The sequence below is a fragment of the Collinsella sp. AF28-5AC genome (genome assembly GCF_003457875.1).
In the GTDB taxonomy this organism is placed as follows: Bacteria; Actinomycetota; Coriobacteriia; order Coriobacteriales; family Coriobacteriaceae; genus Collinsella.
The window spans coordinates 55,372-111,206 of the sequence record NZ_QRTA01000002.1 but is presented as its reverse complement, the minus strand read 5'-3'; the positions used below and the strand labels follow the sequence as shown (position 1 = coordinate 111,206).

At 59.9% G+C, this 55,835-nt stretch carries 58 protein-coding genes and 1 tRNA gene (2 of these 59 only partly in view); 16 read left to right on the top strand and 43 right to left on the bottom strand.

The window, feature by feature from the left end; all coding sequences use genetic code 11:
• Nucleotides 1–360, top strand: partial view of an aldose epimerase family protein gene (locus DWZ01_RS02460; protein ID WP_117847943.1) — the end only. 693 nt of this gene lie to the left of the window's left edge; 360 of the gene's 1,053 nt are visible here — the last part of the coding sequence; its start codon lies off the left edge, out of view; it ends in the stop codon at nt 358–360.
• Nucleotides 361–686: 326 nt separating this feature from the next.
• Here the strand turns inward: DWZ01_RS02460 and DWZ01_RS02455 are convergent, their stop codons facing one another.
• Complete coding sequence (locus tag DWZ01_RS02455; protein WP_117772918.1) at nt 687–1,169, bottom strand: PTS sugar transporter subunit IIB; 483 nt, start codon at nt 1,167–1,169, stop codon at nt 687–689.
• Nucleotides 1,170–1,326: 157 nt separating this feature from the next.
• Between DWZ01_RS02455 and DWZ01_RS02450 the strand changes: the two genes are divergently transcribed.
• From DWZ01_RS02450 to DWZ01_RS02435, 4 genes are all read left to right on the top strand, one after another.
• A tRNA-Thr gene (locus DWZ01_RS02450) sits at nt 1,327–1,402 on the top strand.
• A gap of 243 nt (nt 1,403–1,645) precedes the next feature.
• Nucleotides 1,646–1,837, top strand: coding sequence for a hypothetical protein (locus DWZ01_RS02445; protein WP_117847942.1), 192 nt, complete (start codon nt 1,646–1,648; stop codon nt 1,835–1,837).
• Between the two features lie 153 nt (nt 1,838–1,990).
• Nucleotides 1,991–4,768, top strand: a complete 2,778-nt coding sequence (locus DWZ01_RS10885; RefSeq protein WP_117847940.1) for a DNA methyltransferase — start codon at nt 1,991–1,993, stop codon at nt 4,766–4,768.
• Between the two features lie 29 nt (nt 4,769–4,797).
• Nucleotides 4,798–5,709: a restriction endonuclease gene (locus DWZ01_RS02435; protein WP_158556982.1), complete on the top strand. Its 912-nt coding sequence runs from the start codon at nt 4,798–4,800 to the stop codon at nt 5,707–5,709.
• 20 nt (nt 5,710–5,729) lie between these two features.
• Here DWZ01_RS02435 and DWZ01_RS02430 read toward each other — a convergent pair whose 3' ends face one another.
• The gene (locus DWZ01_RS02430; protein ID WP_117847936.1) at nt 5,730–6,479 is read right to left on the bottom strand and encodes an HNH endonuclease; all 750 of its coding nucleotides are present in this window, start codon (nt 6,477–6,479) and stop codon (nt 5,730–5,732) included.
• A gap of 202 nt (nt 6,480–6,681) precedes the next feature.
• Here DWZ01_RS02430 and DWZ01_RS02425 point away from each other — a divergent pair, with 202 nt between their 5' ends.
• Together DWZ01_RS02425 and DWZ01_RS02420 are read left to right on the top strand one after the other, a co-directional pair.
• Complete coding sequence (locus tag DWZ01_RS02425) at nt 6,682–6,999, top strand: hypothetical protein (RefSeq protein WP_147332613.1); 318 nt, start codon at nt 6,682–6,684, stop codon at nt 6,997–6,999.
• Nucleotides 6,999–7,397 (top strand): hypothetical protein, encoded by a 399-nt coding sequence (locus DWZ01_RS02420; RefSeq protein WP_117847933.1) that lies wholly within the window; start codon nt 6,999–7,001, stop codon nt 7,395–7,397. The genes DWZ01_RS02425 and DWZ01_RS02420 overlap by 1 nt, the downstream gene beginning before the upstream one ends.
• 43 nt (nt 7,398–7,440) lie before the next feature.
• Here the strand turns inward: DWZ01_RS02420 and DWZ01_RS02415 are convergent, their stop codons facing one another.
• The gene (locus DWZ01_RS02415) at nt 7,441–7,671 is read right to left on the bottom strand and encodes a hypothetical protein (RefSeq protein ID WP_117847931.1); all 231 of its coding nucleotides are present in this window, start codon (nt 7,669–7,671) and stop codon (nt 7,441–7,443) included.
• 152 nt (nt 7,672–7,823) lie between these two features.
• On the opposite strand from DWZ01_RS02415, the gene DWZ01_RS10765 reads away from it, so the two are divergent.
• A complete protein-coding gene (locus DWZ01_RS10765) occupies nt 7,824–8,309 on the top strand; it encodes a DUF2958 domain-containing protein (RefSeq protein WP_199412367.1) in 486 nt (161 codons plus the stop codon).
• Between the two features lie 4 nt (nt 8,310–8,313).
• Complete coding sequence (locus DWZ01_RS10680) at nt 8,314–8,916, top strand: hypothetical protein (protein WP_158556980.1); 603 nt, start codon at nt 8,314–8,316, stop codon at nt 8,914–8,916.
• Between the two features lie 443 nt (nt 8,917–9,359).
• Here the strand turns inward: DWZ01_RS10680 and DWZ01_RS02395 are convergent, their stop codons facing one another.
• The 5 genes from DWZ01_RS02395 to DWZ01_RS02375 form a co-directional block, all read right to left on the bottom strand.
• On the bottom strand, nt 9,360–10,295 hold the full coding sequence (locus tag DWZ01_RS02395) for a relaxase/mobilization nuclease domain-containing protein (protein ID WP_158556979.1): 936 nt from the start codon (nt 10,293–10,295) through the stop codon (nt 9,360–9,362).
• A 26-nt stretch (nt 10,296–10,321) separates the two neighbouring features.
• Nucleotides 10,322–12,226, bottom strand: a complete 1,905-nt coding sequence (locus DWZ01_RS02390; protein ID WP_147332612.1) for a type IV secretory system conjugative DNA transfer family protein — start codon at nt 12,224–12,226, stop codon at nt 10,322–10,324.
• Nucleotides 12,227–12,235: 9 nt separating this feature from the next.
• Nucleotides 12,236–12,565 carry a plasmid mobilization relaxosome protein MobC gene (mobC, locus tag DWZ01_RS02385; protein ID WP_199412366.1) on the bottom strand — a complete coding sequence of 110 codons (330 nt, stop codon included), beginning with the start codon at nt 12,563–12,565 and terminating at the stop codon, nt 12,236–12,238.
• A gap of 334 nt (nt 12,566–12,899) precedes the next feature.
• On the bottom strand, nt 12,900–13,766 hold the full coding sequence (locus DWZ01_RS02380; RefSeq protein ID WP_147332611.1) for a DnaB-like helicase C-terminal domain-containing protein: 867 nt from the start codon (nt 13,764–13,766) through the stop codon (nt 12,900–12,902).
• Nucleotides 13,754–14,011 carry a helix-turn-helix domain-containing protein gene (locus DWZ01_RS02375; RefSeq protein ID WP_117847918.1) on the bottom strand — a complete coding sequence of 86 codons (258 nt, stop codon included), beginning with the start codon at nt 14,009–14,011 and terminating at the stop codon, nt 13,754–13,756. Before DWZ01_RS02375 ends, DWZ01_RS02380 begins: the two co-directional genes overlap by 13 nt.
• A 284-nt stretch (nt 14,012–14,295) precedes the next feature.
• Here DWZ01_RS02375 and DWZ01_RS02370 point away from each other — a divergent pair, with 284 nt between their 5' ends.
• The gene (locus DWZ01_RS02370) at nt 14,296–15,024 is read left to right on the top strand and encodes a hypothetical protein (RefSeq protein ID WP_147332610.1); all 729 of its coding nucleotides are present in this window, start codon (nt 14,296–14,298) and stop codon (nt 15,022–15,024) included.
• A 32-nt stretch (nt 15,025–15,056) separates the two neighbouring features.
• Here DWZ01_RS02370 and xerC read toward each other — a convergent pair whose 3' ends face one another.
• The 4 genes from xerC to DWZ01_RS02345 form a co-directional block, all read right to left on the bottom strand.
• Complete coding sequence (xerC, locus tag DWZ01_RS02365) at nt 15,057–16,334, bottom strand: tyrosine recombinase XerC (protein ID WP_199412365.1); 1,278 nt, start codon at nt 16,332–16,334, stop codon at nt 15,057–15,059.
• A 480-nt stretch (nt 16,335–16,814) separates the two neighbouring features.
• Nucleotides 16,815–17,288 carry a YhcH/YjgK/YiaL family protein gene (locus DWZ01_RS02360; protein ID WP_089572396.1) on the bottom strand — a complete coding sequence of 158 codons (474 nt, stop codon included), beginning with the start codon at nt 17,286–17,288 and terminating at the stop codon, nt 16,815–16,817.
• Between the two features lie 197 nt (nt 17,289–17,485).
• Nucleotides 17,486–18,421 (bottom strand): hexose kinase, encoded by a 936-nt coding sequence (locus DWZ01_RS02350; RefSeq protein ID WP_117648435.1) that lies wholly within the window; start codon nt 18,419–18,421, stop codon nt 17,486–17,488.
• 59 nt (nt 18,422–18,480) lie between these two features.
• Complete coding sequence (locus tag DWZ01_RS02345) at nt 18,481–19,362, bottom strand: aldose 1-epimerase family protein (RefSeq protein ID WP_117847913.1); 882 nt, start codon at nt 19,360–19,362, stop codon at nt 18,481–18,483.
• A 156-nt stretch (nt 19,363–19,518) separates the two neighbouring features.
• Between DWZ01_RS02345 and DWZ01_RS02340 the strand changes: the two genes are divergently transcribed.
• Nucleotides 19,519–20,103 carry a flavodoxin domain-containing protein gene (locus DWZ01_RS02340; protein WP_225093927.1) on the top strand — a complete coding sequence of 195 codons (585 nt, stop codon included), beginning with the start codon at nt 19,519–19,521 and terminating at the stop codon, nt 20,101–20,103.
• 75 nt (nt 20,104–20,178) lie between these two features.
• Here DWZ01_RS02340 and nagA read toward each other — a convergent pair whose 3' ends face one another.
• From nagA to DWZ01_RS02300, 8 genes are all read right to left on the bottom strand, one after another.
• On the bottom strand, nt 20,179–21,348 hold the full coding sequence (gene nagA / locus DWZ01_RS02335; protein ID WP_117847910.1) for an N-acetylglucosamine-6-phosphate deacetylase: 1,170 nt from the start codon (nt 21,346–21,348) through the stop codon (nt 20,179–20,181).
• A 117-nt stretch (nt 21,349–21,465) separates the two neighbouring features.
• Entirely contained in the window at nt 21,466–22,632 is a 1,167-nt protein-coding gene (locus DWZ01_RS02330; protein ID WP_117847908.1) for an SIS domain-containing protein, read from the bottom strand.
• A gap of 114 nt (nt 22,633–22,746) precedes the next feature.
• On the bottom strand, nt 22,747–23,478 hold the full coding sequence (locus tag DWZ01_RS02325; protein WP_022094608.1) for a GntR family transcriptional regulator: 732 nt from the start codon (nt 23,476–23,478) through the stop codon (nt 22,747–22,749).
• 185 nt (nt 23,479–23,663) lie between these two features.
• A complete protein-coding gene (locus tag DWZ01_RS02320) occupies nt 23,664–24,746 on the bottom strand; it encodes a PTS system mannose/fructose/sorbose family transporter subunit IID (RefSeq protein WP_055251210.1) in 1,083 nt (360 codons plus the stop codon).
• Nucleotides 24,736–25,536 (bottom strand): PTS sugar transporter subunit IIC, encoded by an 801-nt coding sequence (locus DWZ01_RS02315; RefSeq protein WP_022094610.1) that lies wholly within the window; start codon nt 25,534–25,536, stop codon nt 24,736–24,738. Before DWZ01_RS02315 ends, DWZ01_RS02320 begins: the two co-directional genes overlap by 11 nt.
• 90 nt (nt 25,537–25,626) lie before the next feature.
• A complete protein-coding gene (gene agaV, locus DWZ01_RS02310) occupies nt 25,627–26,109 on the bottom strand; it encodes a PTS N-acetylgalactosamine transporter subunit IIB (RefSeq protein ID WP_022094611.1) in 483 nt (160 codons plus the stop codon).
• A 36-nt stretch (nt 26,110–26,145) separates the two neighbouring features.
• Nucleotides 26,146–26,427, bottom strand: a complete 282-nt coding sequence (yajC, locus tag DWZ01_RS02305) for a preprotein translocase subunit YajC (RefSeq protein WP_022094612.1) — start codon at nt 26,425–26,427, stop codon at nt 26,146–26,148.
• Complete coding sequence (locus tag DWZ01_RS02300) at nt 26,427–26,870, bottom strand: PTS sugar transporter subunit IIA (RefSeq protein ID WP_035137680.1); 444 nt, start codon at nt 26,868–26,870, stop codon at nt 26,427–26,429. Before DWZ01_RS02300 ends, yajC begins: the two co-directional genes overlap by 1 nt.
• Nucleotides 26,871–27,573: 703 nt before the next feature.
• On the opposite strand from DWZ01_RS02300, the gene DWZ01_RS02295 reads away from it, so the two are divergent.
• Together DWZ01_RS02295 and DWZ01_RS02290 are read left to right on the top strand one after the other, a co-directional pair.
• Nucleotides 27,574–28,212 (top strand): DUF2975 domain-containing protein, encoded by a 639-nt coding sequence (locus tag DWZ01_RS02295; RefSeq protein WP_158556977.1) that lies wholly within the window; start codon nt 27,574–27,576, stop codon nt 28,210–28,212.
• A 9-nt stretch (nt 28,213–28,221) separates the two neighbouring features.
• Nucleotides 28,222–28,458, top strand: coding sequence for a helix-turn-helix transcriptional regulator (locus tag DWZ01_RS02290; protein WP_117847904.1), 237 nt, complete (start codon nt 28,222–28,224; stop codon nt 28,456–28,458).
• Between the two features lie 113 nt (nt 28,459–28,571).
• Here DWZ01_RS02290 and DWZ01_RS02285 read toward each other — a convergent pair whose 3' ends face one another.
• The 13 genes from DWZ01_RS02285 to tmk all read right to left on the bottom strand — a co-directional run bounded on the left by DWZ01_RS02285 (nt 28,572) and on the right by tmk (nt 42,428).
• Nucleotides 28,572–29,657 carry a hypothetical protein gene (locus tag DWZ01_RS02285; protein ID WP_117847903.1) on the bottom strand — a complete coding sequence of 362 codons (1,086 nt, stop codon included), beginning with the start codon at nt 29,655–29,657 and terminating at the stop codon, nt 28,572–28,574.
• A gap of 126 nt (nt 29,658–29,783) precedes the next feature.
• On the bottom strand, nt 29,784–30,869 hold the full coding sequence (locus DWZ01_RS02280) for an isocitrate/isopropylmalate dehydrogenase family protein (protein WP_022094615.1): 1,086 nt from the start codon (nt 30,867–30,869) through the stop codon (nt 29,784–29,786).
• A 6-nt stretch (nt 30,870–30,875) separates the two neighbouring features.
• Complete coding sequence (locus tag DWZ01_RS02275; RefSeq protein WP_006236252.1) at nt 30,876–31,574, bottom strand: hypothetical protein; 699 nt, start codon at nt 31,572–31,574, stop codon at nt 30,876–30,878.
• Between the two features lie 15 nt (nt 31,575–31,589).
• Complete coding sequence (locus tag DWZ01_RS02270; protein ID WP_055310425.1) at nt 31,590–32,018, bottom strand: hypothetical protein; 429 nt, start codon at nt 32,016–32,018, stop codon at nt 31,590–31,592.
• Between the two features lie 5 nt (nt 32,019–32,023).
• Nucleotides 32,024–33,103 carry an NAD(P)-dependent oxidoreductase gene (locus DWZ01_RS02265; RefSeq protein WP_117847901.1) on the bottom strand — a complete coding sequence of 360 codons (1,080 nt, stop codon included), beginning with the start codon at nt 33,101–33,103 and terminating at the stop codon, nt 32,024–32,026.
• A 98-nt stretch (nt 33,104–33,201) separates the two neighbouring features.
• Nucleotides 33,202–34,155 (bottom strand): DegV family protein, encoded by a 954-nt coding sequence (locus DWZ01_RS02260; protein ID WP_055310423.1) that lies wholly within the window; start codon nt 34,153–34,155, stop codon nt 33,202–33,204.
• Between the two features lie 79 nt (nt 34,156–34,234).
• Nucleotides 34,235–34,819, bottom strand: coding sequence for a ribosome hibernation-promoting factor, HPF/YfiA family (hpf, locus tag DWZ01_RS02255; protein ID WP_035137685.1), 585 nt, complete (start codon nt 34,817–34,819; stop codon nt 34,235–34,237).
• A gap of 317 nt (nt 34,820–35,136) precedes the next feature.
• Nucleotides 35,137–36,144: an ABC transporter substrate-binding protein gene (locus DWZ01_RS02250; RefSeq protein WP_158556900.1), complete on the bottom strand. Its 1,008-nt coding sequence runs from the start codon at nt 36,142–36,144 to the stop codon at nt 35,137–35,139.
• Nucleotides 36,145–36,895: 751 nt separating this feature from the next.
• Nucleotides 36,896–38,005: a hypothetical protein gene (locus DWZ01_RS02245; RefSeq protein WP_117769912.1), complete on the bottom strand. Its 1,110-nt coding sequence runs from the start codon at nt 38,003–38,005 to the stop codon at nt 36,896–36,898.
• A 10-nt stretch (nt 38,006–38,015) separates the two neighbouring features.
• Complete coding sequence (locus tag DWZ01_RS02240) at nt 38,016–38,822, bottom strand: double zinc ribbon domain-containing protein (protein WP_233506157.1); 807 nt, start codon at nt 38,820–38,822, stop codon at nt 38,016–38,018.
• A gap of 102 nt (nt 38,823–38,924) precedes the next feature.
• A complete protein-coding gene (locus tag DWZ01_RS02235) occupies nt 38,925–40,625 on the bottom strand; it encodes a regulatory iron-sulfur-containing complex subunit RicT (protein ID WP_117769913.1) in 1,701 nt (566 codons plus the stop codon).
• Nucleotides 40,616–41,743, bottom strand: a complete 1,128-nt coding sequence (locus DWZ01_RS02230; protein WP_117769914.1) for an ATP-binding protein — start codon at nt 41,741–41,743, stop codon at nt 40,616–40,618. Before DWZ01_RS02230 ends, DWZ01_RS02235 begins: the two co-directional genes overlap by 10 nt.
• A gap of 1 nt (nt 41,744) precedes the next feature.
• Nucleotides 41,745–42,428 (bottom strand): dTMP kinase, encoded by a 684-nt coding sequence (tmk, locus tag DWZ01_RS02225; protein WP_117769915.1) that lies wholly within the window; start codon nt 42,426–42,428, stop codon nt 41,745–41,747.
• A gap of 225 nt (nt 42,429–42,653) precedes the next feature.
• Here tmk and DWZ01_RS02220 point away from each other — a divergent pair, with 225 nt between their 5' ends.
• Nucleotides 42,654–43,637: a zinc-ribbon domain-containing protein gene (locus DWZ01_RS02220; protein ID WP_117769916.1), complete on the top strand. Its 984-nt coding sequence runs from the start codon at nt 42,654–42,656 to the stop codon at nt 43,635–43,637.
• A 141-nt stretch (nt 43,638–43,778) separates the two neighbouring features.
• Here the strand turns inward: DWZ01_RS02220 and DWZ01_RS02215 are convergent, their stop codons facing one another.
• The 7 genes from DWZ01_RS02215 to DWZ01_RS02185 form a co-directional block, all read right to left on the bottom strand.
• Entirely contained in the window at nt 43,779–46,373 is a 2,595-nt protein-coding gene (locus DWZ01_RS02215) for a DNA topoisomerase I (protein WP_117847898.1), read from the bottom strand.
• A gap of 54 nt (nt 46,374–46,427) precedes the next feature.
• A complete protein-coding gene (gene hypB, locus DWZ01_RS02210) occupies nt 46,428–47,111 on the bottom strand; it encodes a hydrogenase nickel incorporation protein HypB (protein ID WP_006235936.1) in 684 nt (227 codons plus the stop codon).
• Nucleotides 47,112–47,166: 55 nt separating this feature from the next.
• A complete protein-coding gene (locus DWZ01_RS02205) occupies nt 47,167–47,523 on the bottom strand; it encodes a hydrogenase maturation nickel metallochaperone HypA (RefSeq protein ID WP_117847896.1) in 357 nt (118 codons plus the stop codon).
• A 6-nt stretch (nt 47,524–47,529) separates the two neighbouring features.
• Nucleotides 47,530–48,321, bottom strand: a complete 792-nt coding sequence (tatC, locus tag DWZ01_RS02200) for a twin-arginine translocase subunit TatC (RefSeq protein ID WP_022093860.1) — start codon at nt 48,319–48,321, stop codon at nt 47,530–47,532.
• Nucleotides 48,321–48,908 (bottom strand): twin-arginine translocase TatA/TatE family subunit, encoded by a 588-nt coding sequence (locus DWZ01_RS02195; protein ID WP_158556976.1) that lies wholly within the window; start codon nt 48,906–48,908, stop codon nt 48,321–48,323. The genes tatC and DWZ01_RS02195 overlap by 1 nt, the downstream gene beginning before the upstream one ends.
• A gap of 153 nt (nt 48,909–49,061) precedes the next feature.
• Entirely contained in the window at nt 49,062–49,376 is a 315-nt protein-coding gene (locus DWZ01_RS02190) for an STAS domain-containing protein (RefSeq protein ID WP_117769921.1), read from the bottom strand.
• 51 nt (nt 49,377–49,427) lie between these two features.
• Complete coding sequence (locus tag DWZ01_RS02185; protein WP_117847893.1) at nt 49,428–50,732, bottom strand: aminotransferase class I/II-fold pyridoxal phosphate-dependent enzyme; 1,305 nt, start codon at nt 50,730–50,732, stop codon at nt 49,428–49,430.
• Between the two features lie 149 nt (nt 50,733–50,881).
• On the opposite strand from DWZ01_RS02185, the gene DWZ01_RS02180 reads away from it, so the two are divergent.
• Nucleotides 50,882–51,136 carry a hypothetical protein gene (locus DWZ01_RS02180; protein WP_117847892.1) on the top strand — a complete coding sequence of 85 codons (255 nt, stop codon included), beginning with the start codon at nt 50,882–50,884 and terminating at the stop codon, nt 51,134–51,136.
• 86 nt (nt 51,137–51,222) lie between these two features.
• Here the strand turns inward: DWZ01_RS02180 and nhaA are convergent, their stop codons facing one another.
• From nhaA to DWZ01_RS02165, 3 genes are all read right to left on the bottom strand, one after another.
• The gene (gene nhaA, locus DWZ01_RS02175) at nt 51,223–52,581 is read right to left on the bottom strand and encodes a Na+/H+ antiporter NhaA (RefSeq protein ID WP_117847890.1); all 1,359 of its coding nucleotides are present in this window, start codon (nt 52,579–52,581) and stop codon (nt 51,223–51,225) included.
• 267 nt (nt 52,582–52,848) lie between these two features.
• Complete coding sequence (locus DWZ01_RS02170; RefSeq protein WP_117840131.1) at nt 52,849–53,772, bottom strand: manganese-dependent inorganic pyrophosphatase; 924 nt, start codon at nt 53,770–53,772, stop codon at nt 52,849–52,851.
• 121 nt (nt 53,773–53,893) lie between these two features.
• Nucleotides 53,894–54,847 (bottom strand): ROK family protein, encoded by a 954-nt coding sequence (locus DWZ01_RS02165; protein ID WP_231500764.1) that lies wholly within the window; start codon nt 54,845–54,847, stop codon nt 53,894–53,896.
• A gap of 282 nt (nt 54,848–55,129) precedes the next feature.
• Here DWZ01_RS02165 and DWZ01_RS02160 point away from each other — a divergent pair, with 282 nt between their 5' ends.
• A protein-coding gene (locus tag DWZ01_RS02160; protein WP_117840133.1) for a GntR family transcriptional regulator crosses the window boundary here: on the top strand, nt 55,130–55,835 show its 5' portion. 14 nt of this gene lie beyond the right edge of the window; the window shows 706 of its 720 coding nt (coding positions 1–706); the start codon lies at nt 55,130–55,132; its stop codon lies beyond the right edge, outside the window.

The window sequence follows — 55,835 nt, the reverse complement described above, 5'->3', positions numbered from 1 at the left end:
GCTCCCGGCATGGAGGCCGACGATCCGCAGATTAAGCAGGCCCGTGGCTACGATCACTGTCTGTGCATCGATGGCTATCAGTACGGCCGTAATCTGCGCCGCGCGATGCATGTCGAGGAGATGTGGACCGGTCGTGAGCTGGACTACTACACCACCGCCCCGGGCGTGCAACTCTACACCGGCAACTGGCTGGGCGACGAGCACGCCAAGGACGATGCCAACTATGGCTGGGGCGCCGGCTTTGCCCTCGAGGCCGAGATGTACCCCGACACGCCGCACCAGCCGCTGTTCCCGCAGGGCATTGTGGGTCCGGGTCACCCCTACAGCAATATGATCGAATACCACTTTATGAGGCACTAGGCCCACAACGCGACATCTCGCACAGCAACGCCCGCCGGCACCACCGCCGACGGGCGCTGCTTCATGCCTAAATCCTTCTTTTCGATGCCACCGAATTGGTGACATAACAAAACTATGCCGAATTACTACGATGAACCCACTATGTCCGACCACGCGCTGGTTTATAAAAAATTAGCAACTCGTCTACCTGCGGTTTTATTCTCTGCAAATTTGGCATGCTCGGCGATAAGCAATTCATCGTAGTAAACCGGCATAGTTTTGGCGGACAGCGCCACACAGATCCCCTACGAAGGCAAAATGATCCGTTTTCCTCCGTCCCCAAGGGATCAGTTGAACAGATTGCCGATGGGGTCGGGGGCGGAACTGGGGAGATAGCGGATTTCTAGTTCTATGCCGAGCTTTTGCAGCTCTCTGAGAACAGCGACGTCTGTGTCGTCTACGGCAACTGCGGGCGTTGCGGGACGCTTGCCCTCCCCTGCCTGCATATGACCAATGCTGATCTTGGTGATCGGCACACCGCCCTTAACCAGCGCGAGCGCATCGGAGGGTGAGGCCACCATGATCAGAATCAATTGGCGAGGCGTTGCGGTATGAATGACGTCGATGGTCCTTTGCACCGAGAAAAACCGCGTCCAAACGCCTTCTGGCGCCGCCACCCTCATGGGTGCCCATTGGCGCGAATCTGCCGCGATCTCATCGTTGACGATTAGGACAAGGTTGGAACCCACGGCTTCGTTCCACAGCTCAACGTCTTGTCCGTAAATGAAACGGTCGTCGATGCGTGCGAGAAGAATCTTGGGTTGAGTCATCGCTGCCCCATTCTGTTTGAGACCCGTAAGAGCAAGACATCGCGTCTCCAATATTAGTGCATTTAAAGTGAGAAAAGCCGTCAGAACACTTGCGCGGATTTGCGATGTCCCGTATCATAGACAGCCGTTGACGCCTCAGTTGCGCCATCACATGGCCGCCAGCGTAGCTCAGTTGGTAGAGCACCGCTCTCGTAAAGCGGGGGTCACCGGTTCGAGCCCGGTCGCTGGCTCCATTGCATTAGTGCAGCTCAGAAGCATAATTGCTTCTGAGCTTTTTTGTTTTCTAGACTCCGCGACACTCCGCAAAGGGGTGAAAAAGGGGTGAAATATTTTTCTAAGTTTTTTTCACCCCCAACCATCTTCATGTAACCTTCATCAGTTAACGGCCCCGTACCTTGAACATCTTGCGTCCAAGGTACGGGGCCGTCACAAATAATAGAATTATACGAAGTAGCTTCGATTAGAGGAGAGCTGTCATGTCAGAGGCCCAGGCAAAAGCCAACGAGAAGTACCGCAAGGCCAACGTCAAATCTTTCAACGTCAAGTTCTTCCCGGCCGATGCCGACGTCCTGGCGTACTTCCAGGCCAAAGAGAACCGCAACCAGTACATCAAGGACCTCATCCGCAAAGATATGGAACGTTCAACGACCGACCGGCAAGATGAGTAAACCCAAAATGGCAACAAGCACCTTTTGAAGCGCAATTTATATTTTCGCCCCCATCCGCCCACAACAATTATTCATTACTGAGCTATATAGGTGAGTCACCGGACTTCCCTCCCCTACAATCGAAAGCGATGGATTTCGATACAAGGAGGCCAGATGGCCGGTAAAAAATCTGACGCGGAGTCATTCGCCAGCAGGTGGGCGAACAAGGGAAATGAGAACCAGGACACCCAGCGGTTCTGGATCGACTTCTATCAGAACGTCCTGGGCGTTGAGGATGCAGTCTCGAGGCTCGAGTTCGAAAAGCCCGTCTCCACCGACGCGAGCACGCATGAGGGCTATATCGACGTCTTCATACCATCAGCCAAAGCCCTTGTCGAACAGAAGTCGCTGGGAATCGACCTCGCCAAGGAGGAGACGCGCCAGAGCCGCAAGGTGACGCCCGCGAAGCAGGGCAACGCCTACGCTCAGGGCATGCCCCTCTCCCAACAGCCGCGCTACATCATCGCTTGCAATTTTGCCGAGTTTTGGGTCTTCGACCGCGAGCGGGACTCGCTATGCCGGGAGCCTCTTTTCAAGTTGCCGCTCGCCGAGCTCCCCAAGAACCTCGCGGCCATTCAGTTCCTCAAGGGCGGGGCGGAGGCCCCAGCCACGATCTCCCGCGCCGTTTCCGTCGAGGCCGGCAAGATCATGTCGAAACTCCATGACCAGGTCGCCGAGGCGTTCGATGATCCCGACACGCCCGAGAATCACCATGCGCTCTCTGTGCTCATGACGCGTCTCATGTTCCTCATGTTCTGCGAGGACTCGGGGCTCGTGGCCCCCAACGCTTTCCGCGACTACGTCGCCCACTTCTCGGCAGGCGATCTCAGGCGCGGCCTCAAGGACCTTTTCGTTTGGCTCGACACCAAGGACGAGGAACGCGACAAGTACGCCGAGTCCTGGCTGAAGAAACTGCCCTACATGAACGGCGGCCTCTTCCGGGAGAAGACGGAGATTCCGCCCCTGTCCGACAACTTCCGCCATACGCTCATCGTCGAGGGGTGCCAGGAGTTTGATTGGTCGGGCGTGAGCCCCACGGTCTTCGGCTCCATCTTCGAGGGCGCGCTGTCCCACGACCACCGCCGCGCGAACGGGCAGCACTTCACGAGTCCCGAGAACATCCACAAGGTCATAGACCCGCTCTTTCTCGACGGCCTCAAAGCCGAGTTCGATGATGCCTGCGCCAAGCCCGTCGCGGGCGGCGCGAGGACCCGTGCGCTCAAGGACCTGCATAAGAAGATCGGCAGCATCTCCATCCTCGACCCGGCCGCAGGTTCCGGCAACTTCCTCACCGAAAGCTATCTCTGCCTGAGACGGCTGGAGAACCGCATACTTTTCGAGCTTCAGGGCGATCAGGCATCGTTCAGCTTCGAGGACTCGGGAGACCGCGACGTGCTCGTGAGCCTGAGGAACTTCCACGGCATCGAGCTGGAGGACTTCGCTTGCTGCGTCGCCCGCACGGCACTCTGGATCGCCGAGAAGCAGGCAGACGCCGACACGGCAAAGGTGACACAACGTGTCTACCAGGAACTGCCGCTTACCGACTATGAAGGCATCGTCAACGCCAACGCCCTCCGCATCGATTGGAACGACGTCGTTCCGGCCGACGAGGTCGACTATGTCCTCGGAAACCCGCCGTTCATCGGGTATTCGAACCTCAACGAGGAGCAAAAGGCCGACCGCGCCGACATATTTGGCAAAACGGGCGGCGTGCTCGACTACGTGGCTTGTTGGTATCGCAAAGCGGCTGACTACACGCGCGAGACGCAGGCGCGCTGCGCGTTCGTATCAACCAACTCCATATGCCAGGGGCAGCAGGTCGAACCGTTGTGGAAACCACTTTTTGAAGACAAGGTCAATATTAACTTCGCCCACAAGTCCTTCGTATGGAACTCCCAAGCCGCCGACGAAGCTCATGTGCACGTGGTCATTGTTGGTTTCTCCCGGGTTAATGGCACTAAAAAAGACTTATTCGATCGCAGTGACAGCAAGAGTGAGGTAACACGCATCAACGCATATCTTGCAGCCGCACCGGATGCTTTCGTTTCAAGGAGGGCAAAGCCACTTTGCGATGTCCCTGCAATGATGGCGGGTGGTAAGCCGACCGATGGTGGAAACCTTCTTCTCACGCAGGAGGAACGCGACGAGCTGCTGTGCCGCGAACCAGATGCCGCCCCATATATCAAGCCATTTTCAATGGGTGCCGAATACATCAACGGCATACCGCGCTACTGCATCTGGCTAGATGGCGTCGACCCGGCGGTACTGACAAAGCTCCCGCTGGTCCGCAGCCACGTCCAGGCCGTAAGGGAATTTCGATTAGCATCAAAGAAGGCAACAACACAGAAGAAAGCCGCAACCCCATGGCTCTTCGACGAGGTGCGTCCGCCCAAGGGTAAGAGTTATATCGCGGTTCCCAAGGTTTCTTCCGGTCGCCGAAAGTACGTTCCCATGGGCTTTGTGACCAACGGGATGATCCCAGGAGACATGCTTTTTTCGGTTTCGAATGCCGGTCTTTATGAATTCGGCATCCTAGAAAGCCAGTTCCATAACGCTTGGATGCGACAGGTCGCCGGCCGTTTAAAGAGTGATTATCGTTATACGAACACCATCGTCTATAACAACTTCGTCTGGCCTGATGCCTCGACCGAACAGCACGGATATATCGAGTCCTGCGCACAGGAGGTTCTAGACGCCCGCGCAGAGCACCCCGATGCGACCCTTGCGGACATGTACAATCCGGACAACGAATTCCTCTTTCCGGATCTTATGAAGGCGCATGCGGAGCTTGATGCGGCGGTTGAGTCGGCATATGGCGTCGACTTCAATGGCGACGAAAACAAGATCGTTGCCCATCTGTTCAATCTCTATGCCGAAAAGGTCGGTGAGTAGCAATGACGATGCCCAAATGGCATGAGACCATGCGGCCCATCCTTGAAGCGCTGACGCATGTCGATGGATATCTGGCAGGCACCGACCTCCAGGATGCCGTGGCGATCGAATTCGACATGACCGATGACGAACGGGCCGAGCGTCTCAAGAGCGGCCAGTCGAGACTCTACAACCGCGTGTACTGGGGTATCACCGATTTGGAGAAGGCTAAGCTTCTGGAATACGGCGAGAAGAAGGGAACCTACCGTATCACCGATGCCGGTAGGACGTACCTCTCTGATTATCCCGGACCCATTACAGCCAAGGGTCTCTATGAGAACTGCACGGCATTCAAGAAGTGGAAAGACGGCTATCAGGCCGCAAGCAAGGCAAAAAACGCTTCAGAGCCCGAGGGCGTTTCGACGCTGGAGGACCAGGAGTCCCCTCAGGAGGCGATGGAGTCTGCCTACGGCGAGATTCGCGACGCGCTCGCCGACGACCTCATTTCGATCATCATGGGAAAAGATCCGTATTTCTTCGAGCACCTGGTCGGAAAGCTGCTCGTGGCGATGGGTTACGGCGAGAGCCTGGACTCCCGTGCCGACGTCACCAAAAAGAGTGGTGACGAGGGGATAGACGGCGTCGTCCGTGAGGACCGACTCGGATTTGGAACCATCTGCTACCAGGCTAAGCGGTGGGATCCACAAAGGACGGTCGGACGGCCGGAGGTTCAGGCATTCGTCGGGGCGCTTTCCGGAAAGGGCGTATCGAAGGGCCTTTTCATCACCACGGCTCGCTTCTCCAAGGATGCCCGCAAATATGCTGAGGGCCTCCTGGGGCAGACGGTCGTGCTCGTCGACGGCCCAGCGCTCGCCGGCCTCATGATCGACTACGGCGTCGGCGTGAGCACGAGACAGGTCTACGAGATCAAGGCCGTTGACACCGATTTCTTCGACGAATAGCGCGTGTCTGCAACGCGCCGCTACCGCGCGCCCTTCCGCCCGTTGCATTTCGAGCAGAGCACCTGCAGGTTGGATGGAACGGTCTTGCCGCCCTTCGCGACCGGCACGATATGGTCGACGTGCAGGCCCACGCCGTCCGGCATGTATTTCCCGCATATCTGGCAGGTGTAGTTGTCCCGGCGGGCGATCTGCTCGCGCAGCTGCTTCGTCATCAGCCTTCGCTGGTTCTTGGCGTGATAGTCCCTGAGCGTCGCCTCGTCGTTGATAGCGGCGAGGCGGCTGCGGCGCTCGACGATCCACTCCCAGTTCACGTCAAGCTCGGAATCATCCATCGACACCTTGTAGGACGTCTTCACGTAGTTGGCCTGCTTGTACCTCGTCTGGTCGCGGCAGGTGATGAACCTAAAGGCCCTGTCATCGTCGACCGCCTCGGCGTACTGACGCTCGCGCCGGCTGCGGAGCCGGCAGGTTTTCAGATACTCTTCTTGCTCGTGCTTCCAGTTCTGGATGTATGCCCTATGGGCGACGATGGCGTCCCAACTGGCCGGGTCCATCAGGTGACGGTCGATGTAGTCCTCGATCCTCACGTTGCGCCTGCCAGACACATTGAAGCGGGCCACGTAGTAGGGATACCTAAAGGGGCTCGCCAGAATCCTGCGAACCAGGACCGCGATTGCACAGACCAGGGCTATGACCAGCACGCCGAGAACGAAATAGGGCGTCAGGTCGACTATATAGTGGTACCCGTCTATCTCATAGAGCTGAGTCATGGCATTCTTCCTTCCCCAAGGATGGCAAAATGATACCAAGACGCGGGTCTTCCGGATCGCGGGCGCTTTCCACGCGATACATCCATGCCCCTCCGTCCGGACACCGCACACCGAACCCCCACACCACGTTCGCTTTACAATCAAGAACATTCGTTCGACAATGAAGCCCGTGAGATACAAACGGATGTTCGGGGGTACGCGCATGATCATGAAAAAGCACTCGCTTGCGGGAACCTGCGGCATACCCACCGATGCACAGCGCATCTACATCCCCGTGGACGCCAACGGCGCGGACGACCCCGACCACGGCCCGTCCGATCCCGTCACCATCCACTGGCCGGACGGCCGCAGTTGGAAGGTTGAGAGCATCTACGCCCGCCAGGAGTTCGGCCGCGCCATCTTCGGTAACCTCTGTGTGCGTTACGACGTCTGCATCGCGAGGCAGCGCAAAACGGTCTGGTGGGAGCACGGCGACTGGTTCGTCGAGCGCGGTGGCGGCATGGCGGTGATGCCCGGGTGATGGGCCACACAAAGGACTTCGGCGGCGGCATCACCGTTCGCGCCAACGGCGACAAGCCCGGCAGACGCGTCCATAAGCAGTACGTAGACGTCTACGCCCGCACTAACGCCGACGGAACGACGGTGCCTGTCCGCGTCTGCTGGCCGGACGGCCGCGGCTTCACGATCGACCAAATCATTCGAATAGACCCCTTCGGCGCGGTCATCCACGACGCGCAGACGGCGGTCTACACGGTGCGCTTCGGCGGCTGGACCACTCAGCTCATGCTGGAGCACTACCACAGGGAGGACCCCATTCACGGGGCAGATGACCGCCTGCGATGGTGGGTCTGGGCGTTCGAGAACACCCGCTCGAAGAACGACGTTTCCGCACCGCCTGCCGACACGCACGTCCGGTGAACGCGGGTTGGGTCGTCATGCGGAACGCAGAGGGTGACGTCGGCTAGAGCCAAGCTCCGGTCCACTCGCTCCGGTTCCTCGTCGCCGCGAGGAGCGCACCGCATGCCGCGAGCAGTTCGTAGTCCGCGATCCTGATCCCGACCGACATGGCCTCGGCGAGGACTTCAATCCTTCTGCCATAATCCTCGATCTCGGAGAATACCCCGATACCGTCCATGAGCCGCTGGGCGGCTTCGCTCGGTCCGTCCCCCGTCGTGACATGACGTTCTTCCATGCCGAAACAATCCTCTCTATGCGAGAAAGGCGATGATAGCAGGTGCTGTCCGGGCCAACATAAACAGCGTTTTACGTTTTACGGCATCCGCCGACGGCGGCCACGGCTCCGCGGCCGGGTGGCACCTCCGCTACGCCGCGTCAAGGGGGCCCATGAGACCCCGCACAAACCTCCGCTCCGCTCCGGTTGGTGGAGGTCGTCATGGACCTCCCTTGACCCGTCTTCGCTCCGGTGCGGCTTTGCAGGGAGCAAAGCCGACGACGACGCGCGGCGTCGCCATTCGGCTTTGCCCGCAGGGGCGAGATGTTGAGGGCAGGGTGCCCGGAACGGAGGAAGACATGCAGCAGCTGATGACCGAGGAAATCGCCAAGACGGTGCCGAGGCTCTATGGGCAGGACGGGGCGGAGGACCCCATCGTCCACGTCCACTACTTCTCGTGCGTGAACGGATGGGACTGGTGGCTGCTCGAGTTCGACGGCACGGACGAGGCTTTCGGCCTCGTCGAGGGCTACGACGACGAGCTCGGCTACTTCAGCATCAAGGAGATGGCCGAGCTGAACCGCCAGATGGGGTTCGCCGCCGTCGAGCGCGACGAGCGCTTCTCCCCGAAGCCGCTCAGCGCCGTCAGGAGGAGGTAGACACATGGTCACGGTCGAGTTCGACTCCATGGGCGAGGCGGTCCGCCTCGCCCTCGTGGCCGGGGAGTACGCGGGCGGCGGCCTGGCCGTCCTCCTCCTCGACGCCACGGACCCGCGCTCCGATGGCTACATGGCCGGGTGGGGCGTGCTCACGGCGAACGTGCCGTCGGCGGCCGAGTGGTGCCGCGGGCGCGGCAACATCGCCATCGACGCCGACGTGCCCGCGGCGCTCCTCGGGGCGCTCGAGGCCGCCGGCTTGCTCCGCATGGCCGGCCGCTCGGCGGCGTCCGGGATGGCCCGCTACCCGCTTGTCACGGTCGCCGGGCACGCCCTCGACGGCATGGGCGGCCTGCCCGAGACCCTCGAGGAGGCTCTCGGCTCGACGGTCGTCGTCGAGTACGAGTCGGGCGGCGACGGCGGCGCGTTCGAGGTGGGGACCGCGCCGGCCGGATCGGCCGAGCTCGAGCGACTCATCGCCGCCGCGAGGTCCGAGGCCGACGCGTTGGCGGTCGCCGGCGGATGGGCGGCCGTCCGGGTCGGTTTCGGGGACGCCGAGACCATCGACTGCGAGACGGGCCGGACGGTCTACGAAGGCGGGGCGGAATAGCCCCGGGCCGTCGCCCGCACGGGCATGCCGGCGACGGCGTGCCCGCCGCGGCGTTTCGCGGGGATGCCTCGCGCCATCCCCGGACCCCTGCGCGCCAAAGGGACAAGTCCCCTTGGGACCCCAGACGACCGCCGGCAGGCCGTGAACGGCAGGCCAATCACTCGGCTTCAACTCGCGATCGCACCGCCGTGTCACGGCCCGCCGGCTCTCGCTCCGGCTCCGTTCGATGGCTCCCCTAGGTCGCCATCACTGCGCCTCCGCTCGCCTGCCCCGTTGCACTCCGGCCGGTTCGGCCTACGCTTCTCGGGACATGCAAGATATGTATTCCGTGCAACGGAATATCTTGCCCGGCAGAAGCCGGGATGTGCGAACCGCTCCGAAGTCGCTCCCGCAGAACCGTGCAACAGCTTTGCCAGCTGTTGCACGGACCCCAGATATGGAAGTCAGTCCCGGCCTCTTCCGTCATCTGTGCTCTCGCGGGCAAGCTCCCAGGCGGCCCGCATGGCGAGGTCGATCCCCCTTGCCGTGAACCTCATGATCCGCCCGGTCGAGCGGTTGACGGCGTAGCCGAGCCTCGCGCCGTTGATCTTCCTCGTCTTGCCGAGGGACTCCGAGTGATAGCGGTATTGCAGCGCCCCCCGCTTGGAGCGGGCGACCTCAATCCCATCGGATTCCAACCGCCTTGCAAACTCCCCGAAGCGGTCGGGGCAGCTTTTGAGCCTCCCGACCTCCTCCGCCCTCTGGGCGATAATCGCTCGGACCCTTGCGTTCTCGGACTTGTCGGATCGCCCCTTCTTTGCCATCTCGCGCTCCTCGCGACCGGGCTGGCGCGCGTGCACCTTTGAGTTCGAGAGGCCCCTTTCGAGTTGCTTCAGACCGTACTCTGCGTCAAGGTCCTTCACCGTTCTCACACGGGATTTCGCCGCCGCCCTCGCCGGCCCGTCGTTCAGGCGTCGCCCCGTCTCGAGGTCCGTCCTATTGATGGCGAGGTGAGCGGCGAATCGGGCCGATCCATCCGACCTGCACCTCTCCTCATGCAGCACGATCACGATCTCCTGGTTGGGATAGCGCTTGGCGATGTAGTCCCTCGCGTACTCCATGCAACGCGAGGGCGTCATCGGCCCGCCGTTGCAGGAGCACTCGTCCGGGTTGAAGCCGATCACCTGATGCTGCATGTACGTGCACCTTGCGCCCTGTTTCCCGGGCCGGTTGTGCCCGGCCGCCTCCCGGGTAGCGTCCATTTCCTCGAACCAGCGGTCCTCATTGATGATGTGCTGGGTATCGTGCTCCAGCACTTTCTCCCTATCCCAATCGAAATACCGCTTGAGGTTTTGGAGGTGCTCCCTGCTCATGACGCTCGTCTGCTTGATTGCGGTCATTTTCCAACTCCCTTCAAAAGCCGCCGTCAGTCGACGAAGAGGCCGGACCATCCATCGGCGGCAGGTGACTCCGCGGCTTCTTCCTCGAATCCGGGAGTCCAGAGATCGACGCCGTCCGCCCGACCTGCTCGCCTTGATGTCAGCCTGGCCTGGTATTCCATTCTCTTGGCCGTTTCATGCTCGCGCGTGCCCAGATCGAAATGCCCTTTCGTCGGCATCCGCGTGCAATCGCAGACGGGAGCCCGGAAGCACCCCGCATGTTCCCTGCCCACACCGTTCTCCGCGGTCTTCACCACGATGACGCCGTCCTTGTCGGGGGACATCTCCGTCCACTCCCAGGTGTGGATCAGGTCGTCGGCATGCTCGCTATAGGATGTCGACCCTGTGCCGCCCGAGGGCCCCCTGCTCGAGCTGGTTCCCATGGTGTGGCGCGTCGTCTTCCCGGCCAGCTCGGTGAAATACTGGCGATCCTCGGCCTCGCCCAGCTTCATGGCGACCTTGACGCCGCAGTTTGCCAGGATCTTCTTCCGTCCGTCACGCTCGCCGTACTTGTTCAATTGAGAGATATTCTGAACCGCACCCATCCAGAATAGGCCATACGAACGTCCAAGGCTTAGAAGGCTCGGCAGGCACTCAACCTTCGGCAGGTTCCCCCATTCGTCACCGAGAATGGACACCGGCCTCGGCAGCTTTCCGCCAGTTGCGTCCGCGATGGAATATACGGCGGCATAAAGCTGCTCGAACAGGACCGCCGCGATCGCGTTGTAGGGGGATCCCTCGTCCATCACATGGAGGAACAGCGCGGTCTTCTCGCTCAAGATTCTCCTCGGATCAATATCATCCCCTGAGGTCATGCGGGCAATCGGCGCCGAAGCGTAAATCCTCAGGTTGACCTTCAGCGTGGAGACGATGCTCCTCAGCTCGTTACCGCCACTCGAGATGAACTGCGAGGCACGCGAGCGCGCCGGATGCTCCTGTGGCAGGGAGCGGAACAGGCCTTTCAGCGGCTCGCATGGGTCTTCGCCGGTCCCCTCCGTCCCCGAGCATATGATGTGATAGACCGTCGCAAGATGCTTGCAGCTCTGTGAGCAGCCCTCGTCCAGTACGACCAGAAGGATCGTCGCCGCGAGCAGCGATCGCGCGGATTCCGTCCAGTGGTTCGCCTTCGCATCGTTCTCCCCGACGACGAGCGTACGGGCGACGGCGTCCGCGGCCTGCTCCGCCTCCGACAAATCTCCCCCGTTCGCAAGTCTATCGACCAGCTCCAGGGGATTGAACGTGTCGCTCCTTTCGGGATGTTGAGCATCCAGCAGAAGCACCCGGTATCCGCGGCGCTCCAGCTCGTCGCCCGTTAACTCGATGAGTTCACTCTTCACGTCAGACACGATGATGGTCTGCGGGCTTGATTCCCCGTCATCCGCCCCATACGTCAGCAGATCGATTGTTGGAATCAGAAGTGCCCTGGATTTTCCAGCGCCCGTTGAGCCGTCGAGAAACATATGTCGCCTCGGCTCGAACAGATACTTGGAGCCGAACAACGTCTTCTCAAAACCGTACACGAATCCCCTGTTTTTCGGCTGTCCGTGCCCATCCCAAATCTCCGAGCCTTGGATGGTCTCAGGCCCCGATTTCACCCGCGCCTCTCCGAGCACGCCTCCATCGGCGGCCCGCTCCTTCGAGGAAGCCGATAGCTGCATGAGCATGAATACCAACAAGAACAGGGCAAACGAGGCAAGGCAGCCCGGGATGCAGTGAGGTGCCACGTTGGCCCACCACCAGATGATGCTATCCACGCTCAGGGCGAATCCGATTGAGCTGAGCTCGATCGGAAGTCCGAGGACCACGCAATCGAGGGGGATGGCGACAAGAGGCGCAAACCCCGCGGTAAGCAGCGCCGCGAAAACCAGCGCCATGACCAGCTTCTGCTTCACGTGAATCACCTAACCCCTTGCGCGGGCGAGCAGGTCGTTGACCCAGCCCACCGCGGTCGAGACGATTGAAGTCGCCCGGTTGAGGTTGTTGAGGACCACCGGGTCGGGGCCGTAGGTATTGAGGGCACGGACCGCCTGGTTGAGATTCGTGCCGATCTTCTTCAGCTCGGTCCTGATGCCGGCAAGCTCCCCCGTATCGGCGACCCTTACCGGCTTCTCGCCGCAGAGCAGGGCGGCGTCGCGCATGAAGGAAGACGCCGGCATATTCATGGCTGCCGCCTTCTCCTCGATCGCCTTACGCTGCGCCTCATTCATTCGCACGTTGATGTGCGTATTCATGGAAGTCATAACCATCCAATCTGGACGGGGCCGGCACAGCGGCCCCGTCTCCTTTATTTAGTTGACATTGTTTGAAGCAACTGGCCGATGCGCCCAATCCTTGCCCGCGCCCATACATCAAAGGGAACTCCTGGCAATGTTCCGAGATGTAAACGGTATGGACGCCATTGCTCGCTGTAGACATCAAGAGCATCGAGCAGGCGTTTCCGTTCCCAGATGAGCTCCGCGGCCGAAAGCAATGGAAGGTCTCTGTTCTCGGCTCGAGCGAGCTCATCAGAAGACAAGCATGGGCTGGGCACCCGGTACCCACCGATGCAGGGCCCGGGTTCCATGATTATTTGACCTCGCAAAATGTTGCCGCTGGGGCATCAAACTCGAACTCCACAACACCGCATGAGCCATATCGATTTTTCGTAACCGATGCAATCACGGGGCGTTTTTTTAAAATCATATTGGAGTTCCGCTCTTCGGTCCTATTTCCTTTAATCGATAGAGACATAACGATATCAGCAGAGTACTCGAACATATTGCACCCCCCAATTGCCTGTAAACCAGTAGTTTGTTTGTCGTAGTTCGTCCGGTTAATCGAGGATATAGCGAAGAGCGGGCAATGAGTCTCGTCCACAATTCTGCGAAGCTCGGAAGCGACAAGCTTGAGCCCAATACGTTCATCGACAGTTCGGAGATCTTGAGGAAGCGCGACAATTTGAGCGTAGTCGACAATCACCAACGGAGGTTCGCCGTATTTAGCTGCAACTTTCTCGATGGGCTGGCGCATCCCGTCTTTCTCGATTTCACCGGACACTATAAACATACGGTCGGCGATACTGCCGGCATAAACTTCGACCATCTTGTCAAAAAGCTCGCGTTTGTCCGCGGACATATCGCCACCATACATATCATCATAGGTGAGTTCGCCGCCCGAAATACGAGTCAAGCTCTTCGCCAGCATGCTGGCACGACTGAGCTCGCCCTCGAAAACGATAACCGGGTGTCCCCCCATGGCCCAACGGTCGGCTATTTGGTGCATGAATGTGGTTTTACCGGTACCGGGCCCTCCGGGCACAATGCACAGGTACTGGCGTATTCCGCCGAGAATCGTATCTAGGCCTTGGTGTTCGATATGGCCGAGCGGCTTATTCCTCAAGATGTCAAGTGCGGTTTCATCAAGCCCGATGCTCATCGAATCTACAGCTTGCACGGCTCGCTCACCTCCAATTCACGAAGGTAAGAAAAGAAACTCGATTCGAGAATATAGATGCGGCGATGGAGCGCGATGGCACGTCCGCTCTCCTTCATAAGCTTTGACGCCGTAACCGGGCTGAGACCGGTTATCTTACACACTTCCGCGATACCCAAAAGGCGCTCATGGCCCAAGCTGGGACTGAAAGAATCCGCAGGTGAAGCCTGTACGGCAGCGTACGGCTCATTCGATTCAACCGGCATGGTAGAATCCTTTCTGGCTGGCTCGCCCCTCCCCTCGGTCTGCAAACTTTGATGGGAAGGGCGGGCGGCTATTAAATTGCGACCAAGTTAATACTCCAAACGTCGGGCTGGTCAGGCGTTTACTTGAAAATCAGTTTAATGCTTTTAATTCTTAGTTTTCAATCTTTTTTCAATCTTTCTTCGCTTTTCTTTTGAACTAACATGGACATACCTTCTTACCTGCGTTAACATCATGAAAAACGACAGGAGGAAATATGCCACGTCTCCCAGTATCAGGCATGAAGATGAAAAAGGTTAAAGTCGGAACAACTGTTCAGGTCCAAACCGCTGACGAAATCGACTCCCTTCGCAACACGAAATCGGATTCTATTAGAACCCCCGGCGAGGCAATCGATTTCGTCTTTAAGCTCATCATGAGACTTGACCCCGAGGTTGCGCGCTCTCTAGATAAGACCTGTGTCCAAGGCATCTCTTCGATTGACGATGAGCTGAGTCGCCTACGCCATGACGGTTCCGAGAATATGGCCGTCGCATCAAAGCGGCTTCAACAGGAGCAGTTTTCCGCACTCCACGAACATCTATCCAATCTGTACGAAGATGATGAGGTCGCCATGGGCATGAGACGAGTAGATCTTCTTGGTGACGATTTTGCCGTCTTCCCCTCCGATTGGGTCCTCCTGGAACCCGAAAGCGCTGCAAAGGCATGCAGCCAGGTTAGCGTTATCGAAATTCACGGCGGAGCCGAATACTGCGCCCCTCATTTCGTCTTTTTCCATAACGGCGAGTACGACAAGAACGATAAGCTCGAGAAAGCGACCGAATTATGGCCGCAAATGAAAGACGTCCGTCGAGATGAAGTGAAGCTCGTGGCGGACGATAACGGCAAGTACCTCAACATGAAGGAACATCTTGCCGCACCGATTATTTGCTACTTTAACCTTCTCGACGCTTCGTACTATCAGTCGGTCGAAATGACACCTCCGTATAATGCCGTAATCAATCGAATCCGTTAAAACGGTAGGGCCCCAATTGGGGCCCTATCGTTTTAACTTTTTAGGAGATCGTCCAGTACTGAAGCAGCCTTCTGGTCGTTTGCCTCGATGAAATGGCTATAGATAGACAGTGTTGTCGATGGGCTGGCATGGCCCAGACGCGCTTGTATCGTCTTAATATCCGCATTGGCTCCAACGAGCAAAGTTGCTTGAGTATGTCTCAGCTCATGAGGCTTCAGCCCGCTATAACCCGTATAGCGGGTACGTTTGACGCCGTCACTCCCAATGACTTCCCTGCTCTCCTCAAAAGTACCGAAGCCGTTTTTCGCCGCAAACAGCCTAAACGCCCTTGAATAGTTATGTCCATCCATCCGGGTCACAAGAGCCCGTTTGCCGTTAGCGGCGTCAACGACCCCAATGGAATGGACAATGGGCGTTTCTCCAGTCTGCCCCACTGCAAAGGAATCGAACTCACTCCGCTGAATGACTTTCCACCTGTCCAGATAATCGGCAAGTTCATTTCCAACCGAGATCTTACGCCTGCTCATCTTTGATTTAGGCGGCCTTAACGTCCTGTCATTCGTGTACTGCTTTACTACCCTTAGCGTCCTGGCTTCAGGGTCATAGTCTTCCCATGAAAGACCCAGGGCTTCCCCCTTCCTCAAACCGCAGAGAAGCAGAAGCATTGTGCATGTGATAAAGGAAGATGGCTTCTCCTCCAAAAGGACGGCAAGAAGCCTTGCCGCCTCATCGGCGCTCAGCGCCTTACGAGCCTCGACATTCTGCTTGGGCAGCTTCACTCCCCTACAAGGGTTTTTGCCCACAAGGTCGTTATCGACGGCATCCTCCATTATCTGTTTGAGCTTGATGTGGATGCGGCGAATTTCACTTTCGCTGAATCGGCCTTCTTTTCTAGCCTTGGCATAAGCAGTGCGAACGTCATCCGATTTAAGCCGAGTGAGATCGGGATTGCCGAACAGCTCGCGTATGTGACGAATGTCCAAACCTTCACGCTCGTAAGCAAGAGGTGATCCCATGGTCGACTCCCTGTTCGCGTGAAACCTGTCCGCATAATCCGATAGGCCCAGAGGACCATTGCCACGGTTGGAAGCGCCCTCAAGCTCAGCTCTATAGGCCTCCAGCGCCTTGGTGACTTCACTCGGCCAGTTTTTCGGGTTCTTGCTTCTGCAGTGAACCCTGCGTGACGGACTACGGCGGTACCGTCCTGTCTCCGGGTCTTTTCCCAGGGAGAAATAAATCCGATAGACGCCTTTGCTCTTATCGATACATTCCGATGTGCCGCGAGCGGTCTTTTTTATCAATCCCTGCAATCATATCCCTCGTTAGATTTTCGATTAGGCTTGCTGGCAAAGCTTTAAAGGCTTTGCCAGCAAGCCTAATCGAAACTTTTCACACTTTCAAGTCTCACTAAGTGTGAAAAGAGTGGGAAATCCGATTCTAATAGCTAGCTCGGTATTTGCTATTTACCTATATTTACCTGCATTTATTTTAAATTCAGTGAAATTGGTCTTATCTCGGTAAATGCAAAAGTCCCGTACTCGTAAAGCGGGGGTCACCGGTTCGAGCCCGGTCGCTGGCTCCATTGCACAAGATAGCCGCCTTCGGGCGGCTTTTTTGTTGCTGATTTCGGGCGCGCTTCCGCCAATCCAAGCACAACGCCGCCGGAAACTCTCCTACTCAACAAAAGCCCCGCCAACCGCAATCCCCAAAGGAACCGCGTTCAGCGGGGCCCAAGCGAGCTCCCCCAAGGGATAACGCTCGCAACACGAACAGCTCAGCCGAGCAGTTCGCTACTCCTCCCAGTAAGCATCTGCAAGCAGCTTAAAGCAAATCTTCTTGACCGGCTGTGCGCCATCGCCCGGGAACTCGAGCGTGGGCATGTGAGGCTCGCCGGCAACGAACAGTGCAAACTTATCGTCGGCAAGATCGCCGGCGATCGAAGCGTCGGAATCGACCAGATCGTAGTCGTCCTTCTCGTCAAACTCCTGAACCAGCGTCAGGCTGCCCGTGGCGACCTTAAAGGCCTCGCGACCCTCGACGTCGATCTGCAGGTCGTGATAGCGCTGATGCGTCTCATAGTGAGCCTCGGCCTCGGGACGCGTCGTGGGAGACATGACGTTCGCAAAGACCTTCTCACCCAAAATCGGATGGCTGCCGACCTCGAGCTGTGCCGGGTCGTTCTCCTCGAGCCAGTCGATCAGCACGTCGAGGCCCTTGAGCATTCCGCGGTACTCCTCGATATCGCCCAATGCACCGTAAATCATCTAAATCCCCTCTCGGATCGCTTCTTTGGCGGCTAATCGGCAAACGCGTTACCGATGCTGTTGCCACCCACATACGCCTCGACCAGGGTAAGGTCGGGATTGAACACGACAAACTCGGCGTCGCGCCCCAGCATAATGCTACCGCACTTGTCGTCGACATGAGCTAGCAAGCAATGCCGGGGCCGACGCCCAGGCTTTTACAGCTCGGTCACGACAACGCCGTTGTAGACCTCGTCCCAACGGTCCATGACCAGATGGCCGGTCATGGGATCCATGGCATTGAGCTTGCCGCAGGTGTTGGCGGTACGCAGCACCGTCTCGTCATCCGCGCCAGCAGCAATCGCATGCGCGAAGCCGGCAATGGTCGAATCGCCAGAGCCCGTAGCGTTAACGGCGGGGATATCGGGGGTCTTGGCGCGGAATGCACGGCCATTATGGAAGCCCACGGAGCCGGCAGCGCCCATGGACACGACGACCCAGGGGATATCGGAGAAGCGGGCATCAGAGGCGAGCGCGGCGCGGAGCTCGTCCACATCGTCGGTGGTAAAGCTCGTGCCCAGAAGGCCGTTAATCTCGGTCAGGTTAGGCTTGACCAGCTCGGGCTTAATTTCGGACTTAAGGGCGGCCTCGAGCGAAGCACCCGAGGTATCGAGCAGCACCTTGGCGCCGGCGTTCTCGGCAATACCCGTGATCTTGGCGTAGTAGCCCGCCTCGACACCACGGGGCAGCGAACCCGAGATGGTAACGACAGCGGCCTTGCTCGCAAGCTCGGCGAACTTGGCGGTAAAGGCATCGAGCTCCTCGGGGGCAATCGTCGGGCCGCTCTCGAGTAGCTCGGTCTGGTTGCCGGCGTGGAGGATGTTAAGGCAAATGCGAGTCTCGCCCTTGATGGGTACAAAATCATTCTTAATGCCGTTGGCATCCATGAGCTCGGCCATGTAGGCGCCCATGTGGCCGCCGAGTAGACCGGTTGCCACAACGTCGTCGCCCAGCTGACCCAGTACACGGGCCACGTTGAGACCCTTGCCGCCGGCGGTCTTTTCGGGCGTCACACGGTTAACGTCGTCGATAATGAGCTCATCGAGCTGATAGCGTGTATCGACGGACGGGTTCATCGTAACGGTGAGGATCATTTTTAGCTCCTTATCTCGCAGGCTCCTTGTGCCTTGCAAAACGAATTGGCTACATGCGACTACAGAATCTCGATTGTGAACGAGCGCACGATGGTTTCTTTGGGCTTGGCGATAAGGCAGCCGCGCTTGTGCTCAAGCACGTCGTCCTCATCGGAGCAGGTCGAAAGACCGCCCCAGGGCTCAACTGCCACAAAATCACCCTCGGGCTTGCTCCACACAATGAGGTACGGGAAGCCCTCAAAGCTCAGGCGAACACCCTTGTCCTCGCCCTTTTTGGAAAGCGTGACCTGACGGCTCTCGAGCACGTCAAAGATGGTCTCCGCAAAATCGAAGAGCTCATGTGACAGAGGCAGCGTCTTTCCCACCATGGGGTTCTTGGAGCGGTTGGTCACGTCAATCAAGCCAGTCGAGGGGACGGCAGCGCAAAGCTCAGCAGCCTCGTCTTTCTCAAAACGCAACTCGTAGTCCGTATAGGCCTCGCCCTCATCGAGCGGGCACCTAAAGCCGGGGTGTCCACCGATAAAGAAAGGCATGTCCTCGGTGCCCTCGTTGGTAACCTCATAGGAGACGCGCACGGCGGCGTCCTCGAGCGTATAGCGGGCGACAAGCTTAAACGGATACGGATAATCGCTCAGCAGCGCGGCGTTATCCTCCGAAGCCAGGCACATCGCCAGCTCGTTCTCGCTCTGGCTCAGCAGCTTCCACTCCTGTTTGCGCGCAAACCCATGGCGGGCGAGCTTCACATGATGTCCGGCAAACGTCATGGCGCTGTTATCGCGCAAACCTCCGCAAATCGGGAAGCAAATCGGTGCCTGGCCGGACCACACGGCGGGATCGCCCTGCCACAAGTACTCGCGACCTCCAGCCTCAATCGAGGTAAACGAACCACCGGCCGTGGAGACCTTGATAGAAATCGAATCGTTGGAGAGAGCGTATTCCATTGTCCATCCTTTCGAACAACTGCTTTTTGCTCGCAAGAACCCGTCTCGGCCCTGACCAAAGGACAAACCCGCACGTTCATCGATGCGTCCGGTTTCCCAGCCATGCAACGGGGTACCATACAGACATTGATGCAATTACAGCTGAAAGGCCTTCTTATGCGAACCATCATCCTTTATGCCTCACACCACCACGGCAATACGAAAAAGCTCGTGGACGCCATCGTCGAGGCGCACCCCGAGATCGATACCCTCGACGTGAAGTCACTCGGTAAAAACGAGTACCCCGACCTGCACGAATACCATCTGATCGGTGTCGCCACGGGCATCTATTACTCCGAGATCGACAAGGACATGGCACGCGTGCTCACGAACGTGCTGCAGCCGCAGGACAAGGTGTTTGGCCTTATGACCTACGGTGGCAAAAACAAGTGGTACGGCAAGGATATCGATGGCATCTGCCGCATGAGGCAGGCCATCTTTATGGGCGTCTACGGCTGTCCCGGCTTTGATACGTGGGGGCCGTTCAAACTCACCGGCGGCGTCCAGAAGGGACACCCGACCGCTGAGGAAATTAAGGGCGCCGTCGACTTCTTCGACAAGATCGAAGACGAGTATGGCGACATCATCGTCGAAGAGTACGCCAAGCGCGAGAAGCGTCTAGCATACGAAAAGGAGCATCCCGCGGGGGGTCTTGTGGCCGGCGTCAAGCGCACGGCAAAGAAGATCGTTAACAAGCTGTAACTGTTAAGGTGCTTTTGAGCGTTTAACCCATACGGCGGGTCCGAGCAGATTCGGGCCCGCCGTCTTTTTCTATCGTTAATCGGTAAAGGCGTTGCCGACGCTCTGGCCGCCAACATACGTCTCGACGAGGGTGAGCTCATGGTCGAACACGACAAAGTCGGCGTCGCGACCCGGCATGATGCTGCCGCACTTATCCTCGATGTGCGCAGAGCGAGCCGGCACCTCGGTTGCCATGCGAATGGCGATATCAGCGCTGGCGATGCCCCAATCGACAATGTTCTTGACGCCCTGGGCAAGCGTGAGCACCGAGCCGGCAATGCTTTTGCCGTCGGCGAGCCAGCACAGGTTGTCCTTCATGATGACGTCCATGCCACCACTGGTGTAGCTGCCCTCGGGCATGCCGCCGCAGCCCAGGCAGTCGGTGATGAGCACCGTGTGCTGCCAGCCCTTTGCCTGCAGCAGTGCCTTGATGGCGGCAGGGTTTACGTGCTTGCCGTCACAGATGATCTCGGCGTAGGTCTCGGGCGTGGACATGGCAGCACCCACGACACCGGGCTCACGGTGATGCAGACCGCGCTGGCCGTTATAGGTATGCGTAAAGCAGCTGGCACCGGCATTGATAGCGGCGATGCACTCATCGTAGGTGGCGTCGGAGTGACCGATGCTGGTCACCACGCCCTTGGCGTTCAGAGCAGCCGCATAAGCAGCGGCACCGTCGCGCTCGGCGGCCATGGCGCTCTTAACGATGCGACCGCCCGCAGCCTCCTGCCACTGGTCGAAAACCTCCTCGGAGGGGTCAATCAGGTAAGCGGGGTTCTGCGCGCCCACGTGCTTCATGGTAAAGAAGGGGCCCTCCAGGTAGATGCCCTGAATGCGGGCACCGCAGAAGTCGGGGCCGCGGCCCTCGTCCGCCTTGGCGATAGCAGCGCAGGCGTCCTTGATCTGTTCGACGCCATCGGTGAACGTCGTGGGCAGCCAGCTGGTGGTACCGCGACGGGCGAGCTCGGTTGAGCTGATATCGATGCCCTCGGGATCGTTATCGGTAGTTGAGTGGTTGTAGAAGCCATGGATGTGAGTATCGACCATACCCGGTGCGATCCACGATCCCGTGTAGTCCTTAATCTCGCAAGAGGGCTCGTCGGCCTGCCAGGCGCCAAAAACGCCATCCTCGACCATAAGATAGCCGCCCAGTTGCGGGCCTGCCGGCAAGAAGAACTTGTCAGCCTTAATTGCGTACGTGCTCATATGCACTCCTCGCTTCTAAAGCAGTTGACTGTGGTAATGCTTATACCCAGCTCACGTAAAACAAAAAGCGCCCGCCCGCCGTTATGAGCGGACGGGCGCCCTTACAGGGGGACGCGATTAAGCGGTGAAGGGGTGAATCGTCACGCCCTTAACCACGCGGTTGACCGTGCCGGTGGGGCTCGGCGTATCGGGCGTGTTGCCCACGCGGACGGAGTTGAGCAGGCTGATAGCCTGGGCAAACATCACGAACGGCAGAGCAAGGTAACCCTCGGGAAGTGCCTCGTAGCCCTTAAAGGTGAAGGACTCACCCTCATAGACGGTGGCACCTTCCTGCTGAACGGCGATGGTGTGCTGAGCGATCTCGTCGCCACCGATCTCGTTGAGGATGTCGATGTCGTACTGACGGGTGTAGGCGTCGTTGTTGACGAACACGAAGACGAGCGTCTTATCGTCGACGAAGGACTTAGGTCCGTGACGATAGCCCATGGAGGTGTCGTAGGAAGTAGCGACCAGACCGTGAGCGAGCTCGAGGATCTTGAGCTGGCTCTCCTGAGCAAGGCCACCGAAGGAGCCAGAACCCAAGTAGGTCACGCGGTTGAAATCGCCAGCCAGGTAATCGGCGATCTCGGGCTCACGGGAGATGACCTCCTCGCCCATCTTGGCAATCGTCTCGACCCACTCGGCCTTCTGCTCGTCAGAGGCAGTGTCGAAAATAAGGGTGGAGAGCAGGGTCATGCAGGAATAAGAACCGGTCATGGCGAAGCCCTTGTCGTTGGCGCGCGGAATGAGCAGCGTCAGCGCATTGGGATCATCGGCAGACTCGACGGCAAGCTTGCCCTCGGGAGCGCAGGTGATGTTGAGGAACTTGACGTTGCGGACGAGCTCCTTGGCAACGGCAACGGCGGCAAGGCTCTCGGGGCTGTTGCCAGAGCGGGCAAAGGAAACCACGAGCGTGGGATCCTCGGCGCGCAGGAAGTCGCGCGGGGCGCTCACGATGTCGGTCGTGGCGATGGGCTTAAAGTCGTAGAGATCAGTGTTGCCAGCGTGACGCAGGTACGGGGCGCAGGTATCGCCAACGTAGTCGGACGTACCGGCACCGGTGAAGACAACGGACAGACGACCCTCGCCCATAGCGCGAGCCTCGGCCAGGAAGGCCTCGATGGCCTCCTTGTTCTCGCGATAGATGTTGAGCGTATCACGCCAAAGCTCGGGCTGCTGAGCAATCTCGGCCGTGGTGATCTGGGCGCCGAGCTCGGTGAGCTCCTCGACACTCTTCTCGAACATTTCTAATACCTCTCTCTAGAAGTAATCCTCTGACGTGCAATTATACACTTCGGTTGGTTATCTGGTAGTAACCAGTTAAATGCAAAGAATCACCATATGGAAACGATGCGAGCACTAGTTACTGCGCTGGTGGTAAACCTTGTATTTAAACTGATCGGCACGAGCAACCGAAAGTGTGTACTCCACTACCTCGTTTGACTCGTTATACGTAGTCCTGACCAAATCGAGCACAGGCGAGCCCTCGACAATTCCCAAAAGGTGGGCATCGGTGGGACGGGCTATGCTCGCATAGAACTCCTCTTCGGCCACGCGAATCTTTTGCTGAAAGTCCTGCTCAATCACATCGTAAAGCGGCTTACGCTCCAGCAGCGGTCGCTTTAGGGACAGAAATTGACGAACCGGTAGATAGCTGCGTTCGACCATCATGGGCATGTTGTCGGCAGAGCGAAGACGCTTGAGCTTAAAAATGCGATCACCGATGCGCAATCCCATATGCTCGGCCAGATTCTTATCGGCCTCCATCTCGCAAAACTCGAGAATCGTGGTCTCGGGTTCTCGACCCATCGCGCGCATCTGCTCGGTAAAGCTGTAGGACTGCATAAGATTGGTTGCTTTTGCCGAACGGTCGGTCACAAAGGTACCGCGACCGTGCTGCCGAACCACCAGTCCTAAACGCTCCAGTTCCTGCAGAGCCAGGCGTACCGTAGTGCGCGAGAGACCATAGCGCTCCGAAAGTTCGCGCTCGGAAGGAATCATGTCACCGGCGCGATATTCATGGTCAATCTTTTCGGTCAGAATATCGACCAGCTGATCGTACAGCGGTTGCTTACGCGCTCCGATCGCCATCCTATCCTCCCTTTTGCTCGAATTCGGCTAACTACCTAGGGTGTTATGCATTATCTGTCTGCCACACCCGAATCATTAAGAAAACAAAAGCCGCGCGCTCTTTCGAGCACGCGGCTTTTAACATACACATGGCTTAAGGGGTCGGGGTGTGAGCCGCGTAGGGACACACCCCTCAAGCTAGAGCCTTACCAGATGCTCGGCCAGAGACCAAGCGGGCCAGCGCCCAGGATGCCAAGGACGAAGAGCAGGAGAATGCCCTTGGTCGGGGTCCAGCTGTGCTTAGCGAACATGTAGTAAAGCAGCAGCGTAAGCATAAGCGGGACGAGCTTCGGGACGATGGTGTTGAGGGTGTCGGCAACAGAGAAGTTGACCGGATCCTCGGTAACGGTGCCGTAGGTCACGGACTCCATGCCGTTACCCAGATCGGTGACGCCGCACTCGACAGCGTTGCCGTCGGCATCGGAAGCGGTAAGGGCGTTGCCGTCCTTATCGGTCATGGCGATGGTACCGGCCTCAGCGGTCTCGGTATCGATGCCCTCCATACCGGTGAAGTTCTCGGCCTCCTTCTCGGAGACGATCACGGTAGTAGCGGAGAGACCACGGGTGGTGCCGTTGGGGATCTGGAGGTTGATCTGGGTGCCACCCATGGTGACGACCAGGCAACCGACGACGAAGACGCCCATGATGGAAGCGGCACGCGTGAAGGCCTGCATGTTGGCGGTCAGAGCGTCAATAGCGCTGGTGCCAAGCTTGTAGGACCAGTTCATGAGCCAGAAGCGCAGAGCGAACTGGACGACGTTGAAGATCACCAGGAAGATGATCGGTGCAGCGGCGTTGCCGTTGATGGCCATGTTGGAGGTGATGCCGGCCGTGATAGGCACGAGCGTCAGCCAGAACAGGGCGTCACCGATACCACCGAGCGGGCCCATTGCGGCGACGCGGACGGCGCGGATCGTGGGGATGTCAACCTTGTTCTGCTCGAGCGAAAGCACGATGCCCATAACAAAGGTGACAAGGAACGGGTGGGTGTTGAAGAACTCCAGGTTGTGGCTCATGGAAGCCGCGAGGTCGTTCTTGTTGGTGTGGATCTTCTCCAGACCGGGGATGATGGAGTAAAGCCAGCCAGCGGCCTGCATGCGCTCGTAGTTGAACGATGCCTGCAGGAAGCAGGAGCGCCAAGCCATCTTGTTGAGGGTCTTCTGGTCGAGCTGCGGAGCAGGAGTGAGATCCTCGTAGTGCTCCGGGATCACATACTCATTAGATGCCATCTTCGAAGTCACCTCCGTCAGAAACAGCTGCACCCTTCAGCTCGGTCTGCTGCTGGAAGTCCCAGAAAGCGATGCCGAAGCCGATGAGAGCGAGGATGAGCAGAGCAGGGGTTGCCAGCGAATCGTTGGCAACGGTGATGAGCGCGAGGCCAAAGCCCATGAGGAAGAAGCCCCACATATCGCGGTTCATCATAACCTTGAGCAGGACGGCGAAGCCGACGAAGCGCATCATGCCGCCTGCAGCGGAGAGACCGGTCTGCAGCCAAGTCGGGATGGCAGAAGCGATGGTCTGACCGATGGTAGCGCCAGCGATGAAGAACAGGGTGACGACGACAGCGAAGATCAGGCCGAGCAGAGCCATGGCGAAGTAGTTCAGGCGCTCGATGCCCTTGGTGTCCGCGTTGTGAGCCATGTTATCGGCCGTGGACATAAGCGGGGACATAAGCGTGAAGACCAGGGTAACGCCAAGCTGGCCAAGCAGAGCGAACGGAATGGCGAGGCCGACTGCCGCGTTGGGCTCGAGGCCCGTGGCGATAGCGAGAATGGCTGCCATGATGCCGCCGATGACGGCGTTAGGCGGCTGAGCGCCTCCGATCGGCATGTTGCCGATCGTCATGAGCTGATAGGTACCACCCACGAGAAGACCGGTGTTAAGGTCGCCAAGGATAAGACCGATGACGGCGCCGGTGACGATGGGCTGATAGAGAGACTCGAGGAAGTCAAACTGGTCGATTGCCGCGATGAACGTGACGACGAAGACCAGAGCGATCTGGATGATCGAGTATTCCATCTTGCTCCTCCTTTCAAAATGTATGTACGCACTTTGGATTTCACGTACAGAACGTCAGGGTTTCACTCCTGACAACGTGGATCACGAGGATTACGAGAAGAGCTTGCTCGTGTCCTCAACAGGCGTGCTCGGAACGCGCCTGATCTCCAACTCCACCCCCAATTCCTGCAGCTCTTTAAACGCAGCGACATCCTCGTCGTTAACTGCGACGGAGGTGGCGACTTGGCGCTTTCCTTCCGACATGTGCATGTTGCCGATGTTTACCTTCTTTATAGGCACACCGCCCTTGACGAGCGTAAGCACGTCTTCCGGTGTTTCGGCCACGATGAAGATCTTCTGGCGCGGGCTCGCCTTGCCAATGACGTCGATGGTCTTCTGCAGAGAGAAGAAACGCGTAGCGACGCCGGCGGGAGCGGCCATCTTCATGAGGTTCTGGCGCATGGTGTTGGACGCCACGTCGTCGTTGGCGACGAGGATGAGGTTGGAGCCCAGGGTGGAGTTCCACTGGGTGGCAACCTGACCATGAACCAGTCGGTTATCGATGCGGGTAAGAAGAATGTTGGGTTCTGCCATGTTGATCAGCTTCCTTTCGTTATTTGCTGGCGACAGTTACTTGATCTCCTGAATCGCGTAACGCGAAACATCTACGACGGCTCCGGATCGGACTTTGATCTGGACCTTCTCGCCTTCGATGCCTTTGACGGTTCCGTAGATACCGCCGGCGAAAAGAACCTCTTGACCCGGCTTGAGCTCGGTGTGCAGCTCCTTGAAGTACTTCTGCTTCTTCTTCATGTTGATTTGCGACCAGATGGTGTAAATCAAGCCCATGATGACAAGCAGGCCTAAAAGGGCGACCGAGGAGCTCAGGACGTTGGCTCCGAAATCGGCCATTAGATGCCGTCCTCGTCGCCGAAGATATCCTCTTCCTCGGAGCCGGCAACGGATGCGACCGTCTGGGCGGTGACGCCCGTCTGTCCAACGGTCACGGCCTGCTCGCCAAGCTCGGCGAGCGTGGCATTGCCTCGGAGGAACAGAAGCTCAATAACCATGGGAAGGTTGGTGCCAGTCAGAACCTCGACGTTGTCGACATCCTGGGCAATCATCATCGACTGGTTGAACGGGGTGCCGCCAAGCAGGTCGGTAAAGACGAGCACGCCATCGCACTCCTCGCGCATGGCGGTAATAGCGGCGCGGAGATCCTCACCGTAGGATGCGGCCTGGTCGCCCTCAAAAGGAACGACGGTAAAAGCAGGCTGGTCGCCGGCAACCATCGCGATAGCGCTTGCAAGGCCGGGTGCGAACTGTCCATGACCGGTAAGAATAAAGCCAACCATTCAAATTTCCCTTCCGAAGGTGTGTACAATCTGAGTCCGATGATTTTCGGAAGCCAGCGGGCGCTCGCCCTTAAAGCTTCTTGGAAAGCGTTCTTTGAAGACCAGTGGTTTCTAAACTGGTAGTAACCACGTGACGTGTTGTTGTCACTATATCACCCCAGAAGAGGTCGCTTTCCTTGATTCATACGGTAAAACGTTTTTGCACCGCTCACGGTGATAAATCGACCGTTTACCGGTCGTTAACACTTCTACCTGCGGTTTTGAAACCGTTTCGAAATGCTTTGGCAAAAGATCGGATCTTTTCCTGTGTCTAAACAACGCAGGGCGGCTAAAAATAGCGTGAAGAAAAATTGCAGGTCATTGTGAAGATATGTGAATTGGTCTTTTTGACTTAATACCAGTTAGAACCAGTTTTGAGATTATCGGTGAACGGTAGTTTTCGACCGTTCACCGGTTACTTGCAATCGTTTGCAGTTGTTTTCCCAGATGAATTAGGGAAGCGCGATGGAGCGCTTGCGCGATCACGGGAAGTTTTTGGCATTTGTCCTCATCCCCCGAACGCCAAACTCCGGCATCCAAAATGAGCTAATAGCTCACGCTAATCGTTTTCAATCATTACTTACTCAGTATACGTAATTATTTATCGTTTATCGTTAATTTTGATATGATACAAGTATCATCCAAAACGCCGATTGGAGAGGTTATGGTCCACCGAAACGCATCTATATCGAATGAAACCATCAGCCGCGAACAGACGATAGCCAAACTGAGGAAGCTCGCTCGCATCTGCAAATGGGCCACAATCTGCATTACCACAGCGCTCGCTCTGGGACTCCTCGCAGTCATTGCGATTGACCTTCTACTTATATTGCCCGGCCTCTCCCAAGGGTCGTGCCTCCAATCCGTAGAACTTCAAGCCGGCGAAGGGCCGTGCCTGGCTATTGTCGGTACCGATGCGCAGGCCCCACTTATGCTCGTCGCACACGATGGCCACACTGCCATAGGGAGCCTCTTGATAACATGCCTCGCGCTTACCATCGCGATAAGCGTGCGCAGGCTTTTCTTCAACATTGAAAAGGAAGGCAGGCCCTTTGACCTTGAATGTAACCAGACACTTCGTCGAGTAGGACATTTATTCCTTATCGGCGGCGTTGCCGTGAGGCTTCTTGGTGCCGTAATCACGGGAATGATACTCTTAGGATTTGGCGGCAGCTTTACGGATGCGTTCGCCGGCCAGTTATTCGAGCCCTCCATGCTCTTTGCAGGCCTGATTATTTGCCTGATTGCCAGCATCTTCCGCTACGGGTATATCCTGCAAAAACAAGATGACGAGTTGCTCTAGGAGGAATCCATGATTATTCTGCGGCTTGACCGCATGCTCGCCGAACGCAAGATCTCATCCAAAGAGCTTGCGGAACGCGTGGGCATCTCCCAGGTCAATATGTCACGCATTAAGACGGGCAAGGTTTCTGCCATACGTTTTTCAACTCTTGACGCGATATGTCGGGCACTCGACTGCCAACCGGGCGATGTACTGGAATATATGCCTGACGATGAAGCCGATAACCTTTTTGGACGTAAAGATTGATAGGCATAATTTAGCCACCAGCGCCTAAACGCAAATAGCCCGCTAGAACAACATCCGTTCTAGCGGGCTTATTCAGATATTTCGGTTACGCGCTCGGCGGCTCAGACAGATCTTTATGCAAACAGACCATAGATGCTGATGTTGGCCTTGGCATACAGGCCGTTAGCATACTCGGTCCACTTGGAGCTGGCGCTCGAAGCCTGCGAAGAGTACTGCTGGTAGGCGGTGTAATAGGCGGTCATGGCCTGCTTGTAGGTAGCGCTATCAGCCGTAAAGGCATCGTCAGCGAAGGCCTTAGCGTAGGTGCTATCGGCGTCCTTCCAGGTGCCCTTTTCGCTATCCCACTCGTCGCCGGCAAGTTTGATGATGTAATCGGCGTAGTCCTTGCTCGCGGTCTCCTCGTTGCCGTCAGCAGGCTCGGTCGGGGCGGTCGGCATGCTTGCGGAGCTATCGCCCACCTTCTTCTTGTAGAGCTTCTGCAGCGTCGCGGACTGGCGGACGATCTGCTTGGCCTGGTCCTTGGACACGCCATACTGCGTGGCCATGGTCTTGTAGTCGGAGGTGCCGATGGAATCCTCGGCGTACTTCTTCATCTCCTTAGAAGAGACGGTGATGCCCTCTTCCTCGGCAGCATCGAGCAGAATCTTGTTGCGCACGTAGGACAGGATGACGTCGGCAGAGGGAGCGGTGTAGTTGCCATCGCCATCCTTGACGGTGTCGAGGCTGTACTGGCTCTCGATGGCCTCGCGCGCGGTGATGTCGCTCTTCTTGCCGTTGTAGCTGTAGCTTGCCACGGTCGAATCGAGCTGGTCCTCGGTGAGGGTCGCCGAGCCGACGCCCTTGCTGCCAAAACCACCGTTGCCGATAAAGAAGCCGACCACAGCAGCGATCACGATAGCGACCACAAAGGCGGCAATCATCGTCTTCTTGTGCTTGGATGCATGATCGCCGCCATCGGAGTCGTCGTCCTCGTCCTGCTCCTCGGGCATGAGGTTCTCGTCGGCAGCGTCCGCGGCGATCTTTGCCTCCAGGCGAGCGTCCTCCTCCTCGGCGGTCGTGCCGGCGGCAATATGTTCGGCAGACGTGCCGGCGACCAGGTCGATCTTCTTGTCCTCATCACCGTCGGGGCCTTCGCCGCGCTCGATGATCTGGATGCCGTCGATCTCGTCCTTCTCGTCCTTCTTTTGAATCAGACCCATATCAGTTACTCCTTGTTAGGAAACATAGTCCTCAATAGAATACGCCCGACGGAGCGCCGGGCGTATTGATTCTCAGGTTATACGCAAACACTTAAGTACTATTTAGGCGTTTGCAGTGTGCCTGCCTTAGGCCAGGTGAGCGATAACGGCGTCGGCAAAGGCCTGCGTGCCCACAGCGCCCTCAACGGAGCCGGTCTGGGCACGACGCACGTCACCGGTAACCTGCTCGCCTTCGTCGAGCGTGGCGGATACGGCGGCGCGAATGCGATTGGCAGCGTCGTTCTCGCCCAGGTGATCGAGCATCATCGCAGCAGAGAGGATCTCGGCCGTGGGGTTGGCGATATCCTGGCCGGCGATATCGGGCGCGGAGCCGTGCGTAGCCTCGAAAATGGCGCAGTCGGCACCGATGTTGGAGCCGGGGGCCATCCCTAAACCGCCCACGAGGCCGGCGCACAGGTCGCTCACGATGTCGCCGTACAGGTTGGGCAGCACCAGGACATCGAAGTCGTTGGGGTTCTGGACCAGGCCCATGCAGGTGGCGTCGACGATCTTGTCGTTGAACTCGATATCGGGATAGTTGGCGGCCACCTCGCGCGCAACGCGCAGGAACAGACCATCGGTCGCCTTCATGATGTTGGCCTTATGCACGGCCGTCACCTTTTTGCGGCCGCAGCGGCGGGCGTACTCAAAGGCGTACTCCACAATACGGCGGCTCTTGGCGATGGAAATCGGCTTAATTGAGATGGCGGAATCCGCAGCGAAGGTCTTCTGACCCGAGCGCTCGACGAGCTGCGAGAGCTCCTCGACCTCGGCAGCGCCCTCATCGAACTCGATGCCGGCGTAGAGGTCCTCGGTGTTCTCGCGCACGATGACCAGGTCGACGTCGCGGAAGCGCGAGCCGTCGCCCGGCTGCGACAGGCAAGGGCGCACGCAGGCATACAGGTCGAAGTGCTTTCGCAGGGCCACATTGACGCTGCGGAAACCCGTACCGACCGGCGTGGTGATGGGGCCCTTGATAGCAACCTTGGTCTCGGCGACCGCGTCGAGCACGTGCTGAGGCAGTGGCGTGCCAAACTCGTCCATGACGCCGGCACCGGCCTCTTGGACGTTCCAATTGATCTGGACACCGGTGGCCTCGACCACGCGGCGCATGGCCTGCGTAATCTCGGGACCGATACCGTCACCGGGGATCAGGACTACATCGTGCGCCATAATCTGTTACTCCTCGTCTTCGGCGTCGTCAGATTTTTTAACGCTAGCACGCTTCTTCTTTTTGGAGAGATCCAGGCCAAAACGTTTAACAAGCATTTCGCAAATCTCACTCGAACGGGCCTTGAGATAGCTGCCCTTGCCGTTCTCGGCGTCGAACTTAAGGCGCAGCGCGAGCTTCTCGGCGACCTCGGCGTCGATCTCGCCCTGGCCAAACTCGTACAGGCAACCGAGCATGTCGCGATACTCGAGGTCGCCGTGATAGCACTGGATGGCCTCGTCCAGGATGGGCCAAGCCTCGCGCGAACGCTCGACGCTCGTGGCACCCCACACGCACAGCAGGCGGAAGGCGGCATAGCGCAGCGTGGACGAAATCTCGTCGAACAGCGCGGTCTCGGCGCCCTCAAAGGCATCGCCCAGCTGCTCGGGGCAGGTGGTGGCGAGCGCCGCCAGGGCATCGAGAGCCTCCCAGCGGGTCTGAGCCTCGGGGCGGTCGAGCGCCTCGATCAGCGCGGGCACGCAGGGCACGACGCGCTGCGGATCGCGCTCGGCAAGCAGGTGCAGCACGCGGGCGGCAAACTGACGAATGCGGCGCGTGGGGCAGCCGAGCTCCTTGACCAGGCGGTCGACGGCGTTCTCGTTCTCCTCTGCCAGCTGAAGCTGTGCCAGCTCCTCGTCGGTGAGCTGTTCTTCCTTGTTTTCTGCCATAGTTACCTCTTCTTACTATTTCTTAGCGTGCTTGCCAGCACCCTTGCTGTCATCGGTGACCGAGATGAGCTGTCGGTCGGCCGCGCCATTGCGGCGTGCGCGGCGACGCTCCTCGGCATCGCCCGCGTCGGCGGCGGCGCGGTGAGCCTTGTTGACGTTAAAGACCTCGTCGTGCTTGCGCCACGGGCCGACGGACTCGCCAAAACTCATCTTAAGGCCGGCGATAAAGCCGCCGAGCCAGCCGATCGGCGCAAACTGCACCAGCGGGAACAGCGAAAACACCCAGGTTAGCAGGACGACTGCCGCCGCACCTGCAAAATTGGCGATCCAGTAGTCGCGCTTGGTGATGACGCGCTTTTCGCACGCCCACTGGCCGCATAAAAAGCCGATGTAGATCGCAAAGAGAAAGAGCACCAGCGCAAGCACCACGAACGTCCAGCTCATGGTCGCTACTCCTCGTGATGGTGGCCGCAGCAGCACTCGTGGCCGTCGTCATGGCCGTGGCCGCCGCAGCACTCGTGGTCCTCGCCGTGGTGGTGGCCGCAACCGCACTCGTGGTCGTCGCCGTGCTCGCCGCAACCGCAGCCGTCCTCGTGGGCACCATGCTCCTCGGGGCGATACTGCGACCAGTCCAGACCGGCGGCGATGGCGTCGGCCTCCTCCTTGTAGAGTACCGTGATGGCCTGGGTGCCCAGCTTGGCGCCGCCAATGGCGTCGAGCATATCGTAGAGCGTAAAGGCCACGTCGGCACCGGGCAGCGCGAGCTCGCGATCGTCGGCGTAAGCGAGCGCCAGGCGCAGGTCCTTAATGAAGTGCTCGACCATAAAGCCGGGCTTGTAGTCGCCGTCGAGCGCCTTGGGCGCCAGGCTCTCCATGGCGCCGGACTTGCCGGTACCGCCCAGGATCATCTGGCGGGTCTTCTCCAGGTCAAGGCCGCTCAGCTCGGCAAATGCCATGGCGTCCGCCATGCCGACCATGCAGGCGCCCAGCGACACCTGATTGGCGAGCTTGGCAGCCTGGCCCTTGCCGGCGCCGTCGAAGCAGCAGATGTTGGCCGCAAAGGTGGCAAGGATGTCGCGGACCGGCGCGATGTCGTTCTCGGTAGCGCCCACGATAGCCGTGAGCGTGCCGGCGATAGCGCCCGACTCGCCGCCGGTGACGGGGCAGTCAAACGCCATGCGACCAGAAACCTGGGCGGCCTCGGCAATGTCACGGGCGAGCTCGGGCGAGCTCGTAGTGAGGTCGATCAAGACCGCGCCCGGCTTAGTGCACGCGAGCAGGCCGTCGCCCGCCAGGTAGAGTTCCTCGACCTCGGAAGGATAACCCACCATGGTAAAGACGACATCGGCGTTCGCCGCGGCATCGGCCGGCGTATCGGCCCAGACGGCACCGCGCTCGATAAGCGCTGCAGCCTTGGACTCGGTACGGTTGTTGACCGTGACGGGATAGCCGGCATCCAGGATGTGGCCGGCGATGGGGGCACCCATGATTCCGGTGCCGATAAATGCGACAGAGAGCTTGTTTGCCATGAAACCTTTCCTTTTGGGTTGGGTGTTGTTACCAGGTTGAATACTCGGTGCCAGCGTTTGGGCTGTGACTTGAGGGCACTTGCAGCCGCAGCGCCTGTCTACTCACCGCGCACACGGCGCGCGATGCGGTCGGAAAGCGAGGCTTTCTCGGCACGGTTCTTGCCCCAAAACGCGCAGGCCACCATGCCGGGGCCCACGTGCGAGCCGATGGTGGGACCGACGGAACTACGGATGATGGTGACGTCGGCGCAGCCTTCCTCCTTGCGGATAGCGGCCTCGAGCCAATCACCGTCCTTCTCGGCATCGGCCGTCATGATGGCGATGGGCATGGTGCGATCGGGCACGTAGTTCTCGCGGAACGACTTGAGGATGGACTTGAGCGCCTTCTTGCGGCCGCGGTTGACGCCGATCAGCGACAGCGAGCCGGCAAGGTCGTAGGAGAGCTCGGGCTTGACATCGAGCTTTGCCGTGAGCTGTGCCGCCGCGGGCGGAATACGGCCGCCGGCGGCCAGTGCGTCAAAGCTCTCGAGCGTAAAGTAGCCGTGGACATAGGTCTTTGCCTCGTTTGCCCAATCGACCAGCTGTTTGGCGGTCAGTCCCGCCGAACGCTGGCGCACGGCCTCGAGCGCCAAGAGCGCGCCGGTCGCGCAGGGCAGAGCATTGTCGACCACGTAGAGCTCAAAATCGGGATACTCGGCGCGCACGGCGTCCGCCGCCTGGCACGCGGAGTTGTAGCTCGACGACAGCGCCGAGGTAAAGCACAGGTAGACCGTGGGCGTGCCCTCTTTGGCGCACTCGGTAAAGAACTCGATATAGCGACCGAGCGACACGGCGGAGGTAGACACGCGAGCGCCGGCGCGCATGCGGTCGTAGAACTCCTTAGGGCTCATGCTCGACCAGATATCGTCCGTGCGCTCCTCGCCATCGATAATGAAGGGGAAACCCAGGATATCGACATCGAGGTTCGCGGCGACCTCGGGGCTAAAGTCGCAGCAGGTATCGACGACGATGCGGCAGCGGTCAGAATGGCCGGTAGATGCAGCCTTGTCCATCAAAGCGACTCCTTACGTAAAAAGGCGGCCATCCGCATGGGATGGCCGCCAACCGTTAACTCATGCAAGTTAACGTATTTTACTCGTCAAGTGTTTCGATACGGGGCTTGATGATGCCATATCCACCATTCTTACGGTGATACACCACATTGATGAGGCCAGTCGTCGCGTTCTCGAACACGTAGAAGTCGTGGCCCAGCAGATCGGTCTGCACCAGCGCCTGCTCCTCAGTCATCGGGGTGACATCGATGACCTTCTCGCGGACGAGCAGGTCGTCCTCCTCCTCGGGCAGCAGCAGGTCGGCCAGATCCTCGACGCGCTCGACCGGCGCGACATCCGCTGCGCTGGCACCGCCCTGGCGGTTGTCCACGACCTTGGTCTTGAACTTGCGCAGCTGGCGGGTGACCTTATCGGCGGAGAGGTCGATGGCGGCGTACATATCCGCACCGTGCTCGGCAACGCGAATCACCGAACCGCGGGCACGAACCGTAACCTCGACGATTGCCGGGTTGGGGTTCGAGGGGTTCTTCTCATAGCGAAGTACAACGTCGACCGTCATGGGCTCGATATCGAAAACCTTGAGCGCCTCGCCGATCTTCTCATCCACATGCGCACGCAGAGCATCGGTTACCGTCGTCTTGCGTCCAGAAACCTTGATATCCATACGTGGCTCCAATCTGCCTCGGGGACTTACTGTACTGGCTATGTACCCATTGCCGTGCATTTAATCACGCGGATTCCTAAAGACCCGAATAACGATTGCTTGATACCGCATACCGAAGTCTCGCACTTTTCTGTGGCAAAGTGCGCTATAGGAGGGGGCCGGCGGCTTTGTATTTGGTCCCGAAAATTGGCTTTGACCTGCTGATTTTATTGGGATGAAAAAGCCGGGCTCCCCCATCGGGGAAGTCCGGCAGTGCGTGTTGAAACCGTGAAGAGGTGTCCTTTCCAACGTATAGGAGACACCACCCCTAGCAATAACTAGCTATTGAGTTTGTTAATGTCGTCGTCGGTGATGGTGCCTTCCTGGCTGGACGATTTGTCCTCGGAGGATGCGGTCTCATTGTTGGAATCGGAGGACTCGCTGCCGGAGGACGTGGTCTCACTGGACTCAGAGTCGCCCGGCTGCACGTTAGCGCCCGAAACCGTCTTAGTGGTGAGGTCGTAGGGCATCGTGCCATACCAGACAGAGTGGACCGCCTCGAGCGTGCCGTCGGCCGTAATACCGTCGAGGGCATCGCTCACGGCACGGCACAGTTCGTCATTGGACGAGAGGCCCGCAACACCAAGCGTCGAGGGCGCCTCGAGCGCACCGGCATAGGAGACCTCGCTCATCAGGCGTGCAAGGTAGCCGCCGGCCGTGGAGTCGCAGATCACATAGTCGACCTCGCCGGACTCGAGCGCCTCAAAGCACTCGTTGATGTTGGAGTAGGTCTTTTGGTTGGCGGTGATGCTCTGCTTAGCAAGCGCCTCCTGCGAGGCCGAGGACGTCTGAACGCCCAGGGTGGACGTGTTAAGGGTATCGGTGGAAACGCTTAGCGACCCACCATCGCTAGTTTTACCGAACACGGAAGTGGCATCGTACAGGCAGGTGCCGAGCGAGCTAATGTCCCCGTCCGTGGAGTTAATCTCGCCGATAAAGATATCGGCCTTTTTGTCGCCGAGCGCGGAATCTGCCGAAGACGCATCGACAAAGGCGACCTTAAGGCCCATGCGGCTTGCGAGAGCGCGGGCGGCGTCAACCGCATACCCCGTGAGCTCGCCATCGGCGTCCTGCATGGCCTGCGGCGCATCGGAAGTATCGAGGGCGACCGTCAGGGTTCCGGGAGTGACCAGGGCATCGTCCGACACCGCCGGCGTGACGGTCTCGTACTCGATCTGGTCGATCGTGGGAGTCGTGAACGTAGACAGCGGGTTGAACGCGCATCCGCTCAGGCCCAAAACGGCAATGACCGCTGCGGTCCCAGCACCCAACCGAGCCGCGTGCATCAAGCTGCCCCTCACCATGTCCACTACCCTGCCTTCTGTGTCGTATACAATCCGTGCGTTGCGCGGAATATCAGGTTGTTCCCACCAGCTGACCTGGTATTTGACCCCACACTTGCGCACCGGGGTGTTTGCTCGGGAGGCCGCAGCCACCTTCACGACTGACCCGCTCGCCCGCGAGGCGGTATTGCCCCAAAGAAAGTAGAACGGACGGTGCGGCTTACATCTAGGACGCGCCATGATCGCGCCGCGCGCACGCGGTCGCTTACGTGGATCCCTTTGACCGCGTCTGTCTTGGACTAGGACGGGCATTTCGTCCGTCCGCAACCACAGCCTGGTAGGAACGAAGCGCATTATAGCTAAGTTCAAGCTAAAGTTTAAGGTTAGGGGCGTCATTCGCATCTCGAGTACAGATTTTGCGGGTCGGAGCGGACCATTCGTGCCCCTATGAAGCCCGGAGCTCCCCTACGGGGAGCTCCGGGGCACCCGTCTCAGGGTGCCGTGTGCAAAAAACGGCAAATATGAGTACTGTTACCAATTTAGTAGCAGCGTATTACCGCCTCACGAGCCCTTTTTGAGTTCCGCACAGCCTGCTTGGCGCCAAGATATTCCACATTCGTTTATTATCTCTTCGCTGAATCCAGATTATCGGCCCAAGTTTCTTTGTTTTTGCTGTCACTAATCTAGTAACAGTACTCATATTTGCCGTTTTTTGCACAGAGCATATAAACAGACCCCCTATAAAGCCATAGTTTTACGCTGGTTTGAGCCCAAAGCACGCTCGGAGCGTATTCAGCAGAGCATCTTGCCTCTTTCGACGAGCCTCTACGCGATTCTGATATCGCTTACCCATACGCTGGTGGATGCGCCATGCGAGTGCTTCCATCGCTTCCATGTCACAGAGCATTTCGTTGTTGACCGTCGCGACCTCGATTCCCATAGTAATCAAGCCCGTGTTGCGCTTTTCATCATGGATACGTCCCCTCCGAGAAGAATGGCCCAGCTCACCGTTGTATTCCAGGTCAAACTGGGCTGCTTCCTGATACGCATCGCAAACTGCATGCGGCATCCCCGAGATTGCCTGCGCACGGTCATCGAACTCGATCTTGTAGTCGGTCTTAAAGGGACCGCAGGCAAATCCGCCATAGGAAAACGGAAGCGAAAACAGAGCGAGCATGATGCACTCCATGGGCGAGCGCAGATTTTCTGACAGGTAGGGACACAGGCGCAGCAGCTGTTTGGCCACATTCCCCTTGCATGCCGCGAGGTAATCTACCAGGCGATCGGGTGTCAGCACGGACTCGACCTCAAAGTAACCGACATCTGGCGGCTGGTCTTTGTCCTTTGCCAATTTGTTCACGACAGGCGAGGTGTAGGGAGGCAGATACTTCCCGCGGTCGCTCAGTGAAATCTTAGAGCACAGTTCCTGGGCCAGGGCAAACGCCTGGATGCAGCCGACCTCGCGCGCGATGGCAACACAAAGGGCCTCGGGAGATAGACTGTACACCCCCGGTTCCACCTCTAGAATCGAGCCGGCGGGCAACCCGGAACACACGGACCAGCTCACGCCAGGGATGCGGCGGCGCTGCGCCGCAGATCCCACCAGCAAGCACAGATCTTCTTGCACCTCGCCGCTTGCGGCCCCAATCCGCACCAAATCGGGAAGATAGATGTCCTCGGTCGAGGGCGACGACGTGCGCAGCACACGGCACTCCTCCTTGGGATCAAGGTCCTTCCAGCTTATGTAGCCCATCTGCCGGCGCTCGGCGCGCATCATGCGTAGCGCCGAGGCGCCTGTTAGGATTACGGAAGCCGCTAGCTGTTCGTCTGTCGGCTCGTTGCACCGCTCAATCTTTACTGCCACAAAACCACCCCTACCAAACGCGTGCGATAGCGAGGCCATCAACGGCCGTGGCGCCGGCGCGCTTGAGTTCCGCCGAAGCCGCGGCCATCGTCGCGCCCGTGGTGATAACGTCATCGATAAGCAGCAGGCGGCGGCCGTGCACGTCCTCAACCGTCTCATACATGCCTTGGGCACGCTCGCGGCGCTCCTCACGACCGAGTTCGCGCTGGTCGCCATGGCCGTACTTGACCAGGGCGTCCAGCAACGGCACGCCCGACAGCTCGCAAAATGGGCGCGCAATGGCCTCCATATGATCAAAACCACGCCGCCGAAACGCTACCGCCGTCGCAGGCACAAACACCACCGCATCCGCGCCGGACAGCACACCTCCTAAGCGTTCGGGCGCTACGACCTGGGCATGCAGGGCGGTGTCGTAGAGCAGCTCTGCCAGATACGGCGCCAGGCGTCGCTCACCCGCATCCTTGTACGCTTTAATGATGCGCGGCAGCGGATGCGCATAGACGGCGCACGCCAGGCAGCGGTCGAGCGCCTCCGCCATTGCCGAGGACGTGCCCTCGACCGAACACTCAGTGCACAGCAAATCCCCAAACGGGGCGCCGCATCGGGTGCAGCTATGACGTTGGTCGATGAGCGTGAGCGCGGCCAGGCAGTCTTGGCAAATAAGCGCACCGGCGCGCTCGCAGCCGGCACATCGTGTTGGCGACAATGCCTCGAGCGCCTCGCGTGCCGCCCACTCGGCAAACGGTAGTAATTCGTCCGCAAACGGTAGGGCACCGGCACCCTGCAGACAGCTCAATATGTTCAGATGGCTCTTCAAGACACAACCCTCCCTACGTTCGGTCGCAGGGAGGGTTGTTGATTCGGCGCTATGATACCCCGATGTGCTCGGGGCAAGGCGGGCTAAATCCGCTCGCGGGCGTTATTCGCCGGCGGGCGGTTGTGGTGTGGACGAAGACGGGGTCGAGCCCTCGCCACCATCCTGGCGCGGCTTGCGGGAACGGCGACGGCGACGGCGCTTTTGACCCTGGTCGGCCGAGCCCTCGCCACCGCGATCCTCGCGCGGCTCGCGCTCGTCGCGAGCGGCGCCACGCGAAGCCTTGGCAGCCGCTCCCCCGCCATCTCCGGGACGACGGCGCGTGACCTTGACCTCGCCATCCGAGACCTGATCGGCCACGGAGGGCACTGAGGGCTTCTGTTGCGCGCCCGAGGAATGGCGACGGCGCGGACGCGGCGCGCGCTCCTCCTCGCCACGTGACTTGCCGCCCTTGTCGGCAGGCGCATCGGAGGCCGAGGGGCCCTTGGAAGCGGCACCAGCCTCGCGAGCAGCTGCGGCGCGGAAGGCGTCCTCGCGCTCCTCGCTCGACAGATGACGGCGGCGGCGACGTGTGGGGTTCATGCCACCGCCGCGATTCTGCTGCTGGGGCTGCTGAACCTCGCGCTCGCGAGAGGCGTTCTTGCCCGCGGCTGCAGCCTCGGTAGCATCGCCCGAGCCCGCGCGCTTGCGGCGGCGACGGCCATCGGCCGCCCCCTCGGCCTCGGGCGCCTCGGCCTTGCCACGACCCTTTCCGCGGCCACGACCCTCGCCCTGGCCCTGAGCGGTGCGCGCATCGGATTCGGCATCGCGACGACGGCGCTTGGGCATCGAAGTGCCGGCCAGACGGTCGGCACTCGACAGGCCATCGCCCACGTCGACGCCGTTCTCGCGATCGAGCTCCATGAGCGCCAGGCGCATCTCGGGCGACTCAATACGCTCGAGCACGTCGCGCGTCACGCAATCGGGGCGGCAGTTGCAGCCCTGCTCGGCGGCCTTCTTTTTGCAGCCCTCCGAGCACGTCATATCGGCCAGGTTGACCTTAAAGACTTTGCCGTTCTCCAGGCGCAGCACCAGCTGCTCACGCGGCGTGTCATATTCCTGAATACGCGCCTTGCCAAGCGGCGTATCGATGAGCGTCTTCTTTTTAGGCGCACGGCTCTTAAAGTCCTTGTACGCCTCGAACTCATAACGCAGGCAGCACATCAGGCGGCCGCAAACGCCGCTAATCTTGGACGAGTTGAGCGGTAGGTCCTGCTCTTTTGCCATGCGGATCGAGACGGGCTCAAACTGTCCGCCAAAGCGCGTGCAACAGAGCTCCTGGCCGCACTGGGCATAGCCGCCCACCAGGCGGGTCTCGTCGCGCACGCCGATCTGGCGCATGTCGACGCGAATATGCAGCGTCGAGGACAGATCCTTGACGAGCTGGCGAAAATCGACGCGCTCCTCGGCCGCAAAGTAGAACACGGCCTTCTCGCCGCCAAACAGGTACTCGACGCCGACCGGCTTCATCTCGAGGTCGAGCTCCTTGACCAGGCGGCGGAAGTCGACCATGGCCTCGTCGCCCTGGATGGCCAGGTCGTCGGCAAGCTGCAGGTCGATGCCGCTCGCCACACGCAGCACGGGCTTGAGCGGCTGACCGATCTCATCTTGCGGCACCTCAAAGGGATCGGCAGTGACCAGGCCGATCTCGGTTCCGCGCTCGGTGGAGCAAATGGCATAATCGGCCTCGAGGATATCCAGATCCTGCGGATCGAACCACAGGTCGCGCGAGGCGTAGGTAAACTTAACGGGTACGACTAACGGCATTTCAGTGCCTTCCTGATATCGAACAGCATGACCTCGATGGCCAGCTGGGGAGTAACGTTTCTGGCGATGTTGCGCTCGGCGGTCGCGACTGCCTCGAGCGCCCGGGTGGCACCCGCAACATTGGTCGCGGCGGCAAGCCGACCGATCGTGTCGCGCACGTCTTCGTTCACCACGTCGGCCGCCTCGTCCTGAAGCGTCAGCAGCACGTCGCGCATGAGCGTCCGCGCGCTCGCCAGCGCTTCCATGATACCCGAACGCTCGCGCGCGTTGAGTTCGCGCTTGTTGCGGTCCTCAAGCTGCTTCAATGCTCCACGCGACAGGTAGTCGGCGTTTTGCTCGAGCACCTTTTCCTGCGTGGACTTGACCTCGGCGAGCGGCGCCTTAACGGCGACGATGAGCGACTTGGCGCGGCTGAGCACGTCGGCCTCGTCGGCGGCGATAAGCGAATCGATGGCGCGAACCATCTGACGGCGGGCGTCCTGGCGCTCAGCGCTCTTGAGGAACTCGATGCCACGCGTGGGGCTTCCCGCCACGGCGACGGCCATGCGGCAACGCGCAGGGTCCTGACCGGTGGCGCGGCTCACGGCCTGCGCGGCGACGGCGGGCGATACCAGCCGAAACGGCACGCACTGGCAGCGGCTCACGATAGTGGGCAACATCACGTCTGCCGAGGTGCCCAGCAAGATAAACATAACGCCCTCGGGCGGCTCCTCGAGCGTTTTGAGCAGTGCGTTGGCGGTGTTGGCGCGCAGCTGCTCGGCACGGTCGATGATGTAGACCTTGGCCTTGGCACGGATGGGCGCCAGCGGCACGTCGTCGAGCAGCTCGCGGGTCTGGGCGATGAGGTAGCCCGTGGCGCTCTCGGGCGTGTAATAGTGCACATCGGGGTGCGTATGGCGGGCGACGCGCACGCAGCCATCGCATGAGCCGCAGCCGTCCTGCTCGCACAGGAAGGCTTGGGCGAGCGCCCACGCGGCGTCGAGCTTGCCCGCGCCGAGCGCGCCCAAGAACAGGTAGGCGTGCGATGCGCGGCCGCTTGCGATGGCGTTGGTCAAAAAGTCGCGCACGCGCTGTTGGGTGTCGAGCTTGGCCAGCAGGCTTGCCTGAGCGGGGGCCATATTACTCGGCCTCCTGGGCTAGCGCGGCAGCGACGGCATCTTGCGGAATGTCGAGGCCGTAGACGCGAACCTGCTCGACCGTCTGCGCGAAGACGTCCTCGATGGACGCGGTCGCGTCGATGAGCTTTACGCGGTTTGGTTCCTCGGCGGCAATGGCGCAAAATCCCTGGTAGACGCGCTCTTGGAAGGCCATGCCCTTGGCCTCCATGCGGTCGGCCGCACCACGGGCGGCCATGCGCAGCGCCGCCTGCTCGGGCGTGATGCGATAGACGAGTGTGAGAGCCGGGTGCGTACCCGCGACGGCCAGGTTGTTGGCGTCGCGCACCATCTGGCGATCGAGGCCGTCGGCAAACGCCTGGTAGCAGGTCGTGGAATCGTAGAAGCGGTCGCACAGGACCACCTTGCCGGCCGCGAGGGCGGGAGCTATGACCTCGTGCACCAGCTGGGCGCGTGCGGCCTCGTAGAGCAGCAGCTCGCAGGTATCTCCCATGGCCGTGTTGGCGGGATCGAGCAGCAGGGCGCGGATCTTTTCGCTGATGGCGGTGCCGCCCGGCTCGCGCAGGCTCACAACCTGGTAGCCAGCGAGTTCGAGCGCGCGGGCAAGCAAGCGCGCCTGCGTGGACTTGCCGGCGCCATCAACGCCCTCGAGCGTGATAAAGCTATGTTGAGCGGGCTCAAAAGCCATGGGCGCAGCCCCTTCCTACAAGGCGCGTAAATGCGAGTTATAGCAACCAAGCCATGATACCCCAGTGCTCGGCGCGTCCCAAATCCCACCTAGCCAATGGCTACTCAGGCGGCAGTTAGGGACGTTCCTAAACTGCCGGCCGAAAAGGAACGTCCCAACTGCCGGCTTTTTGGGGTGCTGGGTATAATCGTCGTATTGCATTGAAATGTGGCGAAAGGAGTGGCAATGTCTCGGTATTGCGCCTCGTGCGGCAAGCTTCTTGCAGATAATGCCAAGTTCTGCACCTCGTGCGGTGCATCCGTTGAACAAACAACCGCGAGCGATAGCCAGCCCGCTTTTGAGCAGACCGGTTCCCTCGATACGCCGCAAGCCAAGGCGGACGACCCCCTCGCCTATCGCCCCGACCTCGCCGCAGGCCCCGCGGCCGTCGAGACCACGCAGCGCATACCCGTCGCGAGCGGCTCGCCCCAACAGCAGCCGGCTCCCGCATACGCGCCCGCTTCGCCACAGACCCCCGCTCCCAAAAAGAGCGGCACCGGGCCGCTTATCGCCGTTATCGTTGTGCTGGTGGCGATCATCATCGCCCTGGTCGTTTTCTTTGTGATCAAGCCTTTCGACAACGCCGCCACGCAGACGACTGCCGAGGTAGCTAAGCTGCACCATGACGTCGACGACGATGACCTAAAGCCTCTCGGCGATCCCAACAGCCTGTACGACGATGATGACGATGACGACGAGGATGGCGGCGAAGCAACGCTCTCCGAGCAGAACCTCTACCGCCGACTGAGCGAATACTACGACTTGCTCGAAGACCTCGACAACTACGTCCGTGGCTGCGCGCAGAACTTCAACGGCAGCTATCTGGAAGAAGATCGCACCACCCGTCAAAATCTCGCCGACGTCGCCGAGCGCACAGAGGACACCATCGAGCAGTATTACGACATCGTCGAGGACCTGGACGTCCCGACGAGCTCCAAGAACTACAGTTCCTGGAAGGACATCATCGCCCTGTACGACGACCTGGATCACCGCATTGACGCAATCTGTGATGCCTGGGAGATCAGCCTGAAATACGCCAAGCCTGCGGACCACAAGAATGAGATCGTGGCGCCGCTGTCGCGCGACAACGTGGCGGGCACCAATGACAATAAGTATCGCCTAGACTTTGAGGAGCGCTATCCCGGCGCCAAACCCGTCGAAGTGAACTAGCGCTTTGTCGTTCCCGAGCCGGCAGTTAGGGACGTTCCTAAACTGCCGGCAGAAAAGGAACGTCCCTAACTGCCGGTCAAAAAAACGAGCGAGGATCGTGGGGTCCTCGCTCGTTTTTTAGGCAATGTTTCGACCGCGCCGTTACTTGTCGGAGGCTACTTTCTTGGTAGTCGACTTCTTCGCGGTCGTCTTCTTGGCGGCAGTGGCTTTCTTAGCCGTCGTCTTCTTGGCCGCCGTCGTCTTCTTGGCCGTGCTCGCCTTAGTCGTGGTCTTGCGGCCGCGGGCGGGCTTCTTCTCCTTGGTCGGGCAGTCCATGTTGACGCAGATACGCCACGGGCCGCGCGCCGTGTTGACCACCACGATGGGGGCGCCGCACTCGGGGCAGGTCTCACCCGTCGCCTCGAGCTTACCGCGCGCCGGCAGAGGATAGCTCACGCCGCAGTCATCGTAGTTGGTGCAGCGGATAAAGCGCTTGCCGCTCTTCTCACTCTTGTGCGCGATCAGGTCGCCATGACGTCCGGCCTCGGCACACACCTTGCACTCGCCCACCTTAAGGTCGGGCTCGTAGTTGGTGGGGCACGTGGGGTTCACGCAGATCTCGAAAGCCTTCTGACGGAACGGCTGGCATTTAATGCGCGGCGCGCCGCACTCGGGGCACACGGCCGCCTCGCCCTCGAGCGGACTCACCTTGACGCCGCTCGGCACCGGATAGGTCACATCGCAGTCGGGCCAGCCCATGCAGCCAATGAAGCTGCCACGGGTCTTGGCGCTCGTCTTCATAACCAGGTCCTTGCCGCACTTGGGGCAAGCTCCCACGCGCGCATCGGCCGTGACGGCGTCGCTGATGGCGTCGCCCAGCTCCTGCGTGTGCTTGAGCAGCTCGTCGAGCACGCCAGCCAGCAGCGCGCGCGAGTGCATCACGACATGCTCTTCGGTATCCTCGCCGCGCTCCACACGGGTCATGTCGCCGTCGAGCTCGCTGGTCATATCGGGGCTCGTGATGCGCGGGGCAAACTGCGACAGCGCATCGATGATGGCGATACCCAGCTGGCTCGGCTCAACGGGATCATTTTTGAGATAGCGCACGGCGTACAGGCGCTCGATGATGCTCGCGCGCGTGGACTTGGTGCCCAGGCCGCGCTTCTCCATCTCCTGCACGAGCTTGCCCTGGCTGTAGCGCGCGGGCGGCTCGGTCTGCTTGGCCTCGAGCTTAATGTCGAATACGTCGACCGTATCGCCCTGCTCAAGCGGCGGCATCTGCTCGTCGCGTTTAAGGCCATACGGGTAGGCCTCGCGGAAACCCGGGGTCACGAGCACATCGCCCGAAGCCACGAACGGCTCACCGTTCACATCGAGCTCGAGCTTGGTGTTCTCGATGGTCGCGGGACCCATGAGCGTCGCCAGGAAGCGGCGGGCGATGAGGTCGTAGAGCTTGCGCTGGCCGCCGTCGAGCGTGGACGGATCGCCCTCGCCCGTGGGATAGATAGGCGGGTGGTCGGTGGTCTCGACTTTGCCGCGCGTAGGCTTCATGGGGCCGGCAAGCACCTTTTTGCATACGGGCGCCAGCGCCGGGTTGATCTTTGCCAGGTCGCTCACCACGGCGCCCAGATCGAGCGTCGCGGGGTACACGGTATTGTCGACACGCGGGTAGCTGATGAGACCGGCCATGTAGAGGGACTCAGCGATGCGCATGGTACGCGCAGGCGAGATGCCCTCGGCCGCGGCGGCAGCCTGCAGCGAGGTGGTCGCAAACGGCGTGGGCGGCTGCTGCTTGCGCGAGCGCTTGGTCACCGCGGCGACGGTTGCCGTCGCGACGCCGTCAACATGGCCGTACGCCGTCTCAGCAGCATCCTTGTCGGTAAAGCGCGCCGTCTTGTGCGCGATCTTAAAGCGATCGTCCTCGGCAGCGCCCTGCGCGGCACCCATGCCGCGAATCTGCCAATAGTCCTCGGGCACAAACGCCATGCGCTCGCGCTCGCGCTCGACCACCAGGGCAAGCGTCGGCGTCTGCACGCGGCCGGCGGAGCGCACGTTACCAAAGCCGCCAAACTTGGCGAGCGTCAGGTAGCGCGTCAGCACCGCACCCCAAATGAGGTCGATGTGCTGACGGCTCTCGCCTGCGTCGGCCAGGTTCTGGTCGAGCGAGACGAGATTATCGAAGGCCTGCGTGATCTCGGCCTTGGTAAACGAAGAATACTGGGCGCGGGCAACCGGCAAGTCCGGCGCCACCTCGCGCACCTTGTTGAGGGCGTCCGAACCGATCAGCTCGCCCTCGCGATCGAAGTCCGTAGCGATGATGACGCTGTCGGACTTCTTGGCAAGGTTCTTGAGCGAGCGAATGAGCTCTTTCTCGGCCGGCAGCTTAATGACGGGTGCCCAGGTGAGATAGGGCAGACTCTCGAGCTTCCAGCCCTTGATGGAGATGCCATCGGCAAGGAACGGCTTACGCTTGGTGTCGTAAGGCGGACGAGCCAGGCCATCGGGCATGTCGGCCGGCAGCATCTCGCCGTCCTCGGTGACCGAATACCAGCCCAGCTTTTTATCGAACAGCACGCTGTCGCAAAAATCGGGCGCAAGGATGTGACCGGCAAGACCGATCGTCACGCACTCCTCGCCCTTCCACTCAAAACGGTAGATGGCAGTGTTGTACACCTTGTCCTTTTTAGGCTTACCCGTGGACAGCCGCTCGGCGATCTGACGCGCGGCGTCGTTTTTCTCGGCGATGATGAGCTTCAAAAGAGGCTCCTATCTCGTATCTCTACGGCTACGCCCGCCCGTATGGCGGCCGATTTACGCCCTTGCTTGCTCGATCTGCCCGATGAGCCAATCGCACCAGGCGTCCATGCCCTCGCCCTTGCGCGCGCTCACGGCAAACCGCGGCGCCTGCGGATTGAGGTCATCGAGTGTCTTAGTATACCTATCCATGTCAAAATCGAAAGCCGGGGCCACGTCGACCTTATTGAGCAGCTGCGCGCCAGCGTGCTGGAAGATGCCCGGGTACTTGATGGGCTTGTCGTCGCCCTCGGGCACCGAGAGAATCATGATGGACAGGTTCTCGCCCAGGTCAAAGTCGACCGGGCAGACCAAGTTGCCCACGTTTTCGATAAAGATGACGTCGATGTTTTCCAGACCCACAGCCTGGTCAAACGCGTCAACGGCCTCCATGATCATGTTGCCCTCGAGGTGGCACAGGCCGCCCGTGTTGATCTGGATGGCGGGCATGCCGGCTTCCTTCATGGTGATGGCGTCGACATCCGAGGCGATATCGCCCTCGATGACGGCACAGCGCAGGCCGGCCTTGTCACGCAGGCGCTCGTTGGTGCCCAGGATCGTGGTGGTCTTGCCCGAACCGGGGCTCGACAAGACGTTGATCACATAGGTGTTTGTCTCATTAAATCGCTGACGCAGCTGATCTGCCAGGCGCTCGTTGCGCGACAGAATCGGCGACGCGATATCAATCGTTTTCTCAGCCATACTTAGCGCTCCTTACTTTGGCCCCTTTATACCCCATCACCAGATGGCTAGCGGGCTAATCGTCGGGGGTTTCGATTTCGATACTCGCGATATCGAGCTCGCGGCCGTGCAGTAGGCGCACGTTGGCACCACCACACTGGGGACAGCGACAGTGGAAGCGATCGTGGTCGAAGACCTCGCCGCAGTCCAGGCATTCACTTTGTGGGTGAATCTCCTCAACCGCGAGCTCGCAGCCCCGCGTGAGCGGGTCCTCATCGCGAAATGTCTCCCACGCAAAGTCCAGCGCCTCGCGCACAACTTCGGTCATATCCCCGATACGCAGCGTTACCAAAACGGCGCGCAAGGCCCCCGCCCCACGCGCCGCGCGAATCACTGTATCGAGTATGCCGTTGACAATGCCAACCTCGTGCATACCGATTTACTCCTCGTCGTCCTCATCGTCCGAGAACAGGTCCAGACGGCTCACAAACAAGCCCTCCTTGCCCTCGCGCGCGGTAATGACCACGCGGGCAATGGCGAGCGAAATCTCGTAGAGCGAGAGCAGGGCACCATACATGAGGCCCAGCGTAACGGGCGAGCCGTCGGGCGTAATCACAGCCGAGCCCACAAGCAGGCCAACGTATACATAACGCCAGGCACCGCGGAAAGCAGCGTAGGACACGATGTGGAAGACGGACAGATAGAAGATGATGAGCGGCAGCTCAAACGCCACGCCAAAGCCGATCATAAAGAGCAGCTCCATGTTGACGTAGTTCTCCAGATCGGGCAGCGCCGTAGCGACGGCCGAGGTCTCGCCGATGAGCCACTCAAAGCCCGCAGGAATGATGATGAAGTAGCAAAAGATGGCGCCCAGGAAGAACAGCACCGTCGAGGCGAGCACCGTGGGCACGACCCACTTGCGCTCGTTGGGGCGAAGCGCCGGCAAGAAAAACGCCAAGATCTGCCAGATGATCATGGGCGTGCACATGACAACGGCCATCTTGATGGCCAGCGAGAAGCGCAAGCCAAAGCCGCCGAGCGTGGTAGTGATGTAGAACTTACCGTCCGGCACAAAGGAGCGGATGGGATCTTCCAGGATGTCGAGCACAACAGGCGTGGCGAAATACAGCACGATAGCGGCGGCAAACACCGACACGACCACGATGGTCAGGCGGCGACGGAGCTCTCCCAGGTGATCGAAGAGCGGCATACGCGCAGGTCCGATAGGCATTACTCATCGCCTCCCTTCGGGGCGTCGGCGGCAGCAGCGTCGTCCTCGGCCTCGAGCTCGCGAGCGAGCTGGTCGACGACGGCCTTGCGCTTGCGGGGACGACGGGCGTAGAGGTCAGCCGTCGTGGGCTCTGCCGGCTCGGGCTCGGACTCCGGCTCTGCAGCAGGCTCGGGCTCGACGACAGGCTCGGCGGCAGCGGCAGGCTCGGCGCTCTCGGCCTCGGACTCCTCAGCAGCACCCTCGCCCTCGGCGGCAGCCTCGCTCGCGGCCTTCTCGGCGGCAAGGCGGGCACGGCGCTCGGCAAAGGTCTCCTTCTTTGCGGGCGCAGCCGTCTCGACGGCATCCTCGTCTGCATCGGAATCGTCATCGACGGCAGCCTTCTTGGGCTTGACCGGGGCCGACGCGGCCTCGCTCACCGGATCGATTATCTCGGACTGAACAACGGCCGTCATCTTTTCCTGCGTCTCGCGGAACTGACGGATGGCACGGCCGATCGTGCGGCCCATCTGTGGGAGCTTATCCGGGCCAAACAGCAAAAAGCCGAAGACCACGATGATCGCGAGCTCACCCTCTCCAATACCAAACACACATACCTCCAAGGCTCGATGTGAGTCGAGCCCGCACCGCGCCATTCGGCCGGAACTCGTCTATTCATTCGGTCAAGTATAGCGCCCGGACGCCAAAACGTCCGAGCGCATCACAAACATATGCCAAACGGCATGCCCCTTTGGGGGCAAAGATTATGCCGCCGTGATCGAAATCTCCTGGTCGACGCCCAGCAGCTGAACCACGCGCATCACCTGGGGCTGCACATTAGTGCAGCTAAAGCGCTTACCGTGGTCGACCGCGTGGTGCGCGGCGCCCACGAGCACGCCAATGCCCGTCGAATCGATGTAGCTCACCTGGGCAAAATCGAGCTCAACGGCCTCAGTGGGCTGCTCGAGCGCCAGGTCGATAGCATTGCGCAGGCTATCGGCGTTAGAGATATCGATCTCGCCGGTTACCTTAATGGTGTAGATCTCCGGCGTGGGGTTGGTGGAAATACCCAAATCCATGTATACGCTCCTTTACGTATCGAAAGTGCGGATAGTACGGGAAGCCGCGCGTTAGGCGCGCTCGGCACGCGCAAGCTCGGCAGCGACAAGCTTGACGGCCAGCACCAGCACATCGAGCGCGGCCTCCAGGTCCTCGACCGTGGGATAGCTCGGCGCGATGCGGATGTTGGTGTCGCGCGGGTCCTTGCCATAAGGCCAGGTGGCACCAGCCGGCGTGAGCTTGACGCCCAGGTCGGCGCAGAGCGCGGCGACCTTCTGGGCTGAACCCTCGGGACCATCGAAGCTTACAAAGTAGCCGCCGCGGGGGTGCGTCCAGGTGGCGCAGCCCGTCTCGCCCAGGCCCTCGGTGAGCTTGCGCTCAACGGCCTCAAAGCGCGGGCGCAGAAACTCGGCATGCTTTTTCATGTGCTCCTTGACCGCCTCGATGGTGGGAAGGAAACGCACGTGACGTAGCTGGTTGAGCTTGTCGGCGCTGATGAGGCCGGCCTTCAGGCGCTTGGAGAACTCGGCGATGACCGCGGGGCTCGCACCGATAAAGCCGATACCGGCGCCCGGGAAGGTGATCTTGGACGTCGAGGCAAATGCCACCACGCGGTCCTCGGTGCCCGCCGCGCGAGCGAGGTCAAAGATGTTTGCGAGCTCGTCGGTCTCGTCGTACAGGTCGTGCACGCAGTAGGCGTTGTCCCAGAAGATGCGGAAATCGGGTGCGGCCGTGGGCATCTCAACCAGGCGGCGCACAGTGTCCTCGCTAAAGGTGATGCCCGTGGGGTTGGAATACTTGGGCACGCACCAGATGCCCTTGATGGAATCGTCGGCGGCGACGAGGCGCTCGACCTCGTCCATGTCGGGGCCGTTGTCGGTCATCGCGACGGGGACGTTCTCGATACCCAGATCGGCGGTGATGCCAAAGTGGCGGTCGTAGCCGGGAACAGGGCACAGGAACTTGACCTTCTTGCCGTCGTGGGCAGCCTCGTAGGCATCCCAGGGCTCGCTGCCGCACGAGCCGCAGCGCCAGAACATACCGGCGATGTCGTGCTCGATCAGCAGGCTCGACGAACCCAGCACGAGCGTCTGCTCGGCGGGGCAGCCCAGGAACTCCCCCGCCAGCTTGCGTGCCGAGGGAATGCCCTCAAAGCAGCCGTAGTTGGAACAGTCGACGTTGCCGTCGTGCAGGTCGGCATCGGCATTGAGGATATCGAGCATGGGTCGAGAGATGTCCACCTGGGAGGGCGACGGCTTGCCGCGGGCCATGTCGAGCGCCAGGCCCTTGGCCTTGACCTCGGCGACCTCGGCTTTGAGCGCCTCGATGGCGGCATCGAGTTCGGTGGTTTCCATCTTCTGGTAGATCGTCTGCATGGGTGCGACCTTTCACGAAGCGGTACGTTGCAATTCTTCTAAGTATAGACCGCCACCGTCACAACGTTATGAAGCCGTGATAGATTAAGTCCATCGCAATAAATTACGAATCGCCGCGCATGCCGGCGTGAAGCGCCCAAGGAGGCACTATGGAGTACGGATCGTTCCAGGCCGAGGAATTCGGCGACCTGCAGCGCCTGGTCGACGGACTGTTTTACGACCGCCACACCATCGACCGCCTGGATCTCATCGTGCAGGCCGAGATCTTGGACCTCGCGCCCGATCTCATGGAAATCGTCAACCTGCTACCGCCCGGCTATTACGACCGCCAGTCACTTTGCGACCAGCTCAACTCCGCCTTGGCCGCCCACGGCTGGGGCGCCATCTACGGCACCGTGGAATAAGCCTAGTCATTTAAGAACGTCCCCAATGACTAAAACGCCGCTTGTGATGGTGTTCACAGGCGGCGTTTTCAAACTTGTATGTGCTCTTACTCGTCCTTGGGCGCGGGGTGTTTGCAGACCACGCTCATGTAGATCATGCCAAGCACGGCCGCGGTGACCGAACCGGCAAGGATGGCGGCCTTGGCAGCCAGAACCTCAAACTGGGCCGTCGGGAAAGCAAGACCGCTGATGAGAATCGACATCGTAAAGCCGATGCCGCCCAGAATGCCCACACCGGCAATCATGTGCCAGTTGACATTGCGCGGCAGCTCGGAAATCTTGAGCTTAACCAGGGCAAACGTCATGCCAAAGATTCCGATCGGCTTGCCCAGCAGCATGCCAAAGTACACGCCGAGCGTCACCGGGTCGGTGAGCAGCGTGCTCATGTCCACGCCCACTAGGCGAACCTGCGCGTTCACGAACGCAAAGATCGGCAGAATCACAAAGTTGACCGGCGTGGAGATCAGACGCTCCATGCGGATGAGCGGCGGGGTCACGCGGTGCATGACGCGCTCGACCTTGGTGGTCGAGACGGTAAAGTCATGCTGACCCAGGATGTGCGCCTCGTCATCGTAGCGGTCATCGAGCAGCGGCAGGCACTCCCCCAACCAATCGGTGAGGCTATCGAGCTTGACGCCGCACTTGGCCGGGATGGTGAAGGCCAGGATGACGCCGGCAAGCGTAGCGTGCACGCCGCTCTTGAACATGCAGAACCACAGCAGCAGGCCCAGCACCGAGTACGGGGCAAGGCGGTAATGCTGCGTCCTGTTGAGCCACACGAGCGCGCAGGTCACAAGCGCGGCGGCGCCCAACCAAAACGGATTGGGGCTCTGACCGTAGAAGATGGCGATGGCGGCGATGGAGATGAGGTCGTCGGCGATGGCGAGCGTCGAGAAGAACACACGCACGCCGTTGGGCACGCGATTGCCCAAAAGCGACAGCACGCCCAGCGCAAAGGCAATATCGGTTGCCATGGGAATGGCCCAGCCGTTGTGCGCGCCGGCATGGTTAAAGATCAGATAGATGCAGGCGGGAACGACGACGCCGCCCACGGCCGCCAGCATGGGAAGCATAGCCTGGCGCGGGTTTTTGAGCTCGCCGACCGTCATTTCATACTTGAGCTCAATGCCCACCAGCAAAAAGAAAATCGCCATGAGGAAGTCGTTGACGAAAAGCTCAACGGTGAGACCGGCCGTAAGGTTGCCCAGACCCACATACAGCGGGGTCTCCAAAAAGTGATGGATGGCCTCGTAGGCATCGGTATTGGCGCAAATGACGGCGGCGATGGCGGCGAAGACCATGACGGCGGCGGAAATCGTGCCGTTCTCGGCGATGCGCTCCCAGATGTCGTGGCGCTCAAAACGCTTGCGCTCACGAACGTTGAACAGCTGCTCAGTTGCTGCCATGGGTGGCTCCTTTCACGGGAAAGCTCCCGTCTTAAAAAAGCACGGCCCGCCCAAGTGGCGGCGCCGCGCTCTAACGTATTACGCTTGCATCTAGCCTACCCTGCACGACAAGCACGCAGGCGTGACCGAAAAGCGGAACCACAGGTTGAACATTATTTGCTCAACGGCACGGGCACGCCTGTCCAAGAGACAACGCGGCGCCGCGCACAAAAAACGACCGGAGCGCGGGGCGTCCGCGATCCGGTCGTGGCGTTTGGTCAACTAAACCTAGCAGGCGGCCATGATGGGGGCAGCGACCTGCTTCTTACGGGAGAGGACGCCCGGCATCCAGACGCCGTCGTGCTCGTCGGCAATGCCCAGACCCTTCTGAGCAGCCTCGGTCTCGCCCTCGAGCAGGACCTGCGAGCCCTCCTCCATGATGTCGGTAATGCACAGGACAATGCCGTCGGCACCCTTCTCGGCGGCGTAGGCGCGCATGGCCTCGCGGATCTCGTCAATCATGCCAAGCGCACGGCTCTTGTCGACGGTCTCGTACTGGCCGATGAGCAGCTTCTTGCCGGCGGGCTCGAACATCTTGATGTCGTTGCCGACCATCTCGGCTGCAGTGAAGGAGCCGGACGGACGGGTGAGGAAGACCTCCATGCCAAACTTGACCGGATCGACGCCCACCTGCTCGCCGAGCTTGGCGGCGACGGCGCGGTCGACATCGGTGGTGGTGGGGCTCTTGAGCATGAGCGTGTCGGTCATCATGGCCGAGAGCAGCAGCTTGGCCTGGACGTCGGAAAGCTCAACGCCGAGCACGCCGGCAAGCTTGGTGACGATGGTGCAGCTGGAGCCCCAGGGCAGGCAGATGTAGTGCAGCGGACCGGCGGTCTCGAAGTCGCCGATGCGGTGATGGTCGATGACGCCAAAGACCGTGGCGTCCTTAAGGCCGGCGACGGACTGGGCAGACTCGTTGTGGTCGGTGAGGACGACGAGCTGACCGGCCTCGACGGAATCAATCACGCGGGGCTCGGCAATGCCAGCGTCGGCGAGCAGCTTGGCGGACTCGGCCGGAAGCTGACCAAGGGCGCAGGCCTCGTAGGTGTTGCCGGCATACTCAACCTGGTTGAGCAACTGGGACAGGACGAGTGCGCTCATGATGGCGTCGTTATCGGGGTTCTGGTGACCAAAGACAAGAACGTTTGCCATGGATATCCTCCACTTGATATGTGTACTTGGACGTAGCTATGGTAGCACGCCGATGCCGAGCCTTCGCAGACGGAAGGGCCACGGCATATTTTGGGGCGCAGCCTTGGCCTCCTTGCACCAGCTATTTGCCGGCGGCGCGCAGGGCTACGTAGGCGGCACCGATGATGCCGGCGTCGTTTCCGAGCGAAGCGACCTTAATGGGCGTCTCGCGCGAGGCGGAAAGCGCGTACTGCTTAAAGTGCTCGCGAACCTTGTCGAGGTAGACATCGGCCGAGGCAGAGGCGCCGCCGCCGATGAGGAACATCTCGGGATCAACCACGTTGGCAATAAGCGCCAGTGCGCGACCGAGATAGTCGGCCATGGTATCGGCCGCGGCCAGCGCAAGCTTGTCGCCCTCGCGGCAGGCCTGGAACACGTCCTTGGAATCGGAGGGGCCGGTGAGCTCGATGGGGTCGACGCCCGCCTTCTTGCACTCGGCAAGGTAGTTGCTCACCACGCCGGTGGCGCTGGAATACTGCTCCAGGTGGCCATGGCCGCCGCAGCCGCAGGTGCGCTCCTCAGCCGGGTTCAGGCACATGTGGCCGATCTCGCCGCCAGCACCCACAACGCCCGATACCACATCGCCGTTAACGATAACGCCGCCGCCCACGCCGGTACCGATGGTGACCATAACTACGTTCTGCACGCCCTTGGCAGAACCGAGCCAGGCCTCGCCCATGGCAGCGGCGTTGGCATCGTTCTCATACTTAACGACCGCATCGGGGCAGTGCTCCTGAATGGCGACCCTCAGCTCGGGCAGGTTAATGGCAATGTTGGCCTTGACCTTGGCATCGCCCGACGCCGGGATGGGACACGGAACGGCCAGGCCAATGCCCGCCACAAAGGCACGCGGAATCTGTGCCTTGGCGACCACCTGGTCGATAGCCTCGGTCACCGCGGCAAAGCCCGCAGCGTCAACGATAGGAGGCGTGGGCACGCTGGCCTTGGCAAGCAGGTTGCCGTCCTCGTCGAACAGGCCCTCCTTAACCGAAGTGCCGCCGACGTCGATGCCGATGTAGTACTGCTTAGGTTCCATGGGAGCCCGCCTTTCTCGTTTAAACATTGCCTGTATGGTACCGCTCCCAAGGCAAAAACCTACCAAAAAGGGACAGGTTTGTTTTGGCAGGTTTTATCTGGGAAAACGCGAATGGCCGCTTAACACGACATTACTCAGATGTTTATCTATTTAGAGCGCTCTAATTTATATGCAAAGCAACTTTTAATTATATCTTTCTCGAACTTTTTAAATATATAATAGGGATGCTTAGGTGTTAACTATACTTTCTTTTATACTCAACCAAGTTGGAAAGGAGGTTCCATGATTCCCAAATACGAGGCGATAGCTGCAGATATTCGTCGCACTATCGAGGATGGCGCTCTTAAACCGGGCGACAAGCTTCCTACCGTCGTTGAGTTCTGCAAGCTCTATAACGTTTCCAAAATCACCGTCAAACGAGCTATTGAACAAATCACCGAAGAAGGTCTTATTACCAGCCGGCGTGGATCGGGTACCTACGTTAAGGACACGGCGGGGCTTCCCGGCCAGGCGTTTTTCCAGGGCAAAAACGACCGTGCCCAGGGTTTTTCGTATGAGCACCGCGGGGAGAAGGTGACCTCGGTGGTCTACGATTTCTCGATCGTTAATCCACCGGCGGACATCGCAGCCCAGCTGGGAATTGCCGAGGATGACTTTGCCTATCACGTTGTGCGCGTGCGCCAGGCCGATGAGAAGCCCATCGTTATCGAGTACACCTACATGCCCCTCGAGCTGATTCCGGGGCTGAAAAAGAAGGACCTGTACGGATCGGTCTACCGCTTCATCCGCGAGCAATGTGGGCTGAAGATTTCGAGCTTCCACCGTACCATTCGCGCCGTGGCAGCAACCGAGGAAGAAGCCGAGCGTCTGGACACCAAACTTGGCTCTCCCCTGCTCGAGCTCACCCAAATTGGCTTTTTGGACAGCGGCGCCGCCTTTGAGTATTCGATCTCGCGCAACGTTGGCGACCGCTTTGAGTTGCACAACG

Bases quoted from the DNA above. Each gene is read 5' to 3' on its own strand.
- DWZ01_RS02330 (WP_117847908.1), bottom strand. From the start codon at position 22,632: ATGTTCGAGAAGAGTGTCGAGGAGCTCACCGAGCTCGGCGCCCAGATC.
- DWZ01_RS02395 (WP_158556979.1), bottom strand. From the start codon at position 10,295: ATGACCGCAATCAAGCAGACGAGCGTCATGAGCAGGGAGCACCTCCAA.
- DWZ01_RS02285 (WP_117847903.1), bottom strand. From the start codon at position 29,657: ATGGGTCTGATTCAAAAGAAGGACGAGAAGGACGAGATCGACGGCATC.
- hpf (WP_035137685.1), bottom strand. From the start codon at position 34,819: ATGGATATCAAGGTTTCTGGACGCAAGACGACGGTAACCGATGCTCTG.
- DWZ01_RS02260 (WP_055310423.1), bottom strand. From the start codon at position 34,155: ATGGACAAGGCTGCATCTACCGGCCATTCTGACCGCTGCCGCATCGTC.
- DWZ01_RS02375 (WP_117847918.1), bottom strand. From the start codon at position 14,011: ATGCCGGTTGAATCGAATGAGCCGTACGCTGCCGTACAGGCTTCACCT.
- DWZ01_RS02315 (WP_022094610.1), bottom strand. From the start codon at position 25,536: ATGGAATACTCGATCATCCAGATCGCTCTGGTCTTCGTCGTCACGTTC.
- DWZ01_RS10885 (WP_117847940.1), top strand. From the start codon at position 1,991: ATGGCCGGTAAAAAATCTGACGCGGAGTCATTCGCCAGCAGGTGGGCG.
- DWZ01_RS02350 (WP_117648435.1), bottom strand. From the start codon at position 18,421: ATGATCCTCACCGTTACGATGAACCCGTCCGTCGATACACGCTATCAG.
- DWZ01_RS02320 (WP_055251210.1), bottom strand. From the start codon at position 24,746: ATGGCATCTAATGAGTATGTGATCCCGGAGCACTACGAGGATCTCACT.
- DWZ01_RS02220 (WP_117769916.1), top strand. From the start codon at position 42,654: ATGTCTCGGTATTGCGCCTCGTGCGGCAAGCTTCTTGCAGATAATGCC.
- DWZ01_RS02425 (WP_147332613.1), top strand. From the start codon at position 6,682: ATGATCATGAAAAAGCACTCGCTTGCGGGAACCTGCGGCATACCCACC.
- DWZ01_RS02230 (WP_117769914.1), bottom strand. From the start codon at position 41,743: ATGGCCCCCGCTCAGGCAAGCCTGCTGGCCAAGCTCGACACCCAACAG.
- DWZ01_RS02420 (WP_117847933.1), top strand. From the start codon at position 6,999: ATGGGCCACACAAAGGACTTCGGCGGCGGCATCACCGTTCGCGCCAAC.
- DWZ01_RS02360 (WP_089572396.1), bottom strand. From the start codon at position 17,288: ATGATTTACGGTGCATTGGGCGATATCGAGGAGTACCGCGGAATGCTC.
- nagA (WP_117847910.1), bottom strand. From the start codon at position 21,348: ATGAGCACGTACGCAATTAAGGCTGACAAGTTCTTCTTGCCGGCAGGC.
- tatC (WP_022093860.1), bottom strand. From the start codon at position 48,321: ATGCCTATCGGACCTGCGCGTATGCCGCTCTTCGATCACCTGGGAGAG.
- DWZ01_RS10765 (WP_199412367.1), top strand. From the start codon at position 7,824: ATGAGACCCCGCACAAACCTCCGCTCCGCTCCGGTTGGTGGAGGTCGT.
- DWZ01_RS10680 (WP_158556980.1), top strand. From the start codon at position 8,314: ATGGTCACGGTCGAGTTCGACTCCATGGGCGAGGCGGTCCGCCTCGCC.
- DWZ01_RS02205 (WP_117847896.1), bottom strand. From the start codon at position 47,523: ATGCACGAGGTTGGCATTGTCAACGGCATACTCGATACAGTGATTCGC.
- DWZ01_RS02435 (WP_158556982.1), top strand. From the start codon at position 4,798: ATGCGGCCCATCCTTGAAGCGCTGACGCATGTCGATGGATATCTGGCA.
- DWZ01_RS02415 (WP_117847931.1), bottom strand. From the start codon at position 7,671: ATGGAAGAACGTCATGTCACGACGGGGGACGGACCGAGCGAAGCCGCC.
- DWZ01_RS02295 (WP_158556977.1), top strand. From the start codon at position 27,574: ATGGTCCACCGAAACGCATCTATATCGAATGAAACCATCAGCCGCGAA.
- DWZ01_RS02190 (WP_117769921.1), bottom strand. From the start codon at position 49,376: ATGGATTTGGGTATTTCCACCAACCCCACGCCGGAGATCTACACCATT.
- DWZ01_RS02250 (WP_158556900.1), bottom strand. From the start codon at position 36,144: ATGCACGCGGCTCGGTTGGGTGCTGGGACCGCAGCGGTCATTGCCGTT.
- DWZ01_RS02325 (WP_022094608.1), bottom strand. From the start codon at position 23,478: ATGGCGATCGGAGCGCGTAAGCAACCGCTGTACGATCAGCTGGTCGAT.
- DWZ01_RS02280 (WP_022094615.1), bottom strand. From the start codon at position 30,869: ATGGCGCACGATGTAGTCCTGATCCCCGGTGACGGTATCGGTCCCGAG.
- mobC (WP_199412366.1), bottom strand. From the start codon at position 12,565: ATGAATACGCACATCAACGTGCGAATGAATGAGGCGCAGCGTAAGGCG.
- DWZ01_RS02275 (WP_006236252.1), bottom strand. From the start codon at position 31,574: ATGGCAGAAAACAAGGAAGAACAGCTCACCGACGAGGAGCTGGCACAG.
- DWZ01_RS02300 (WP_035137680.1), bottom strand. From the start codon at position 26,870: ATGGTTGGCTTTATTCTTACCGGTCATGGACAGTTCGCACCCGGCCTT.
- DWZ01_RS02430 (WP_117847936.1), bottom strand. From the start codon at position 6,479: ATGACTCAGCTCTATGAGATAGACGGGTACCACTATATAGTCGACCTG.
- DWZ01_RS02165 (WP_231500764.1), bottom strand. From the start codon at position 54,847: ATGGAACCTAAGCAGTACTACATCGGCATCGACGTCGGCGGCACTTCG.
- DWZ01_RS02265 (WP_117847901.1), bottom strand. From the start codon at position 33,103: ATGGCAAACAAGCTCTCTGTCGCATTTATCGGCACCGGAATCATGGGT.
- DWZ01_RS02170 (WP_117840131.1), bottom strand. From the start codon at position 53,772: ATGGCAAACGTTCTTGTCTTTGGTCACCAGAACCCCGATAACGACGCC.
- DWZ01_RS02340 (WP_225093927.1), top strand. From the start codon at position 19,519: ATGCGAACCATCATCCTTTATGCCTCACACCACCACGGCAATACGAAA.
- DWZ01_RS02270 (WP_055310425.1), bottom strand. From the start codon at position 32,018: ATGAGCTGGACGTTCGTGGTGCTTGCGCTGGTGCTCTTTCTCTTTGCG.
- yajC (WP_022094612.1), bottom strand. From the start codon at position 26,427: ATGGCCGATTTCGGAGCCAACGTCCTGAGCTCCTCGGTCGCCCTTTTA.
- tmk (WP_117769915.1), bottom strand. From the start codon at position 42,428: ATGGCTTTTGAGCCCGCTCAACATAGCTTTATCACGCTCGAGGGCGTT.
- hypB (WP_006235936.1), bottom strand. From the start codon at position 47,111: ATGGCTGAGAAAACGATTGATATCGCGTCGCCGATTCTGTCGCGCAAC.
- DWZ01_RS02455 (WP_117772918.1), bottom strand. From the start codon at position 1,169: ATGACTCAACCCAAGATTCTTCTCGCACGCATCGACGACCGTTTCATT.
- DWZ01_RS02345 (WP_117847913.1), bottom strand. From the start codon at position 19,362: ATGGAATACGCTCTCTCCAACGATTCGATTTCTATCAAGGTCTCCACG.
- DWZ01_RS02370 (WP_147332610.1), top strand. From the start codon at position 14,296: ATGAAAAAGGTTAAAGTCGGAACAACTGTTCAGGTCCAAACCGCTGAC.
- nhaA (WP_117847890.1), bottom strand. From the start codon at position 52,581: ATGGCAGCAACTGAGCAGCTGTTCAACGTTCGTGAGCGCAAGCGTTTT.
- DWZ01_RS02235 (WP_117769913.1), bottom strand. From the start codon at position 40,625: ATGCCGTTAGTCGTACCCGTTAAGTTTACCTACGCCTCGCGCGACCTG.
- DWZ01_RS02185 (WP_117847893.1), bottom strand. From the start codon at position 50,732: ATGCAGACGATCTACCAGAAGATGGAAACCACCGAACTCGATGCCGCC.
- DWZ01_RS02180 (WP_117847892.1), top strand. From the start codon at position 50,882: ATGGAGTACGGATCGTTCCAGGCCGAGGAATTCGGCGACCTGCAGCGC.
- DWZ01_RS02290 (WP_117847904.1), top strand. From the start codon at position 28,222: ATGATTATTCTGCGGCTTGACCGCATGCTCGCCGAACGCAAGATCTCA.
- DWZ01_RS02445 (WP_117847942.1), top strand. From the start codon at position 1,646: ATGTCAGAGGCCCAGGCAAAAGCCAACGAGAAGTACCGCAAGGCCAAC.
- agaV (WP_022094611.1), bottom strand. From the start codon at position 26,109: ATGGCAGAACCCAACATTCTTCTTACCCGCATCGATAACCGACTGGTT.